The organism is Dechloromonas aromatica RCB, from assembly GCF_000012425.1.
Genome location: NC_007298.1, coordinates 777,319 through 834,442, shown reverse-complemented (window position 1 = coordinate 834,442; position 57,124 = coordinate 777,319). Strand labels below are relative to the sequence as shown.

Here is a 57,124-nt window from a genome sequence, read left to right as displayed (position 1 = left end):
GTCCAATCCGCGTCCAGAAATACAGCGAATTCATTCGCAACCTGGTCGTTCCGACCAACCTGAATCTGGTCATTGCCAAGCCCCTGCGCGGCACAGCCCTGTTCGTTTTTGATCCGAACCTCGTCTTCCTGGTCGTGGACAACATGTTTGGCGGCGACGGACGCTTCCACACACGCGTCGAAGGACGCGACTTCACGCCAACCGAGCAACGCATCATTCAGGGCCTGCTCAACGTGGTGTTCACCGAATACAGCAAGTCCTGGAAACCGGTCTACGACATCAACTTCGAATACATTCGTTCGGAGATGAATTCCCAGTTCGCCAATATCGCAACCCCTTCGGAAATCGTCGTCTCGACGACCTTTACGCTGGAGTTTGGTGGCGCGACCGCGGACATGCATATCTGCTTCCCCTACTCGATGCTGGAGCCAATCCGCGACCTGCTCTACAGCACGATGCAGAGCGACCAGTTGTCATCGGACAAACGCTGGATCGGCACCTTGCGGAAGCAGTTGCAAGGCGCGGAAGTGGAGATCGTCGCACTACTCGGTTCGGGCAAGATAACACTCGGCCAGATACTCAAGCTGAAGGTGGGCGATGTCATTCCCCTTCATATCCCGGATAAGATTGAGGCCTTGGTCGACAGCGTCCCGCTGATGGAATGCACCTACGGGCAGCAAAGCGGCCAATATGCGCTGAAGGTCGATCGATTCATTGCCTCCTCGCCCGAAACACCGCATGCCGAACCGGCAACAGGAGAAAAAAATGGCTGACGAAATGGAAAACATCGAGAGCACCCCCGTGGAAGATGACGGCCAGATCAGCGAGGACGATTGGGCTGCAGCGATGTCCGAACAGGCCATTAGCGATGCCCCTGCCGCGATGGCTGCACAACCGGCCGACATCTTTCCGTCGTTTGGCGGCAACGCAGGTAATGCCGGCATGATGAACGAGCTCGACATGATTCTGGACATTCCAGTCCAAATTACCGTCGAACTCGGCCGGACCAAGATCACCATCAAGAATCTGCTCCAGCTTGCCCACGGCTCAGTTGTTGAACTGGATGCAATGGCCGGCGAGCCGATGGATGTCATGGTCAATGGCACGCTGATCGCCCAGGGCGAAGTCGTGGTGGTTAACGACAAATTCGGCATCCGCCTGACCGATATCATTACCCCTTCCGAACGGATGCGAAAACTCAATCGCTAAACGCCCAGCCTAGTTTCGATTAAGATAGCGGACTAATATCTCCGCATACGGGCTTGGCTTTGTTACGTTTTCTTCTCTTGTTCACTCCTTTCGCTGCGCATGCCGGAGATGCTCCCCCCGTGGGTATTTCGACCGGCACTTATGCCCAGGCTGGCCTCGCCCTAGCCTTGATTGTTGGCCTTTTGGCTGCAACGGCCTGGCTGGCCCGTAAAGTTTCAGGCGGAAAAGGATTTGGCCAAGGTGGCATGAAGGTGCTTGGCGGGGTGGCTCTCGGACCACGCGAAAGAATTGTTCTGCTGGAGGTCGGCAACGACTGGTTGGTGATTGGTATCGTCCCGGGCCAGATCCGTACCTTGCATCGCATGGAGAAAGGTACCGTTCATGACGGCGCCTTATCGGCATCTACCGATAAACCCTTTGCTCAGTGGTTGAATGGCATTGCCAACCGTCAAAGTCATGAATAAGCGCCTGGCAATGACACTGGCCCTCCTGCTTCCGGCAGGACTCGCCTTTGCTCAGGCGGCCGGTGGCCTGCCTGCGGTGACCAGCACTCCGGCAGCGGGTGGCGGCACAACTTATTCGCTGACCATCCAGACACTGCTGTTGATGACAGCACTGACCTTCATTCCAGCCATCGTGCTAATGATGACAGGCTTTACTCGAATCGTGATCGTCCTTTCCTTGCTGCGCCATGCGCTTGGCACGCAGACCGCCCCGCCCAATCAGGTGGTCGTCGGACTTTCCCTGTTTCTGACCTTTTTTGTCATGAGTCCGGTACTGGAAAAGGTTTATACGGACGCCTACGTCCCATTATCGGAAAACAAGATCAACATCATGCAGGCGGGGGAGCGAGCTGCAATCCCGATGCGCAGCTTCATGCTTAAACAGACTCGCGAGTCTGATCTGGCTCTTTTTGCCGGCATCGCAAAAATCGACAAGATCGAAACACCTGAAGATACCCCCCTGCGCATTCTGGTCCCAGCCTTCGTGATCAGTGAATTGAAGACCGCTTTTCAAATTGGCTTCATCCTGTTCATTCCTTTTCTGGTCATCGACATGGTCGTGGCCAGCCTGCTGATGTCGATGGGCATGATGATGATGTCTCCTGTCATGGTCGCACTACCATTCAAATTGATGCTGTTCGTTCTGGTCGATGGCTGGCATCTGGTCATCGGCTCGCTGGTCCAGAGTTTCTCGCCGTGACGCCCGGAACCGTCATGGAAATTGGCCGGCAGGCCATCGAGGTCACGCTCCTGATCTCCGCCCCCATGCTGATCACGGCACTTGTCGTCGGTTTGATCGTCAGCATTTTTCAGGCGGCCACCCAACTGAACGAATCCACATTGCAGTTCGTGCCCAAACTAGTGGCCATGTTTGTGGTACTTCTACTCACAGGCCCCTGGATGATCCAGTACCTGGTGGACTATATCCAGCGCTTGTTTGGCAGCATTCCGCAATTGATCGGCTAGCATGATCAGCATTGGGTCCGCCCAGATTGATGCGTGGATTGTGGCCTTTGTCTTTCCTCTGGCCCGCATCTTGGGATTTATTGCCGCCGCGCCGCTTTGGAGCACGGCAGGCATCCCGAGGCGAACCCGCCTGATACTTGCCATCTCGATCGCAGTAGCCATCACGCCGACCCTGCCGCCAATGCCCGGCGTTCAACCCGGATCGCTACCCGGCCTGTGGATACTTGCGCAACAGATGTTGATCGGGATCGGCATGGGATTCGCCGCCAAGATCGTGTTCACAGCTTTCGACATAGCGGGCGAATTTATCAGCTTCCAGATGGGCTTGGGGTTTGCCACCTTTTACGACCCGCTCAATTCCTCGCAAACGCCGGTCATCACCGAGTTCATTAGCCTGATCGCCCTGCTCCTGTTTCTTTCCATGAACGGGCACCTGCTTTATCTGGCAACGCTGGCGCAGAGTTTTTCGGCTATCCCGGTTAGCGCCACACCGCTTGGCGCATCCTCCTGGCTGAATTTGGCAGAACTAGGGAGCAAAATCTTTTCGGCAGGGCTGTTGCTTTCGCTACCAATCATTGTCGCTCTGATGATTACCAATGTGGCGCTGGCCGTTCTGACGCGAGCTGCGCCGCAGTTGAATCTATTTGCTCTCGGTTTCCCGCTGACCTTGATGGGAGGATTCGTTGCACTGGCCATCAGCCTGAACTACCTCGCCTCCCCACTGCAAGGTATTTTTGAATTCGGCATGAGCGCCATGCTTGGATTTGCCAGCACTCAAAACTAGGTCCTGAGTCCGCCGTTAATTCTGCAGGAAGGAGTCCGCCTGCTGACGCTGGACCAGCCGGATCGTTCCCTCTGCCACTCGCCGAGCCCCGATGGTCTGCGAATCGATACCCTCGGTGTATTCAACGATCTGATAACCAGCAAAGCCCTGCTCATACTGCAATTGAGAGGCACGGCGCTTGAGAATCTGGATCGACTCTCCGGCTCCACCTGTGTGGTAACGCTTCATTTTCATCGCAAAACGATAGGTATCGTCGTTGAGTTTGGACTCTTCGATTTCCCAATTCGGCGCCAGGGGGTCGTAATACAGGTGGATGACCCCGGCGATCAATGCTCCCGTCGCCAAGTTTGCCAAGGAGATCGAACTCTTGGCGGTCAGTTGTATCACTTTATCCGGAATCAGCGGAGAGGAAGAACCTCCCGTCGAACCACACCCGGCCAGCAAACTCGCCAGGAACAATCCGAGAGACAGGGGATTATTCAATTTCATATGTGATCGAACAGCGACAGCTTGGAGGTTAATGCAAACGTAGACTGTGCGGCCTCAAGTTGCAGCTTCTGCTGAGACACGGCAGTCAAGGCGCTGGCGTAATCGAGGTCCTGAAGATTGGAAAGTTGTTCCTCATACTGCAGCTTGCGGTCGCCAGCCGTATTGGTCATGCTTTCCAAAGACGATGCACGTGCACCGACCGTGGAAAGGCCCTTCGATACGGTAGCGATCGAGGCACTAATGTCACCCAGCGCCGTTGTGTATCTACTGGATGAGGCGCTGGCCCCCGGCGTCTTCAAAAATTCAACCATGTTTTGCACGGCGTCGAATACACTGCGCCCCGTCGCATTCCCACTTGAATCCCGTATGCGCATGAAAACATCACTGCCGGGGAGATTCGTTTGAACGGATTCACTGGCGCTGACCTGCAAAGTCTGCGCTCCGTCATCGCCGTTGTAATTGATATAGGCGTTAGCGGGAGAAAGCGAATAGGCACTCGGGTTGGTGGTGCTTGCCGGGTTTGCACTCAAGGAAAATGGCTGAGTCGTGGACTGAAAGCCCGCAAAGACATAACGCCCCGTTCCATCCTGCGAGTTGGCCAGACCAATCAGATTATTCAGACGCTCGGACAACTCGGTGGCAACTGCCGCCCGATCGGTGTCTGAATAGCTGCCATTACCGGCGGCCACCGCTTTTTCGTAGATGTTCTGCAATTGGTCATTAACGCCCCCCAAGATACTGTCCAAGCCATTCAGCTTCGTAGTTGCCGACGCCTGATTCTTGAGATAAAGCGCGTTGACCGAGTTTGCCTGGCTGACGACCAGTGCCTGCGCCGAACCGACCGGATCATCCTTCGGAGTGACGATTTTACGTCCGGTATCAATCTGGTTCTGCAGCGTATACAAACTGCTCTGCAGGCGCTGAATCCCGCTGACGCCACCGTTATAGAGTTGCTGCGTGCTAATTCGCATGCTCATGATTTACTCCTTCGCTCAGGCAATCGATATCAAGGTATCGAATAATTTGCCGGCAATTTCAAGGACCTTGGCGGCAGCTTGGTAGGCTTGCTGGTACTCGACCAACTTGGCAGCCTCTTCGTCCCGGTTAACGCCGGACAAGGACTCTTTTGCTGCGGTAGCCTGTGTCAGCATTGTCGTCTGCGCTTCGGAAGAAACCTCGGCGGAGGCTGTCTTGTTGCCAATGTCGTTGACAAAAGATGCGTAGTTATCCTGGTACGTCGCGTTACCACCCAGCATCGTATTCTGGGTTTGCAGACTGCCAAGCCGGACAATATTGCTACCATCCTCGACACCACTTGTGTTGGTCGCGATAGTGAACGTATCCCCGCCATTTGGAATGCCCGACAGGACCAGCGAAATTCCATTCGGCAAACCTGAAGCGACCGGGGCACTGATGGTAATTTTTGCGCCAGACTTATAGGTCACCGGATCTGTCGTTGCGGCGATGGTGAACGACGATGGCGTCGCCCCTTGAACCGTGACGGTTGTTCCCACCGGGAAGCCGGAAAGACTAGGGGGGGTTGTGGTCGAGCTATAGGTCAAACCAAGGCTAAATGAAGCGACAGGGGTGGGAATGACATAATTGGGGCCGACACTGACATTACTGACGGCTGCTGTCCCGCTGTTGGCCACCCCGGCTGAAGCACGTACTGGCGTTGCTGCCGCCACCAGGCGTGGGTCCGCCGCCACACTTGTATCAACTGAAAACAGGCGAGCCTGGTCGCGAGTTGGCTGAATCAGGAACCTGTCGCCTGCCGCATAGGTTCCACCATTATCGGTAAGGCTAAAACCTTGATCGGCGGTGGCGCTGACGGCTGCGGGTGAAGCGCCGGTCCAGGTCGTATTGTCCGAAAGGCGCTTCAGTGCGTAGTTCGTTCCATCGTATGAAAGCTGGTAGTCGCTGGCATTCAACTTCGTATAAAAATTGGTACCGTTATACGAGGCGCCATTCAGCGTCACCGAAACGACGGCTGTGCTGGTTGAGGCGTTTTTCGTGTTGGCAACTGCCGTCGGGTCGCTGAGTGTAAAAAAGTCCTTGATGAACGATGAGCTGCTGGCCGTATTCCCCAGCAAATCCTGCCCCAGTGCATTCTGGGCATTAAACGTTTTGCTTACCGAAGCCGCCATCAAACCCAACTGATTGAAGGCGGTGTCCAAGGCCTCTCTGCGAAAACTAAGCAAGCCACCGAGTTCGCCGCCAGAAATAAGGCTTTCCGGCAATTCCTGAATATCGCCAGTTTCACCGACCAGGCCAACAACGATCCGCGATTTGTCCGCCGCGGAACCAACCGCTGCCATACTCGTTGCCCGTGACCCCACCACCAGTTGCTGGCCAGTACCGACAAAAACGTTATAGCTACCGTCATCATTTTTTGATGTATCGACCTTAACCAGTTTATTCAGGTCAGCAACCAATTGATCCCGCTTATCCAGCAAATCATTGACTGGCTGACCATTCAAAGACGAGGAGCTGACAATTTTCTGGTTGAGATCGGCAATCTGTCCGGTGTAGCTATTGATCGACTTGACCACGCTCGTGATCTGCGAATTGACCCCACTCTCAAGTTCATCAAGGCGGCTGTACATGCTCCGGAAGCTGGACACCATGCTATCGGCAGCCGAGACCATTGACTGACGGGCCGAAGTCGATGATGGATTGGTTGCCACCGCCTGAATACCATCAAAAAAACTCTGGATGGCAGGCGTCAAGCCGGCTTTTTCATCAGCCAGCATGTTGTCGATCAGTGAGACCTGACCGTAGTAGGTATCCAGCGAACTAACCTTGGCCTGAGCATTCAAGACCTGCCGGTTCAGCGCCTCGCTGTACATACGCTCGACCGTGACCACGTGAGCACCCTGGCCAAAGCCGCCGGCACCAGTCATCACGGTCGGATTGGAGGCTTGCACGACACGCTGTCGCGTATAACCTTCCGTGTTCAGGTTGGAAATATTGTTCGTCGTGGTCAGCAACCCGGCCTGGGCCGCGTTGATTCCTGTCACTGCAATGCTGATCAAACCACTCATTCCCGCTCTCCTTTCCATTTGTTAACGGCACAAATGGAATTAACTTGATCTTTAGCCAAGCAGCGCCATGCGCAGCGTCGGACCATTGATAATCCGGCCCAACTTGTCTGCATATGCCGGGTCAGTGGCATAGCCGGCCCTCTGTAATCCTTTAGCAAACTCAGTGCCATCCTGCGAGCCGATCACTCCGCCATAGCGAGGATTACTCCGTAACATACTGGCGTAATCGCGGAAAGCTTCTTCATAGGACCCGTAAGCACGAAAACGCGCCACCGTCTGCTGCGCCTCGCCATTGACGAACTCGGTCGTTGTCGCATCCACCGTAGCGCCAGTCCAGCTTTTCCCTGCCTTGACACCAAACAGGTTGTAGCTGCCGGCGCCATCGGTACCGCGAATTTCACTGCGTCCCCAACCGCTTTCCAGCGCCGCCTGCGCCACCAGAAACTGCGGAGGGATACCAGTCGACCGCGACGCCTCGACGGCATGAGGCCAGACACGATTGACAAATTCCTTGGAAGAGCCCGCCCCGTCGTTAGCGCTCAGCGCGCCCCCAGCGCTTGCGGAGGCATTAATCGCCCCGTAGGCCGCCGAAGTTGGCAAGCTGCTCGGCACAGGAGTGTATTGCAGATGACGGGAATCGGACCCCGCAAGCGGCAAGGCGGCAGCGGCAGCATTTGCCGGTGCATTAAGCGCAGCCTGCCCCTCTGAACTGACCATGTTGCGCCCCAGTTGTTTCTCGATGAGCTGGGCGAAACCGATTCCCTTGCCGTTGGTGGCAAGATTCTGAGCCATCTGTTGATCAAGCAGGCCGGTATAAAAACGCGAGCTATCGCTGCTCATCAATCCATCCTGCGGCGTCGCATCACGCATGCTCTTGATCACCTGCTGCAGGAACAATGTTTCGAACTGCTGCGCTGCCGCCTTCAAGCCCTGCTGCGGGTCTTTCTGAAACCGGCTGCGCAAATCCTGTGCCGACGTGACATCAAACGCCGCTCGGTTGGGAGTATCCTGAATTCTGGAGGTCATTGAAAATCAGATAACTTCAAGATCAGCCCGCAAAGCGCCGGCTGCTTTCATCGCCTGCAGAATAGCGAGAAGATCGAGTGGATTGGCCCCGAGGGCATTGAGGGCTTTGACCACATCGGCCAGATTGGCACCGGCCTTGACGTTCATCAGACTACCATTGTCCTGCTTGACCTGAATATCAGCTGCCTGACCGAACTGTGGCTGCCCGGCATCAACGACCACCGACAGGCTGCCATGGGCCACGGCGCACGCATCCAGTGTCACCTTCTGGTTCATCACAACCGAGCCGGTACGCGGGTTGATGACCACCTTGGCCACGCCGGCCACCGGTTGCACATCGAGATTTTCGATCCGGCCCAGGAACGAAACGCGGGAATCCGCATCCTCCGGTACTTTGACCACCATCCTTCGGCCATCGACCGCCTGTGCAGTACCAGCGCCCGCCGTCCGGTTTATCGCGTCCACCACTTTCTGGACCGTACCAAAATCACTGTTTGCAAGCTCGTAATAAACAACGCCCCCCTGCCCGACCGCCGTCGGCACAGCGCGCTCGACAGTAGCGCCACCAGGAATCCGACCGGCTGAAAGATGGTTGACCGTCACCTTCGAACCACCCGAGGAAGCGCCCACGCCCCCGACCAGAACGTTCCCTTGGGCAATCGCATAAACCTGACCGTCGGCCCCTTTCAATTGCGTCATCAGCAACGTGCCGCCCCGCAGACTCTTGGCATTGCCCATCGACGAAACAGTGACATCGATCGGCTGGCCCGGGCGGGAAAACGATGGCAGGTTGGCGGTCACCATGGCGGCCGCCACATTCTTCAATTGAAGCTTCTGGGACTGCTCCTGGGTCAGATTGACGCCGAGCTGCGAGAGCATATTGCTCATCGCCTGTGTCGTGAAGGGCGTCTGCGTCGTCTGGTCACCGGTATTGTCGAGTCCGACAACAATGCCGTAACCGATCAACTGGTTGCTACGCACCCCCTGAATGCTGGCCAGATCCTTGATCCGCTCGGCCAATGCCGGTTGGCACCAGAGCGGCAACACACAGGCGGCCAGAATTGCCGCATGCCGGAACACTTTGCCGCCAATTGTCTTCATGATGCGCCTCCGCGAGAAACTCCCTAGAACGGCATCACATTAAGGAAGAATCGTGCCAGCCAGCCCATGACCTGACCATCGCTGACCTGGCCAGACGATTTGTATTCGATCCGGGCATCGGCAATCTTGGACGAATCCACCACATTGAAGGCATCAACAAAGCTGGGATTCACAACACCGGAGATGCGTACGAATTCCTGCTCGCTTCCGATCGCCACCTGCTTTTCGCCGGAAACCAGCAAATTCCCGTTGGGCATCACATCGATCACGGTGACCGTCATGTTGCCGGTAAAGATATTGTTATTGGCGGCCTCACCCTTGCCGCTGAAAGCAGTCGAGCTGCTAGCTGACATATCCATCGCCCCCGGCAGGACCCGGCCAAACATGCCGGTCGAAGCACCCAGGCCATATTTCTGGGCATTGGATTGGTCGACCTTGTTGTTCGACTTGGTCGAGGCCGTTGTGCTCTCGGTAATCTTGACCGTAATCGTATCGCCAACGAAACGTGCCCGGCGATCCTCGAACAACGGCCGGCTGGAAGCAGCCTGGTAAATGGAGCCATTTCCGTTGGCCATCTCGAAACGCGGCGACGGACGAGCCGTCATCGGTTGGTGCACATTGGTCGGCGGCACTGTCGAACACCCGGCAGCCAGCACCAGCGAAATCAGAACTAGGCGTTTCATGGCATTACCTCACAGCTGGGTCAGGCGGCCCAGCATCGCATCCGAGGTCGACACCACCTTGGAATTCAGTTCATAGGCGCGCTGGGTCTGGATCATGGTAACCAACTCCTCGGCAACGTTCACGTTGGAGGTCTCCACGTACCCCTGGTTGACGATACCGGCACCATTCGACCCCGGGGTATTGGGCGTTGGAGTACCGCTCGCAGCGGTTTCCAGAAAGAGGTTCTGGCCGGCGCTCTGCAAGCCAGCCGGGTTGATGAAGGTGGCCAACTGGATGCTGCCGATCTGCGTCGTGGCGGCACTCCCTGACTGGGTGACCGACACGGTTCCATCGGTCCCTACCGAAACCGACAGGGCATTCGAGGGGATAGTGATGTTCGGTTGCAGCGGATAACCATCGGAGGTCACGATCTGGCCTTGATTATCCTTCTGGAAGGAACCGTCGCGGGTATAACCAGTTGTTCCATCCGGCAGCAGAATCTGGAAAAAACCATTGCCCTGGACGGCAATATCGAGCGTGTTGTCGGTCTTCTGCAAATTGCCTTGAGTAAAGATGTGGGCGGTCGATACCGGTCGCACACCTGTACCGAGCTGAAGCCCGGTCGGAATCTGCGTCTGTTGCGAAGACTGCGCACCAGGTTGCCGCAAGGTTTGGTAGAGGAGATCCTCGAACACAGCCCGCGAACGCTTGAAGCCGTTTGTGCTGACATTCGCCAGGTTGTTGGAAATAACATCGAGCTGGGTCTGCTGGGCATCCAGGCCGGTACGGGCAATCCACAGGGAACGGATCATGATTCAGGTCCTATCAGGAATTCAGGGACAGCAACTGATCGGCACGCTGGGCGTTCGTATCGGCTGTCTGTAGCAACTTTATTTGCATTTCAAACTGGCGGGAAAGGCTGATCAAATTCACCATCGCATCGGTCACATTGACATTGCTGCCCTCCAGCGTGCCCGCTGCCAGCTTGACGTTGGCATCAGCAACTGCCGGCTGATTATTACGCAGCCGGAACAGGCCATCGGCGCCACGAACCAAATCCGCCTCCGGGGGATTCACCAGCTTGATACGACCGATCGCATTGGCATTGTTCGGCGTGCCGAAAGTCGGCACGACCGATACCGTGCCATCCGGGGCGATCTCGATCGTGTTGTCGGGCGGTATGTTGATCGGTCCACCATCACCAGCCACCGGGTATCCACTCTTCGTCTGCAACAAGCCGGTGACATCGACATCCAGACTACCGGCGCGCGTGTAGGCCTCGCTGCCATCCGGCAACTGGACACCGATCCAGCCCTTACCCTGGACCGCCACATCCAGGTTGCGGCCGGTAAACATCAACGGCCCTTCGTCCATCACATCGCTGACCGATGCATCCACCACAAATGCCCGCGTCGGCATGCCTTCGCCCTGCACCGGCACGGCCCGGAAACGATGCTCCTGAGCCTTGAAGCCGATGGTGCTGGCATTGGCCAGATTGTTCGCGGTGCCGGCCTGCTGCATGAAAACATGCTTGGCGCCGGTCATTGCGGTGTAGATCAGACGGTCCATTTAGTCAGCTCCGGCTTGCTTAGCGAATATTCACCAAGGTCTGCATGATCTGATCCTGCGTCTTGATCGATTGTGCATTCGCCTGATAGTTGCGCTGCTGGACGATCATGTTGACCAGTTCAGCAGTCAGGTCGACGTTGGAGTCTTCGACGGCGCCAGACTGCAGAACACCAAACGTCCCGGTATTCGGCGTGCCAATCATCGACTGACCGGAATCGGCTGTCTCAATGTAGTCGTTGTTGCCAATCGACATCAGACCATTCGGATTCTGAAAATTGGCGAGAACAATCTGCGCCATGTTACGCGTCTGGCCGTTGCTATAAACGCCCTGGATTACGCCATTATCGCCAATCGTCAGACTGCTCAGCTGGCCAGAGGCATAACCATCCTGAGTCTTCGAGGCAATGGCAAAATCACTGCCATATTGCGTCGAACCGGCGAAATTCATGGCAAAGCTGAGTGGCGAAGTCGCGCTGTTTGTCACAACGTTAGCCGGTGTGCTCAAGTTGGTAGCCACACCATTCAGGTTCACCGCCAAAGTTGCCGGGGTCGTCGGCGCCAAATAGGCGCCGGTAGAATCAAAGGTCATTCGCAGCGGCGAGCCGCCAACATTCGCCTCACTGGTTCCATCAACCTGGTAATGCACATCCCAAGCCCCGGTTGTCGTCGGATTCGCAAGCACCTCGGCCGCGGTTGGCGCGCTCTTGACGAAATACATGGTCATCGTATGCGCATTGCCCAAGGTATCGTAGACAGTGACCGCATTGGAGTAATTGTAGGTAGAGGTGTCCGGGACATTCGTTCCCGTTGGACTGGTCCACGCCGTTCCTGGAACCTTGTCGGTCGAATTAAGATTCAGCGAGAACCTCACCCCGTCGCTGGTCGCACCTGTTGCCTGGGGAGAGATCGGAGCCGTATCGACCTTGATGCCGCTTGGCGTCGAAGCAACAATTTTTCCCTGGGCGTCGGCGGCATACCCAGTCAGGTTTTCCTTGTTGTCGTTAACGATATAGCCCGTTGAATCCAGATGGAACTGACCGTTTCTGGTGTATCGCACCGCGCCATCCTGCGTCATCCGGAAAAATCCGTTGCCATTGAGCGCTATATCCAGCGAATTGCTGGTCGTCGTAATGTTGCCCTGGGTGAACTGCTGGGCGATGGCACTGGCCGAAACACCAATACCAACTTGAGAAGCGCCACCGCCAGCCAGCGATGCCGCATAGACGTCGGCAAAATGTGTCGACGCCGACTTGAAACCAACCGTGCTCGCATTGGCAATATTGTTACTAGTAACATCCAGCGCCTTGGAGGAGGTATTTAGGCCGCTCAGCCCTTGTTGGAATGCCATTGCTGTCTCCCGAAATCACATGAACTGCAGAACGTTATTGAAGGCCACCGTCTCACCGGAGCTCAACTCCAGCACAAACGACGAGCCGCTCTTGACTACTGCAGAAACCGTGCCAACCTGAATCGGCGTCGCCGTCACAGCAGTACCGGCAGCGCTGGTTGCGGCAACCGAGAAGGTATATTTCCCATCGGACAGTTGATTGCCACTAGCATCCTTGCCATCCCAGTTGAACGCGACAGTGCCGGCTGACTGCTTGCCCAACTCCTGCGTCTGCACAACCTTGCCGCTACCGTCCTTGATGGTGACCACCACGGAGTTGGCAGCACTACCCAACGTCACCCCGCCTTGGGATATACCGCTCGATAGCGCTAATCCGCTTCCCTCGACCAGCACTTGCGAACCGATTGCCCCGGCGGCCTGCAAGGCTTGTGAGGTGTTGTATGAAGAAAGCAGGCTGGTCAGCGTCGTATTCAAGCCCTGAATACCTTCAAGGGTGCTGATTTGGGCCAACTGCGACGTCATCTGCGCGTTATCCATTGGATTCAGCGGATCCTGATTCTTCAACTGAGTGGTCAACATGGTCAGGAAGCTGTCCTGCAAATCCGCAGCGGTGCTGCCAGAAGTGGAGCTGGCGCTCGACGAACTGCCGCCATTTAGCGCATTGATGATGCTGGCACTGCTGTTTGTTGAATTAACGGTAGTCATTCTGATTCTCCGATTAGCTCTGGCCGATACTTAACGTACGCAGCAGCATGGTTTTGGCCGTATTCATTACCTCGACATTGGTCTGATATGAACGCGAGGCAGAAATCATGTTGGTCATTTCCTCAACGACATTCACATTTGGAAATGCGACATAGCCCTTTTCATCTGCCGCCGGATTCTTCGGGTCATAGACCAAACGAGGCGGCGACGCATCCTCAACAATCTGGCGAACGCGTACGCCTTTTGAAGAATCACCAGCATTTCCCATTGGCGTTGCCTCGAACACCACCTGCTTGGCCCGATAGGGCTTGCCATCGGCAGAAATTACGCTATCCGCATTCGCCAGATTGGAGGCAGTGGTATTCAGGCGCATTGACTGAGCCGTCATTGCACTGGAAGAGACCTGAAAGACGTTAAACAAACTCATTTTTGTTTTCCTTAGCTCGAGGTCGTCGCCAGCGCTGCACGAATGCCCTTGAACTGGTCGCTGATCAACTGGCTGACGATCTGATACTGCAGCGCATTCTCGGAAATCTCGGAGCGCTCGACATCCATATCGACAGTATTGCCATCAACAGCCGACTGGGTTTCACGTCGAAACTGCAGAGCCGCCAGTCCGCCATTACCAGCCCCCTGCAAATGTCCGCTGGAGGTGGTTGCCAATGCGACCGAGCCGTTACCACGCCCGGCCATGGCATTTTGCATGGCCGACTCAAAGCTGAAATCGCGCGCCTTGTAATTCGGCGTGTCAGCATTGGCAATATTGGATGCCAGCACCTGATGTCGCTGCGTCCGCAGATTCATCGCCTGACTAAAAACCGATAGCTCTTGTTGAATGCTTGCCATGACAGACTCCGAAATTTTGATTACTTAAAAGCACGCTCCATGCCAACAAAAAAACTCAGCAATTCGGCAGATTTCGGCAATTAAGGCGGCACCCATCGGCAAAACTTGCCGCAACATGCAGCCAAGTTTTTATTCCCCCACCTTGCCGGCTCGGGCAAAATGGCGCCATGCTCACCTGCCGAATCTTTGTTGCGCTTTTACTGCTTTTCAGCTCCCCTCTCTTCGCCGCTGAATTTGATGCCGTCATGGACACTGCCGAGCGTTATGTTCGGCTGCAGACCCAAGGCCTCCCCGGCAAAGTAAGTATCAGCATGGGCAAGCTGGACGTCACCCGACTCCCCCCTTGCACGGCTCACGAAGCCTTCGCCCCACCCGGAACACGTTTTGTTGGCAAGAGTCTGATCGGCGTACGCTGCCTCGGCCCCAACATCTGGAGCGTACTGGTCCCTGTCCAAATTGCCGTGACCGGCAATTACGTCACCACCACCCGTCCGCTGGCCGCCGGCCAACTTGTCCAGCCCGGAGATATAGCCACCATGTCAGGCGACCTCAGTCAGTTGCCAACAGGCATCGTGACAGACCCGACCAGCGCCGTAGGCAAGACCTTGCGCAATTCACTGGGCGCAGGCCAACCGCTACGTAGCGACCAACTGTTGCCCACGCTGGTTATTCGCCAGGGACAGAGCGTGCGGGTGATATCCCAAGGCGCTGGTTTTGCTGTAAGCAGCGAAGGGAAAGCCATTAACAATGCAGCAGAAGGCCAGGTGGCACAGGTTCGAATGCCTTCAGGGCAAACCCTCAGCGGTATCGCCAAAGCCGATGGCAGCGTCGAAGTTTCTTTCTAGGCTAAAGTTTTACTCGTCGTTGCCGTTATCCGGTTAGAGTTCAAAAGTTTTATGGGGTCCATCATGAAAATCAACGGTTCATACAATCCAACAACGAGTGCCATAACGCCCAGGACGACGGCAACAAAGACTTCCGCGGGCAGCAACGCCCAGGAGGCCGTCAGTCTCAGCAACCTCTCTGGCAGCCTGCAAAGCAGTGATACCCCCCCAATCAATAGCGCACGCATCGACGAAATCAAGCAAGCGATTTCCGAAGGACGCTTCAAGATCAACCCGGAAGCGATAGCGGATCGCCTGATCGAATCGGCACGGGATCTGGTCAACGGCAAAAACAAACGCGAAGCCTGATGACGGAACTCGCCTCAATTACGGCGCAGGAAACTGTCTTGCTATCCGAGTTCATCGGGGTATTGGAGCAAGAACAGGATGTTTTGAAACGGGCAGATGTAGTGGCTCTGACTGGCATTGGCCAGCAAAAAGTCGAACTCGTTGGACAGCTAAATGCGCTGGAATTTGCCCGGAGCAAGATACTGCCGCGCCAAAGCGGAGAAACGGCAAAAGCAGCGATGACACGCTGGCTTGCCAGCGAGCCCAGCGATCAAGAGGCGGTTGCCAACTGGAAAAAGCTGATGGAATTGGCTCGCAGAGCCAAGCAGCTACACGAGCTCAATGCCCAGCTGATCAATCTTCACTTGCAGCAAACGGGCGAATTGCTCTCGATATTGACCCAGCAGTCCCAGAAGACTCCGCTCTACGGCAGTGATGGTCAAGCCGCGCCGAGCACCGGTAGCCGCATCGTCGACTCCGCTTGAGCCTCGGGCTTTCAGGCGTCTCCAAGCCTTTGGACAGCCCTGATTTTATTGCCCAACGCGAATCTCGGTAGCCTCTTCCGGTCGATTCGAGTCAATCAAAATACTCACCCGGCGGTTTCTGGCACGCCCTTCCACGGTGGTATTCGTTTCAAGCGGCCGTGTCTCGCCATAACCAATTGCTGTCAGCCTTTCCGCCCCCACGCCGCCATCATTAAATAGCCGCAGCACGGTGGTGGCGCGCATTGCCGACAATTCCCAATTGGACGGAAATTGCGCTGTTGCAATCGGCACATTGTCAGTATGGCCTTCAATCGTAATGGGAAAGTCCGAAGCGGCAAGGACTTGAGCGATAGCCAGCATCGCGCTTATCGATGCGCTCTGGAGCTTGGCCTGGCCAGCAGGAAAAAGAATGCTGTCATTAATTTCAATCGTCACGCCACGACTGGTTTCAAGAAGACGCACTTTCCCTTGAGCAACCAAGGGCTGCAAGGCCTGCATGATATCGCCGGCCATATTTTTCATTTTCTGTCTTTGCTCTATCTTTTTCTGATCGGGCAATTTATCGGGCTTGGCGATCGGCCTGGGCGGAATCGGCGGAGCACCTTGAATCACCGCAATCGGCTGCCCTCCCGGTTGGCCGGTCACATTCTTGAAGGCATTGGTCAGCGAATTGGACAACACCTTGTACTTCCCTTCGTTAACCGATGAGATTGCATACATCACAACGAAGAACGCAAATAGAAGGGTAATGAAGTCGGCGTAGGAGACAAGCCAGCGCTCGTGGTTCTCGTGCTCCTCTTCACGACGACGCCGAGCCATTAGTTCAGGTAGCCTTTCAGACGGCCTTCAATGATCCGCGGGTTGTCACCGACGGCTATACCTACCAGTCCATCAACGAGCATTTCGCGGGTCGAAACCATCCGTAGAATGTAGTACTTGAGCTTGGCGGCAATCGGCAGATAGACCAAATTAGCCAATCCGACACCATAGATCGTCGCCACGAAGGCAACGGCGATCCCCGCCCCCAGCTTGGTTGGGTCAGAAAGGTTTTCCATCACGTGGATCAGCCCCATTACGGCGCCAAGAATCCCGATAGTTGGCGAATAACCACCGGCCGCCTCCCATATTTTTGCGGACTGGCGCCACTCGTCTTCAAAGGTATTGATTTCGACTTCGAGCAATTCGCGGATACGCTCCGGATCTGCGCCATCGACCAAAAGCTGCAGCCCCCGGCGGGCGAACTCGTCCTTGATCGCAGGAATATAGTTCTCCAGCGCCAACAAACCCTCTCGCCGTGAGAGTTGGCTCCAGTTCAATATCTGTTCAATCAGGCGTTTTTGTTCGATCACTGGCGGAACCCACACCCATTTGGCCATCTTCATGCCTCGCCTGAAGATGTGAATCGGGCTCTGCAACAAGACTGCTCCCAAGGTTCCACCGAGCACAATAAGCAGGGCAGTTGGCTGGACCAATGATCCAACATGGCCACCTTCGAGAATTTGACCACCAATGATCGCGAATAGACCAATGGCAATACCGGCCAGACTGATCTTATCCATCAAGCCTTCTCCTTGCGGCGCTTCGCAGCTTTCGGAATTTCTCCAACGATCTGGCTCCGCAAGCGGGCAATGGCCTGCGTATGCAACTGACAGACCCGAGACTCAGTAACGCCCATGACCTCACCGATTTCCCGAAGATTGAGATCCTGCTCGTAATACAAGGCCATCATCATCTTCTCCCGCTCCGGGAGCTCGCCAATCGCCGTAATCAGCGTAGCCTTGACGCTTTTATCTTCCAGGATGGCGGCTGGATCAGCCGCATTGTCAGTAAAGTGGCGCTCAAGAAAACCCTCGTCGCCCTCTCCCGCCAAGTCGTCAAAATAGACCAGTTGATGACCGCGTGCATCTTGCAGGGTCTTTTGGTAGTCAGCAAGTGACATGCCGAGCGCCTCGGCCAGTTCCTTCTCGGATGGAACTCGACCGTGTTCGTGCTCAAGTTGATTGATCGCCGTTTCTATGCGCCGCAACTCACGACGAAGATTCCGCGGCAACCAGTCGTTTTCACGCAATCCATCGAGCATGGCACCACGGATGCGCTGTGTGGCATAGGTTTCGAATTGGGCGCCAAAACCTTCCTGAAAGCGATCAATCGCATCTAGCAAGCCGATCATGCCGTTTTGAACCAGATCGTCAAACTGTACGCTGGGCGGCAGACGCGCCATCAAGTGATAGGCGATACGCTTCACCAGCGGCACGAAGCGCTGAACCAACTGTTCCCTGTCTGGCTGCCCGGCAGCGGTATACATCAAGCTCGAAGTACGTTGGGTGTTATGCGTTGGCTCAAGTGTAACAGTTGCTGCATGAAATGCTCGACCCCCCCGGCTTCGCTTTCGCTGCGCTGCCAATAAAGCATGTCTGAGGCAATATCGCGAAATGCGGCTGCAGCGGGTGAATCAGGCGCCTGAACTAGCACAGGGCGACCTAGCTGCGCCGATTGGCGGAGCGCGTCGTCGAGCGGGATCGCACCAGCATAATCCAGACGGGCAATAGCTCGCTGGGCAGCTACCTGAGCGATATTTTCATAGATCGAGCGGGCATCCGGTTGGCTACGCACTTTATTGACCAGAATGCGAAAATGCTTGCGCGAAAAGGCGTGACTGACCTTCTTGATCAAGGAATAGGCTTCGGTGATCGAAGCACTGCTGCCTGACAGGACAACGACGGCTTCCTGGGAAGCCAGTCCGAATGGCGAAAAACCATTGGGATGCCCCATGCTGGCATCGACAAGAATCACGTCGATTGGTCGCTCCAGACCAGACATGGCATCAAGCAAGGTTTGTTGCTGCGTCAGGGACAAGCGACCAAGTTTCTTTACGGCACGTGCCGCCGGTAAAACCCGCAGGCCGTGCATCGGCTGCAGCAGAACCTGCGACAAAGGCAATTCCCGTTGTACCACGTTGAGCAAGTCACTCCGGGCGACCAAGCCAAAGGTGGAAGCTATGTCATCTCCAGGCGCATGCTCGTCGATGATCAGCACTTCCTTACCGAGCCGGGCCAGCGCCACGCCAATATTGGCAACTGCCACGCTACGCCCAACCCCCTCGCATCCCGCCACGAAGGTGACGACCTGTAACTGCTGGCCACCACCCAACAAGCGACGCAGCCCAGCGGCCTGATCGACGCGAAAATCAGCCACGACGTCCTCCGACCGCAACCATGCCCGCATTGGCCATCATCAGTCCAGGCTCCACGCCATCGTATTTATGGGGAGAGCTTTCCGGCACGTCCTTGAAGGCCCGGTGCAGCAGATAGCTGCGGTTCGGCAAATGCAGGTCCTCCGGCACGCGCTGACCGTTCGATACGTACAACAGCTTCAGGTTGTGACGCATGATCACGTCAAGCGCAGTGGCCAGACTGGCTGCCTCATCAATCTTGGTCAGGATGCAACCCGCCAGGGTATCGCCCGCATAGGCACGCACCACATCGTCCAGTGTATCGCCACGCGAGGTCGAATTTAACAGCAACAGGCGCTGCACCGCGCAACCGGCAAGCATGTCCGTCAGCTCCGGGACCAGCTTGTCCTTCTGGCTCATCCCCATGGTATCGATCAGGACCATGTGCTTATGCTGCAATTCGATCAAGGTCTGGCGTAGTTCAGCCGCATCCTTGACCAGATGAACGGAAACCCCAAGGATGCGACCATAGATGCGCAGTTGCTCGTGGGCACCGATCCGGTAACCGTCAGTGGTAACCAGCGCCACCTTACTCGGGCCATGACGCAATACACAGCGTGCCGCCAGCTTGGCGGTCGTCGTCGTCTTGCCGACACCAGTTGGCCCGACCAGCGCGTAAACCCCGCCACGATCAACGATGTCATGCTCACTGCCGATGGTCATCAACGAACGGTCTGCAGCCCCCTTGACCCAGGCCATTGCCTCGACGCTGTTCATTTCGTGCGGCAAATCGGTGAGCAGATCACGGGAAAATTGCGGTGAGAAGCCAGCATCGAGCATCTGGCGAAGGATTTCAGTCTTCACCGGTTCCGAGCGCGCGACCTCGCCCCAGGCAAAACCGGCCAGATGCTGCTCGACAATCCTGCGCAGCGAACGAATCTCCTCCATCACCTCCATCGGCACCACTTCAGCCTCTGGGCGACGCTGCAGAGTAGCCTGGGTCGGCGCCTGGGCAGCGACCGGCGGCACCTGATTCTCTACTGGACGTTGCGGAGCAACCGGCACAGCCCCCGAGCGGCCGAGGTCCAGATTACGCAAAGCGCCATTTTTTGGAATACCGGCATTAACTTGCCCAACTGGTCTCTGCGCTGCGGCCTGAGCGACATTTTGGCGTGGCATCTGTGGTGCCGGAGACATCACGGGCGCCGGCATTGGTTGCGATATACGCGCTCTGGCGGAATTCAACACAACGCGATAGTCGTCATCAAACTCATTCGGCTGCGGCCGCCTTTCTGGCGGCGAGCGATCGGCAACCGGGGTCGGCACGATCATCGCCATGTCGCGGGCAGCGACAGCCATGATCTCGACGCCACCAGGGACACCACGATTGGAAAGGATGATCGCGTCGTTGCCGAGCGTTTCCTTCACTTTTCTCAAGGCATCCCTTGCATTGGCCGCGATGAATTTTTTGACGTTCATGTTTTACCTCCGATGATCGAGGTCACCTTGATAATTCGGTTTTCAGGCACTTCGTTGTGTGACAGCACCTTCAATTGAGGAATGGTGCGGCGCAGGAATCTGGAGAGAAGCAAACGCAGACTTGCCGGCACCAGTAGCACGGCTGGTAGCCCAAGCCCTTCCTGGCGCTCAGAAGCGGCGGCCGTTTCACGGACCAGCGTGTCAGCCAGACCTGGCTCAAAGCTGGTATTTTCGGAACCGCCAGCGACCGCCTGCGACAGCAGGCGTTCAAGGGTCGGGTCAAGCGACATGACCTGCATCTCGCTATTCCCCGGGAATAGTTGCTGAACGATCGCCCGACCGAGCGCCATGCGCACCTGGGTCGAAAGCTCGTCGGCATTTTGAGTCCGCGTCGCATGGTCAGCCACGGATTCCATGATGGTTCGCATGTCGCGGATATGTACTCCCTCCTCGAGCATCGCGTGTAACACCTTCTGCAACACCCCGAGTGGCAGAATCTTGGGTACCAGATCTTCGACCAGTTTGGGCATTTCCTTAGCCAGATGGTCGAGCAATTGCTGCACTTCCTGACGGCCAAGCAATTCGGCAGCATGAGTCAGAATCAGATGATTGAGATGTGTCGCCACCACTGTTGAGGCATCAACCACCGTATAACCATAAGCCTGTGCCTGATCACGCTGGCCGGCATCGATCCACGTTGCCGGAAGGCCGAACGCGGGGTCCTTGGTCGTAGCGCCGTTGAGGGTACCTGCCACACGCCCCGGATTGATCGCCAGATACTGCCCGGCATATGCTTCTCCCTGCCCGATTTCCACTCCCTTGAGCAAAATTCGATAGGCGTTGGGTTTCAGCTCCAGGTTGTCACGTATATGTACCGGGGAGACCAGAAAACCGACTTCCTGTGCAAATTTTTTGCGAATACCGCGGATACGACGCAGCAACTCACCATCCTGCGACTTGTCGACCAGCGGGATGAGGCGGTAGCCGACTTCCAGCCCAAGCACATCCAGAGCCGCAACGTCGTTCCAGCTGGCCTCCAGCGCTTCTGGCGCTGCAGCCGGGGCGACGGGAACCGGGGTTTGGACCACTCGATTCTCACGCTGCAACATGGTCCATGAAAACCACCCCAGCGAAGAAGCCAGCATCAAGAAGACCAGATTGGGCATTCCCGGAATCAAGCCAAGGAAACCCACGATGGCAGCGGTTATGCCGAGGACCTTGCCACTACGGAACATCTGGCCCATTACCTGCTGGCCGATGTCTCGGTCATCCGAAACCCGGGTTACCACCATGCCGGCAGCGATGGAGATGATCAGTCCCGGAATCTGGGCAACCAAGCCGTCGCCGATAGTCAGCAGGGTATAGTTCTTAGCAGCCTGTGCCAATTCCATGTTGTGCTGCAGGACCCCGACGATCAAACCGCCGACGACATTGAGCAACATGATGATGATGCCGGCTACGGCATCGCCACGCACGAACTTCGACGCACCGTCCATCGAGCCAAAAAACTCGGCTTCCCGCGAAATTTCTGTGCGACGCTTGCGAGCATCTTCCTCACCGATCAGGCCGGCATTGAGATCGGCATCAATTGCCATCTGCTTGCCCGGCATCGCATCGAGTGTGAAGCGCGCCGAGACTTCAGCCACCCGGCCGGCACCCTTGGTGATCACGACGAAGTTGATGACCACCAGAATCAGGAAAACCATAATGCCAACGGCAAAATTTCCGCCAACCAGGAAATGGCCAAAAGCTTCGATCACCTTGCCCGCTGCATCCGGCCCGTTATGCCCTTCAAGCATGACCACCCGTGTCGAGGCCACGTTCAGCGATAGCCGCAGCAACGTGGTGACCAGCAGCACTGTCGGAAACACCGAAAATTCAAGTGTTTTTTGGGTATTGACCGCAACCAGCAGCACCAGCACTGAAATTGCGATATTGAACGTAAAGAATACATCCAACACGAACGCTGGTAGCGGCAACACCATCATCGCCAGGATCATCAGGATCAGGATGGGCGCCGCTAACTGGGTAACGTTCATGCGCCCCAGAAAGTTCTGCATCCTAAGAGATGAGGTGGCCATTTACACCGCCTCCGGAACAAGTTCTGGGGGCACCGGTAAATCGCGCGGCGGAACCGGATAGATGCCGCCCACCTGACGCCAATTGGCTAGCTGATAGATATAAGCAAGAACCTCCGCAACTGCGTTGTACAGGGCGGAGGGAATTTCTGTATCCAGTTCGGAATGTTTGTACAAGGCACGCGCCAACGGCGGCGCCTCCATGATCGGTACCGCATGCTCGTTGGCGATTTCTTTTATTTTCAGCGCCACTGCACCAACGCCTTTCGCCACCACCTTGGGCGCCCCCATGCCCGTCTGATAGGCAAGGGCCACCGCATAGTGCGTCGGATTGGTCACCACAACATTTGCCTTGGGTACGGCAGACATCATGCGTTTGCGGGCGGCCTGCATTTGAAGGCTGCGGATACGACCCTTGACGTGCGGATCGCCCATCATTTCCTTCATTTCCTGCTTAACCTCTTCCTTGCTCATCTTCAGCTTGTCAAAGTACTGCCAAAGCTGGAACGGCACGTCGGCGACGACAACCAACACCAGAGTTGCCACCAGAATCAGGAAGGAAAAGGACACCAGATGCCCGGCATGAGCCAAACCAACCTCAAGTGGCTCGCCCAGCAAACCAAAGATCTCGTCACGCTCTTTCCAGATCAGCATCGCGGCGACACCACCGACCAATACAGCCTTCAGGACCGCCTTGGCCAACTCCATCAGGCTGTTCCAGGAAAACATCCGGCCAAAACCGGACAGCGGGTTCAAGCGATTCAAATCGGGAACCAGCGCTTTCGGAGAAAAAACCCAGGCATTCAGGAAGAACGGAGGCAGGATAGCCGCCAGCAGCAACAAGCCAAGCAACGGTGAAAAGACAAAAAGCGCATCGCCCGATATTTCTGCGAGACGCGGCAGCATCAGGTCCGGATCACGCATGTAGCGTGATTCGACAAAAAAACCTTTCTGCATGATCACCAGCGAGCGCTGCATGAACCAGCTGCCCATCATCCAAAAAGTCGCACCGGCAACAGCCAGAACCAGAAACGTAGCAAGTTCGCGGGAATGGGGGACCTGACCCTGCTCACGGGCCTGCTCGATTCGCCTACCTGTAGGCTCTTCAGTTTTCTCGAGGTCGCTATCTTCCGCCATAGCCATCTTTGATTAGTGATGTGGCTATTATAGGAAAAAACCAGAAAAATCAAAGAGGTACGTGAGTTTATTTAGCCTGTTTCTCAAATGCCGATCGCAAGCACATGACAACAGAGTAAACCTGCAAAAAGAAAAAAGGGGGCAAAGCCCCCTTTCAACTCGTTGACTTGCAACGCTTATCAGACAAAGTCGAGTGATCGCATCCCGGACCCTATGTCGGCATGCTGGCCAATATCCGACAGCAACTCCTTCATGTCGAGAATCAGCACAATCTGGCCATTCGACAGCGTGGTTACACCGGCGACGCCCTTGGGACGGAAATCCTCCAGAGATTTGATCACCGCATCATCGCGCCCGGCAAAACTGTCGACCCCGAGAATGAAACTCCGCTCGGCCGTCTGCATGAACACACCGTACTCCGGGTAATTTTTCTGCGGCCAACCAAGCAAACGGGCCAATGTGATGACAGGTAATACCTCGCCCCTGACAACCAGCGTCTCTTTACCCCCCACCTCCTGAATACGGCTCTGCTCAATCGGAAGAATTTCACGAACCATCGACAGTGGCAAGGCAAACGGCTGCTCACCCAGCAATACCAGCAGGACAGGCAAGATAGCCAGCGTTAGCGGCAGGGAGATAATGAAGACCGACCCCTTGCCCGGCTCAGAACGAATCTCAATCGATCCGTTCAGTTTCTGGATGTTGGTCTTGACCACATCCATACCCACACCACGACCCGAAACATCAGAAATCTGCGCCTTGGTTGAGAACCCAGGGAGGAAGATCAGGTTCAAACTCTGACGCTCGTCCAAGGTATTCGCTTCCTCTTCCGAAACCAGGCCCTTTTCGATGGCCTTGGCGCGGATACGTTCAGCGCTCATTCCTTTGCCATCGTCAGCAATGATCAGGACGATGTGGTCGCCCTCCTGGCGAGCCTCCAGGCGCACCAGGCTTTTCACCGGTTTACCCGCCATCTGCCGCTCGCTCGGCATCTCGACACCGTGATCGACGGCATTCCGGATCAAGTGAATCAAGGGATCCGCCAGATCTTCGATCATGGTCTTGTCGACCTCGGTCTCCTCACCTGCCAGCACCAGCTCGACATCCTTGCCCAATTGCCGGGCCAGGTCGCGGGCAATGCGGGGATACTTCTGGAACAGACGACCAATCGGCTGCATCCGGGTCTTCATTACCGAATTCTGCAGATCGGAAACCAGCAAATCAAGCTGACTGACCGCTTGATCAAGCGCATGCAAGGTTTCGGAGTCGTTCTTCCCGGCCAGGATATCGGCTCGCAAACTGGTTAGCCGATTCTTGGTCAAACCAATTTCACCAGAAAGATTCAACACCTGATCCAGTCGCGAGGTATCGACACGAATGGTGTTTTCACGGGCGCGCTCTTCCACACGCCGAGCATTGGCCGGCTGACCACCGGGCTTATCAGTCGCTCGACGACCAAACGGCGAGGCTGGCGCTGGTTGCGCCACATCCGTTGAGGGCACTGCCGTGGCAGGCATAACAGCGATCTCGGCCGATGCCGCTTCCGCCTTGGTAATTAGTTCGCCTTGTGGCGCAGCTGCTGGCGCCTGACCAGTTACTGCCGAATGCAGAAGGTTCCAGTCCGGCTCACCCGGAGCTGAGCTGACAGTTTCTTGCGGCGGCTCTGCGAGCGGTACGGGTTCGGCAACCGGAGCGGCAGCATGCACCTCACCAGTCAGCGCGCCTTGCAAGGCGGCGATAACAGAGGGGTCGGCCGCCTGAGGCTGAACCATCTGCCCCAATTCGCCAAACATTTCGCGCACCCCCTTGGTGGCAGCCATGATGACATCCATCAATTCCGGAGTTAGTTCGAGCTCGCCATTGCGCAGGCGATCAAACAAATTCTCAGTCAGGTGGCAAAGAGTGACCAACTCCGTAGCGTTAAGGAAACCTGCGCCTCCCTTAACTGTATGAAACCCTCGAAATATATCGTTCAGCAAACCACGATCATCGGGCATCTTCTCGAGATCGACGAGTTTATTGTCCACATCGGACAACAAATCGTGGGCCTCTTGCAGGAAATCCTGCAGCAGATCTTCCATTCCGCCAAAATCACTCATATTGCCCCTCCTCAGAAACCGAGGCTGTCCAACAGGTCATCAACCTGCTCTTGGTTGACCACCACATCGGTTCGCCCTTCGGCATTTATTACCGGGCCATTCATCAGACTGGCCACTTCCTCGGTACGTTTGGTTTCCGGCACGACCTCAATGAGCACATTCATCAAGCCTGACTCAAGTTCCTGAGCAAGGGCGACAACCTTCTTGATGACTTGCCCGGTCAAATCCTGAAAGTCCTGCGCCATCATGATCTCGGTAAGCTGAGCATGTGTGTCACGAGTCTTTTTGGGCAGTTGTTCATTCAAGTAGGCGCGCGTTTCAACGGCCAACAACTTGAATTCCTCCACCCCTATTTCGTTGGCAAAGACTTTGTCCCAACGCTGGCCTAGCGCACGAGCACCATGTTCGATTTGATCAACCAATGGACTGGCAATATCCGTCGCATTCAGGACACGACACGCTGCCTGCTCAGTCAAATTCGCCACATAAGTCAGGCGATCCTTGGCATCGGGAAGCGCCGAAACGGTCTTCTCAAGAAGCTTGTCGTAACCCAGTTGCCCCAGCGTATCGTGCAAGGCTCGCGCCATGTGTCCGATTCGATTAAACACAGCCTCTTGCTGAGACCACCCATCTCCCGAAGGTGAAGCCGCTTGAGCGACGTCGTCACCACCTTTGGCAACCGTCTGCTCGGCCTGGGTTTTGGCAGCGATGCTGTCAAACAAGGCCTCCAGGTCATCGGAATCGCCTCCCGTAGAAACGGCGGGCACAGGTGTCACCGGCGCAGGCGGCGGAGCCACTACGGGCGCTGGCGCATAGTCAGAAGAAATTGAATCGAAGAGCGCTTCAAGGTCGTCGGAATCGTTGTTAGCAGACATGATTTCCCTTTACGCCTGACCCATTTTTTCGAAAATCTTGTTCAGCTTTTCGGACAGGGTTCCTGCAGTAAAAGGCTTGACGATGTAACCACTCGCCCCGGCTTGTGCAGCGGCAATGATGTTTTCCTTCTTGGCCTCTGCGGTGATCATCAAGACTGGCAGATGCTTTAGATTCGGAGTAGCGCGAATTGTCTGCAACAGGGTCAGGCCATCCATATTGGGCATATTCCAATCGGTGACCACGAACTCAAAGCCACCTGCCTGAAGTTTTTGTAGCGCAATGGCGCCATCCTCAGCTTCATCGACGTTGGTATAACCAAGTTCTTTCAATAGATTGCGGACAATTCGACGCATCGTGGAAAAATCATCCACGACCAGAAATCTCATTTTTGGATCAGCTGCCATGCACTACTCCAGAAGCTCTAGTTGTTATCGTTCAATCAGCGGACGCAGCGTATCTGCCAGCGCCTCAGCATCGAATTTTGCGACATACGCGTCCACCCCCACCGATTTGCCCATTGCACGATTGGCTTCGGAAGAAAGCGAAGAGTGCATGACCACAGGCACCCCTTCAAAACGCGGATCTGATTTGATATTTTTGGTCAGGACATAACCGTCCATTTCCGGCATCTCGGCGTCCACCAGGATCAGGCGAACGTCGTCACGGATATTGCGGTTCATCTGCAATGCATGCGCAGCGATTCCCTGCAGACGCGTCCAAGCCTCCATGCCGTTGGTGGCATGTTTGTGGCGCACGCCAAGTTTGTCGAGAACCTCGGAGATTTTCCGACGAGCCACGCTGGAGTCATCGACAAAAAAGACACTGGTTTCCGGGTCGACCCGGGCCGGAGGAATATCGACAATCATTGCCTCGCCAAAGGCATTGGCCAGAATCTGTTCTACGTCGAGAATGGATACCAAGCCACCACTTTCAAGTTCGATCACGGCGGTGATCAGACCTTGATTCGCCGTCAGCACGCTTTCTGGAGCCTTCACTCGCTCCCAGTCGACACGGATGATCCGATCAACATCATGAACGAGAAAACCGAGCGTGCGCTTCGAATACTCGGCGACCATCATCGTCTTGCCCAAGCCAGGCTGGGTATCAAGATGCATGAATGGGGCCAGAGAAAGAACCGGGATCACATTGCCGCGCAAAGAAATGAGGCCTTCGACACCGTGCGGCATGTTTGGCGTCCTGGTAATGTGAGGGGTCCGGCCGACTTCGCGGACCTTAAAAACATTAATCCCGAAAATCTCGCGCGTTCCAAGTGTAAATAGCAGGATTTCCATTTTGTTGGACCCCGCCAGTCGAGTGCGAGCATCGACACTATCCAGCAGATTTTTATTCTCAACGACGTTCATCGCCAACTCCCGCTATCTCAAGCCACACTGACCGGCGACGCTTCCCCGCCCAGGCGTCGCGCCAAGGTTTCGGACAAACGCATCGGCTCAAACTTAGGCACATACTCATCCACCCCCACCGATGCACCAAGCTTCTGATTTGACATACCGGATAACGACGAATGCATGATAACCGGCACGCCATTGAAACGTGGATCAGACTTGATCTTCTTGGTCAGGATGTAACCATCCATTTCAGGCATCTCAATGTCCGTCAGCACCAGACTGATGATTGACGAGGCCGTTTTGCCGATGGACTGTGCATAAGTGGCGACTTTCTCCATCTCGTCCCACATTTGACGGCCATTCACCGCCGAAATGCCCTTGACTCCCATGGCAGAGAGCGTTCGCTCAATCTGCTTGCGCGCGACACTGGAGTCATCGCAATAAAAAACCGTGCACTCGGGACGGTCCACTGGAACCACGCCACGATACATGATCTCATTATCGATACTGGTCGTTTCGGACAAGACTTTTTCGACGTCCATCATCATGACCAAGCGGTTATCTTCGAGTTCTGTCACCGCGGTCACCAACCCTCCCGTCTGTGACGTCAGCATCTCGGGGGGGACGCGCATCTTGCTCCAGTCCAGCCGCAGGATCGTATCGACCCCTTCGACAAGAAAACCCTGCGTATGGCCGTTGTACTCGGTGACGATCATGATTTCACGCGGCGTTTCCGGGGAGATCCCGGAGTACTTGGCCAGATCAATCACGGGAACCAGCGCTCCACGAAGGCTGACCATCCCCTCGACAGAAGAAGGCATATCCGGAGCGGCCGTAATGACTGGAGTGCGCATGACTTCGCGTACTTTGAAGACATTGATACCGTAAGTTTCACGACGACCAGTACGCTGATCTACTCCCAAGAAAAAAAGGAGTATCTCAAGCTTGTTGGTTCCAGCCAACTTGGTTCTCGCGTCAATATTCTTCAATAACTCAGACATCGTCATCCTCTCGTGCGTTGCGCATCGGGCTGTTTTACGCGCCCGAAGTGAGCGCCACCCTTGAACTGCAACGACCCACCCGGCCCTACAAAAACACCAAGCGTTAACTTACTTTAACGGCCAATCTGGCAAAAAATTTAGGAGATTTGAAATAATTTACCAAAATTAGCAATATCTAGCACCTGCTTAACGTTCCCGCGAACACCGGTCAGCGCAACCTCTTTGTTGGCGCCGCCCAATTTATCCCGCAACATCAACAACATACCGAGCGCGGAGCTATCGAGATAATCGACCCCTGAAAAATCCACGACAACCGAACGGACCGATGTATCACTAACCAAAGGCTCGTAGGAGCCGCGAAACTCGCGGTGGGTATTGAAATCAAAACGTCCGACCAGTTTGATAACTGCCTTGCCAGCCTCATTGAGGATACTTGCTTGCATTTTCTTTCCTATTCAAAAAAGCCAAACTGCTCTCTAGTTTAATACTTTACTCATATACGACAAGTCTGTCCCGTGCTTTAGGCAGAGACGGCGCCGAGTACCCGCCGTGCCATCTCATCCAGCGAGCATTGCTCTTCTACCGCTCCAATCAAAAATGCTTCACGCGGCATTCCATAGACGACACAGCTACTTTCATCTTGCCCGAACGTTCTTGCCCCCGCCTGACGCATGCGCAGCAAACCTTGGGCGCCATCCTTGCCCATCCCCGTCAGAATTACCCCAATTGCCTTGCGCCCAACCAGGGTAGCCGCAGAGTCGAACAATACATCGACGGCTGGACGATGCCTGTTCACGGGGGGGGTAGCTGCCAATTCGGTGAGGAATCCCGCAGTGCCACGACGAATCAACAAATGGGAATGTCCGGGCGCAACATAAATCGTACCCGGTTCTACTTTTTCATTTCCCTTTGCCTCAATGATTCGCGGCGCACACAAACTGTCCAGGCGACGAGCAAATGAGGCAGTAAACGCCTCCGGCATATGCTGAACAATCAGAATTGGCGGGCAATCAGCAGGGATTCCGAGCAAGAAATCCTTGATTGCCTCCGTCCCTCCTGTTGATGCACCGACAAAAATGATTTTTCCGCTTGCCCCCAAGCCCGACTTCGGCGATGCCGATGCGGGTGTCGCAGCCCTAACGCTATTCCCGGTCATTGCCCGACGGAGGCGCGCCGCTTTGGCCGCACGAATCTTTTCGACGAGTTCTTCTGCATAATTCTCCACGCTCCTTCCGCCATCAGCCCGCGGCTTGCCGATGAAATCGATGGCACCAAGCTCCAGCGCCTTTAGGGTTGTATCGGATCCCGCCTCGGTAAACGAAGACACCATGACGACAGGCATAGGCCGCAAGCGCATCAGACGTTCAAGAAACTCCAAACCGTCCATTTTCGGCATCTGAACATCAAGTGTCAGCACATCCGGATTCAACACCTTGATCATTTCACGCGCACTTTGGGCATCCGGCGCCGCTCCGACGACCTCCATGTCAGGCGCTAGATTAATCATCTGACTCAGCAAGCCACGCATCAATGCTGAATCATCGACCACCAGGACTCGAGTTTTTATTGGCATCTATTCCATTAAAAAAGGAAAATTCACAGAATTTCAAGGCCGGGCATATCAAATAAAGAGCTCAATGTCGCCGTCCATGGGGGCGCCGGATAGGCGCACCTTGTAGTCGTTTTCGCGGCTGAACAAAGTGTCGTTATGGACACGGTGCAACTTCTTGACCAGTACTTTCCCTGAGTATGGAAAATAGTAAACTTTCCTTGGGTAGGAATCCAACAAGTCCTTTGCCACCACGGGGATTTTTTCTGTCTTCAAAAAATCGAGCACGAATTCAGCGTTTCTGGCACCGACATTACTGCTGGCCAGACTCGCCAACACAGCCCCCCCACCAAACACCTTTGCCTCAAACCGGTTTCGTCGCGCCCCCAGCTTGAGCAAATGATTAATTAGCACCTCCATCGCGTAGGTGCCATAGCGCGCCGACATCCCGACCTTATCCCGACCGCCGTCATCAGGCAGCATGAAATGATTCATGCCGCCGATACCGGAATCGGCGTCCCGGATACAAGCTGCTACACAAGAGCCAAGCACCGTCACCAGCAGGGCTTCCTGATTGGCAACATAATATTCACCGGGCAGTATCTTGGCTGCCTCAAGCCCGAATTTGCGATCAAAGTATCGGTTGGTGGCCAGATGTTCGTCGTAGGCGTGTTGCACTGATTCCTTTCTCTATCGCGCACGCGCCAAGGCATAAACCGTCTTGCCCTGGGACTTGAATAGGTCTGCCGCATGCAGGAAACTTTCGGAGTGACCGGCAAACATCAGGCCATCCGGCTGCATCATTGGTGCAAAGCGCGAAAGGATCTTGTATTGCGTCGGCTTATCGAAATAAATCATCACATTTCGACAAAAAATCACGTCAAGTGGCCCCTTGACCGCATAACTTGCATCCAGAAGATTGATCCGCTGAAACTCAATCATCTTTTTCAACTCTGGACGAATCGATACGTAGCCCTCCTGAGCCCCCGTTCCACGCAGAAAGAATTTGCGCAAACGTTCCGGCGATAGTTTTTCGACCCGTTCGATCGGGTAAACGCCCTTCTGTGCAGTCGCCAACACATTAGTATCGAGATCCGAGGCCATGATCGTGACATGCGAAACATTGCTCCCGAAAGTTTCTAGGACTGTCATCGCAATCGAGTAAGGCTCTTCTCCGGTCGAGGCCGCAGAACACCAGACTCTGACGGGACGCTTGGTGCCGATATTGCGAAGATGTTCGGCAAAAATCGGGAAGTGATGTGGCTCGCGGAAAAACGACGTCAAATTCGTCGTCAAAGAATTGACGAAACGCTCCCATTCATCGCCGCCGTTCTTTTCCAGCGCATCCAGATATTCAGCAAAGGAGGACTTGCCGGTGGCGCGCAAGCGACGGGCCAGGCGGGAATAGACCATGTCTTGCTTGACCGGTGATAACGAAATACCAGCATGCTGGTAGATCAGCTTACGCACTCGTTCGAAATCGGTCACCGAGAAGGAAAACTCTCGATTACCCGCCTCCCGTGGTGGCAGACTTGTCGATAACGAAGTCCTGAGTGCAGATACCGGAGCGGCCGGCTTTCGTAATTCGGTCATAATCAGAACTCTTCCCACTCATCATCGAGACTGCTTGGCAATGCCTGCACTTTCCTGGCGCCAATTCGCTCGCCACGAGGGGCTTGCGGCACAGAGGCACGCTGGCTAGTGCGCGGCGCCTCCAGACGAGGCATGCCGCCCGCATTGGCCACCTTGAAGACAGAGACGGCCTGAGCGAGATTGTGAGCCTGCTCTTCCAGGCTTTCAGCCGCCGCCGCCGCTTCTTCAACTAGCGCCGCGTTCTGCTGCGTCACTTCGTCCATCTGGCTGACGGCCAGGCTGACTTGCTCGATGCCCGAGCTTTGCTCACGGCTGGCATCGGAGATGTCGCCCATGATCTTGGCGACGCGCTTGATGCTCGAGACCACTTCTTCCATGGTCCGTCCAGCCTGATCGACCAACTTATTGCCGGTTTCAACCTTTTCCACCGAGTCGGAGATCAGCCCCTTGATTTCCTTGGCGGCCGCAGCACTGCGTTGGGCCAGGTTACGCACTTCGGTGGCGACCACCGCAAACCCACGGCCTTGCTCGCCGGCCCGAGCGGCTTCTACCGCGGCGTTGAGTGCCAGAATGTTGGTCTGGAACGCAATGCCGTCAATGACACCAATAATGTCGGCAATCTTGCTGCTCGATTGGTGAATGGCGCTCATCGTGTCCACAACCTGACCCACCACTTCGCCCCCCTTGACCGCCACCCGCTGGGCATTACCAGCCAGCTCGTTGGCTTGCCGTGCATTGTCGGCGTTCTGCTTCACCGTGCTGGTCAGCTGCTCCATGCTCGAGGCCGTTTCTTCCAGGCTGCTTGCCTGCTCTTCCGTCCGGCTCGACAGGTCCTGGTTGCCCGACGCAATCTCCTTCGCCGCCGTGTTGATCGCGTCGGTTGACTCTTTGATCTGCCCGACGATTTCCTGCAACCGAGCAACCGTCGTATTGGCATCATCCTTCAACTGCCCGAAGGTACCAGCATATTCAGCCTCAATGGTCTTCGTCAGATCGCCATCCGCCATCGCAGACAAGACCACCACCACATCTTCCAAGCCTCGCTGGCTGGTTTCCAACAGGCGATTGAGGTCGCCAGCCAAGGTCAGGAAGAAGCCCGTCTTGCCGGCATCCGAGACACGCTTGGTAAAATCGCCATTCGCCGCAGCGCTGACGATCTGGTTCACTTCCTCTTCGACCGCAACCTCGTTGGTCCGATCCAGCCATTCGACGGCGAATCCCAAGCGCCCACCGCGTGTATTGATGACCGGCGTCACCGTCAGCGCGAAGACACGCCCGCCCAGCCTGATCGTGGCGCGATGCGTCCCTGTCAGACGTTCCAGCATGCCGCGCTGATGCGCCGGGCTCTTGTGGAAGATGTCAATATTGCTACCCATCAGCGACGCGGCCGAGAACTGCGGCAAATCCTTGCGAATGTCGCTCTCCACCGCAGCGAACATCTGGGTCACGGCATGATTCATGTAAATGATGTTAAGGCCGTCATCGGCAATCATCACGTTGGTCGCCACGTTGTCGAGGCCGATCTTGATCCGCAGGTTTTCCTCACCAACGCGTGTCGCCTCGGCAACGTTGAACCCTTGCTGAATCTGCATCGATTGCAGCCCCTGCATCACCTTGCCTAGTTCGTCATTCCGGGCGATATCGACGTTACGGGTATAGTCGCCGCGAGCCAATGACTGGAAGGTCGCGATGATGTCATCCAGCGGCCGCATGACAGAACGCATGATGCTCCAAGCAACAAGAGCGCCGAAAGCAAGTGCGGCCAGGACAATGGCAATCACGATGATGCGGAACTGCTGGTAAGCCTTGTCAGTCTCCTCCAGTTGCGTCTTGCCCCGACTGATCTGTAATTGGTAAAGATCATCAGCACGCTTTGAAGCCTCTTCATAGGCCGGATTAAGCTTCTTTAAGAGAATGTCGTTGGCTTCGTCGAAGCGACCAGTCGCGATTGCAGCCTTCGCTGCCAGCAGGCCTTCGGTGACGTACACCTTCCGGGCGGCCACATAGGCGTCTGCCAACTGGCGGTGCTCGTCAGACGCAATCGCTTTTGAGTAACGCTCCCAATGCCCGGTGATGATGCCGATATTCTTATCGATCACACCTAGATGCTTGTCTACGCTGTGATCGTGAGATTTGGCGTTGGGGCTGGCCGGGTCGTGCTGGAAAGCCAGAAGAACTTGCGACCGATTATCAGCCATCAGCTTGCCGATTGCGGCCAACTCCTGGACTGGCTCAAGGCGGCTGCTGTAAAGCCTGGCAACAGCATCGTCGCTCCGCCCCATGCCCCATAGACCAAGCCCTGCCACCACGGCAACCACCAGAAGGATGACGGCAAAGCCAGCCGCCATGCGGCTTTTCAGGGAAAGCGCCGACAACAGCCCCGGTCCGCCCTTGACGGCCGCTCCATGCCGAATCTGCAGGCTGCCTTGACGTTTTTCACGGAATAGCCGATAGGCCTCTTCGGCGGCCTGAATCTGCTGGGCCGAGGCCTTGCGGCGCACCGACATGTAGCCAAGAATTTCACCGCCCTCGCGGATAGGTGTCACCGTGGCGAGAACCCAGTAGTAATCGCCGTTCTTGCACCGGTTTTTGACCATGCCGGTCCAGGGACGCCCATCCTTCAGGTCGCGCCAGAGATCCTCAAAGGCTTCTGGCGGCATCTCCGGATGACGCACTAGATTATGGGGTTCCCCAATCAGTTCCTGTTCAGTAAAACCACTGATATCGAGGAAATCGCGGTTGATATACGTGATTCGTCCCTTGAGATCGGTTTTCGATACGATCAGGGTGTCATCCCGCAAATGCTGTTCAACGGTGGTTACCGGCAAATTGGTTCTCATTGCTCCTCCTCGTTCATTCTTTTCTCTGTGGTGTTGGGTCTAAAACTCTTCCCACTCGTCATCGCCTTTGGTCGCGACAAGCTTGGCAGAGGATTTTGCTGAAGGCTCAGGCAGTCGGACGGGCTCCCTGTGAGGAAGAGCCATCCTGGCTGAAGATTGGGGAGCACGATCAGTCGAGGCAGTTCGACGTGCTGTCGGCTGATTTTTGGAAATAGCAAAGACAGAGACGGCCTGAGCGAGATTGTGAGCCTGCTCTTCCAGGCTTTCAGCCGCCGCCGCCGCTTCTTCAACCAGCGCCGCGTTCTGCTGCGTCACCTCGTCCATCTGGCTGACGGCCAGGCTGACTTGCTCGATGCCCGAGCTTTGCTCACGGCTGGCATCGGAGATATCCCCCATGATCTTGGCGACGCGCTTGATGCTCGAGACTACTTCTTCCATGGTCCGTCCGGCCTGATCGACCAGCTTGTTGCCGGTTTCAACCTTTTCCACCGAGTCGGAGATCAGCCCCTTGATTTCCTTGGCGGCCGCAGCACTGCGTTGGGCCAGGTTACGCACTTCGGTGGCGACCACCGCAAACCCACGGCCTTGCTCGCCGGCCCGAGCGGCTTCTACCGCGGCGTTGAGTGCCAGAATGTTGGTCTGGAACGCAATGCCGTCAATGACACCAATAATGTCGGCAATCTTGCTGCTCGATTGGTGAATGGCGCTCATCGTGTCCACAACCTGACCCACCACTTCGCCCCCCTTGACCGCCACCCGCTGGGCATTACCAGCCAGCTCGTTGGCTTGCCGTGCATTGTCGGCGTTCTGCTTCACCGTGCTGGTCAGCTGCTCCATGCTCGAGGCCGTTTCTTCCAGGCTGCTTGCCTGCTCTTCCGTCCGGCTCGACAGGTCCTGGTTGCCCGACGCAATCTCCTTCGCCGCCGTGTTGATCGCATCGGTGGCTTCCTTGATCGATGAAATGATCTCTTGCAGGTTGTCTACCGTGGAATTGGCGTCGGTCTTGAGAACGCCAAGTACGCCTTGATAATCAGCATCGATTTTTTCTGTCAGATTACCCTGCGCCAAGCGAGCGAACATCGCACCAATATCATCAAGGGCACGGGTATTGGCTTCGAGCAAGCGATTGATGCCTTCAGATATTTGCTTGAAAAACCCTGTCATCTTGCTGGCGTCAAGGCGATGGCTGAAATCACCTGAAGCAGCTGCACCAATGATCGTTGCCACTTCGTTTTCAATCAGGACCTCTGCAGTGCGATCTCGCCATTCAACGACCGTACCATGACGCTCGCCCTGGTCGTTTACGATCGGACAGGCCACCAAAGAGAAATAACGACCGCCAATATCAATTTCCGTGCGATGGATGCCTCTCAGCGTTCCCAGGATGTTGCGCTGATGGCTTGGCTGCTTGTGATAAATATCGAAATTTGAACCCAGAATGGCATCGGCACGGAAACTCGGCAGTTGCGTCCGCAGATCGGCCTCCGCATTGCGCATCATTTCAAGCACGGATTTGTTGCAATAAATGATGACGCCGTCGACGTCCGCCACCATGACGCTGTTGGATGAAACGTCCAGTGCAACCTTGATCCGCGTCATTTCCGCCGCTGCCTTCCGATCTGCCTCGACTCGCGACTTCAGATCAGACTGCATCTTGTCGAGTGCATCCATCAACTGGGCTGGCTCATCATTTCCGATGTGCTCGATCCGGTTATCCAGATTGCCCTGAGCTACAGCCTCAGCAAGCGCTACGGCATCTTTCAGGGGTTTGGTTATTTGCCGCGTCACCCAAATCCCGGACGGGATCATCACGATGACAGCAAACGCCATCAGCAGCAACATCGTGGTTTGCACACTCGATTTGACCGCATTGATCTCAGCCACATCACGATCATTATTGTCACGCTGCAGCTGGACGTAATCGCCCACTGCATCAAACCACTCCTGCATCCTCGGACGAAAACTGTCGAAGAAAATCTTTTCGGTATCGGCTCGATTGCCGGCTTTGATACTTTCAAAAAGCTGCTCAATCGATGATTCGGCCGCCTTGCGAGCCCCCAGGATACGAGACAAAATCTCCTTGCCGCGCGGGGAGATGGTCGTTTCAGACAAACGCGTCTCGCCTTCGAGATACTTGGCAAAATCAGCGTCGACCTTGGGCTTTTCACCCATCTGCTTTTCCACGCCCGAATAAATCAAGGCGGTACGAACATGCCGAGCAATCAGCAGATTGCGCATGCGCATATCAACCGCCAGTGACGTCTTCATGACGTTGTTGTCGACAATGTGGTCAACCTTTTGACCAATCGTATTGAGACTAAATAAAGCAATAGCCACGAAGACGATCATCAGGCCAAGTGCCCCGATCGTTGTCATGATGAGTCGAGTTCCAATCTTGTAACTACGCAAGCTGAACATTCGTTGCCCTCGTTAAATGAACTTGGTGGCTTTATTCAGTCGCCGAATCGATTAATTCCATGTCGGCACTCGACATCAGGCGCTCGATATCGGTCACGATCATCATGCGGGAATCCTGCGACGCGAGGCCGAGAATGTACTTCGTATCAAAACTTCCGGAAAAATCAGGGGCAGGGCGAATCTGAGAACGGTTCAGCGACATTACGTCAGAAACGCTGTCCACAACTGCGCCGATTACCCGCCCGGCAATATTGAGAATGATCACCACGGTAAATGGGGTGTATTCGATCTTGCCAAGATTGAACTTGATACGTAGATCGACGATGGGCACGATGATGCCGCGCAAATTGATCACCCCTTTGATAAAGGCAGGGGCGTTAGCAATCAAGGTGGGCTGCTCGTAGCCACGAATCTCCTGCACCTTGAGTATATCTATTGCATATTCCTCACTACCGAGGGTGAAGGTCAAGTACTCACTGGCGACCAGGTCCTCTTCCGCCACCGCTGTCCCGTTTTGCGTTATCGCTTCCATCTTTTGCTCCTCAAATCAGCCGTTAGGCGGCTTTGTGCATACTTGTCTTGGCCATTCCGGCGATCGCAGACACATCCAGAATAAGAGCCACATGGCCATCCCCCATGATGGTTGCTCCGGAAATACCTTGCACCCGGCGGTAATTGGCCTCCAGGCTCTTGATAACCACCTGATGCTGTCCAACCAGCGCATCGACAAACAGCGCCGCCTTGACCCCATCCGCATCAATCACGACCATGATGCCCTGAGTAAAATCATTCGCACTCGGCTTGATGTTGAACAGTTCGTGGAGGACCACAACGGGTAGGTATTCGCCCCGAACCTGAATCACCCTCGCCTGATTGGAAAGCGTCTTGATGTCCCCCATCCGCGGCTGGAACGATTCGATCACGTAGGAGAGCGGCAGAATATAGGTCTGATCGCCAAGGGCAATTGACATGCCATCGAGAATCGCCAAGGTCAATGGCAGGCGAACGGTCATCCGGGTGCCTACCCCAAGCATCGACTCAATCTCGACCCGCCCACCCATGGACTGGATGTTACGACGCACGACATCCATACCGACGCCCCGGCCAGAGACATCGGTCACTTGTTCCGCAGTCGAGAAGCCAGCCTCGAAAATGAGGTTAAAAACCTCCGAGTCAGTCATCTGATCGGAGACCTGGAAGCCTCGCTCCCGGGCCTTGGCAAGAATTTTGTTACGAGGCAGGCCAGCGCCGTCGTCACCGACCTCAATCACGATATTCCCCCCTTGGTGATAGGCCTTCAGGGTGATGGTTCCGATCGGACTCTTACCGGCAGCAATACGGTTTTCAGGTAACTCGATGCCGTGATCAAGACTGTTTCGGATGAGGTGAGTCAGTGGATCGGCAATCCGCTCGATCAGGCTCTTGTCCAGTTCAGTCGTTTCCCCAGAGGTCTTCAGCTCAACCTGTTTGCCAAGCTTGCCCGAAAGATCGCGCACCACTCGTGGAAAGCGGGAGAAAACGAAGGAAATCGGCATCATCCGGATAGACATGACCGACTCTTGCAAATCCCGTGTATTTCTCTCCAATTGAGCCAAGCCGTTGACCAGTCGCTCAGGCGCACTTTCCTGCATCTGGGTCGCAGTTTGCAACAACATCGCCTGCGTTATGACCAGTTCGCCGACCAGGTTGATCAATTGATCGACCTTCTCAATGCTGACACGAATGGATGATTCACCTGCGGCAACGGCAGGCCCAGCCGCCTTCGCCGCACGGGCTCGCGATTCGACCGGCGATTTTTCCGGAACAACGGCAGGTAACGGAGAATCAATCTCTGCAATCAGCGATGGGATCTGCGTCGCTGGAACACTAGACACCGCCGATGGCGAGACCGGAACAAAAAATCCGAAGCCATCCCCCTCTTCCAATACTTCAGGCGTTTTTTCGGCAGCGGACAAAGGAGCAAAGAAACCGTAGCCATCGCCCTCATCATCGGCACCAACGGAAGGCATCAATTCAGGAACATTGGTCGCCGGCAAGGCCTCAAAGAAACCATACCCATCATCCCCAGCCTGCTCAGAGGCTGCAGCGTTCTCTACAATCGGCGAAGGATCGAGTGGAGCAAAAAAGCCATAGCCCTGATCGTCATCGGGCGTACCCGGTGAGTCATCAAAAAAACCGAAGGCTGGATCAGGCTCCCCGACTGAAAGCTTGCCCTCGACAACTCGCCAGGCACCGTTTTCGGCGATGAAATCAATCTGATCAGCAAATGCTTCCTGCCCAAGATCAGAGATCAGACGAACCTGCCAGTAACCCACACTATGAATATCCGCATCCGGCTGGCTCAATATTTCCAACTGGCCAAGCGACTTTAATTCGTCCAGTAGATTGGTGACACCATCACCTTTTGCCGAAATTTCTGTCGGAACAAACTGGATATCAAAAACACGCTTATCGACAGATGGTGCTGCCACGCCTTCCGCTAAAGCCTTGCCCCCCCCCTGCGCCAAGTCAGGCGGCAGATCGGTAGAGAGTTCGCGCAATCGGGCACAAATTGACGCCACACTCTGCGGATCAACAGCTTCACCCCGGCCCTGATGAGCCTCAAGCATGCCGCGCAACAGATCACCGCACTCCAGAAACGCATCGACCATATCGGCTCGCAAGCCGAGTTCCTGCTTGCGAATTCGATCAAGCAGGTTTTCAAGAATATGGGTCGTTTCCGCCAGGTCAGTAAACCCGAACGTCCCGGCGCTGCCTTTGATTGAGTGCGCAGCACGGAAAATAGCATTGAGTTGCTCTGAGTCCGGATTGTCTATATCCAGATCAAGCAGCAGCCCCTCCATTGCAGCCAAGTGCTCAGCCGATTCATCGAAGAACACTTGGTAGAACTGACTCATGTCGATAGCCATGCTACCCCCCGAGCACGACTGCCAGTTCCCTGGCAGCCGAAAATGGTATGCGAACGACCTGCCCCGTTACAGGTCAGCCGGCTTGTGCTTAGCCGATCACCTTGCGCACGACTTCAATCAGTTTTTGCGGATCAAACGGTTTGACCAGCCAGCCAGTGGCTCCGGCAGCCCGCCCTTGCGACTTCATGGCATCGGAAGATTCGGTCGTCAGCATCAGAATAGGCGTTGACGCATACTGCGGCAGTCCACGCAGATTCTTGATCAAGGTAAGCCCATCCATGCGCGGCATGTTCTGGTCAGTCAGGATCAGATTGACACTTTTGGTCTTTGCCTTTTCCAGACCATCCATTCCGTCGACAGCCTCAACAACGTCATAACCCGCACTCTTCAGGGTAAATGACACCATCTGACGGATGGATGCGGAATCGTCAACTGCAAGAACGGTTTTTGCCATTTTTTCCTCGTGAAAAAATCAGAACAACTCAACATCGCCACTAGCGAAGCTGGTTTGAGCAACAGGATTATTATCTACTTTTTGTGAAATTACACTAATTTTTTGCGAAATATGGTCAATATGCTGGCAAATATCAGCCAATGCGGTCAGAGTGGCTGCGCCATCTCCATGATTGTTCAGCGCCCCCGCCATCTTCTGTTCATCCGCAAGCATTTCATCCACCATATCCAGGCGCCGCGTAACATGCCCCAGGAGTTGGGTAACCATATCCTGAAATTGCAGGGACATAATAGCTTGATTGACCGCCTGTTCAACCTGCTCCCCTATCGTATTCAACTCACTGACGGTTTCACCTGTACGCTGGTTCATATCGTTGATGCCAACCATTGCCTGCTCAACATCGCTCTTTGAAGTCAGGGCAAAGGTCATGTCCTGAGCCGCCATCTGATTGATTGCGGCCTCCGTTGCTTCAATCGTTATTTGCATCTTTTGCAAGGAATCACGAATCTGCTGACTGAAATGGTTGGTTCGCCCGGACAAGTCCCGAACCTCATCAGCCACCACCGCAAATCCCCGGCCCGCCTCGCCCGCTCGAGCCGCTTCGATGGCGGCATTGAGCGCCAGAAGATTGGTCTGCTTGGCAATCCCTTCTATTTCACCGAGCCGGCCACGCACTTCACCCATCTGACTAGTGACTCGATCGGTCATCTCGACCAAGGACATGGCTAGCCGCGAATTCTCGACCACGCTATCAACGAACTGACGCAATGTTTCGGACGTTTTGTTGGCGAACATCTGGAACTCCGTCGCAGCCCCAGCATCGCCGCCTCCGGAGACAACCTGCATCCCAAGTTGTTGCTGACGCTGAATCAGGGCATTCATCCCCTGAAAACTACTGACCAGCTTATCAATTGCCTCGTTGAAAATATTCTGGGCGCGGGCAACCTCTCCACGCATCTCCTCGACTTGGCGCGACGCCTCAGTGGAAACACGAATAATCGCATTACCGCTTCGCTCAATGATGTCGCGCCCAATGCGCCTGGCCTCGGTAGCACTGTCGCTGACGGAAGATGCCCTCCCCACCATGCTGCCGGCAATCAACCAGCCAACAAGCATCACAACCAGGGAAAAAACCACGACCGGCGAACGTGCCGCGGGTTCTACAGCGAGAAGCACGGCAGCAACCAGCATTGTCCAACCAGCGCCGATCAAGATCAACTTGCCATTGCCGTTCATTCCCTCTCCTCCAGAAACCCTCAGCCGGCGGTTCCTTTTTTGCCTCCCCCTGGAAGGATCAGCCCTTCGAGCCCGTTCTCTTCATTCCCAACATCCGACTCAGGCCCCTCTTCTTGAAGGATGGCCATTTCGGTTTTCTGATTGAGCACAACGATGCTGATACGCCGATTGACTGAATTCAAAGGGTCATTTTTGTCGAATAAAACAGTGGATGCCAAGCCAACCACTCTGAGCACCTTGCTGTCATCCATCCCCCCCACCACCAACTCGCGTCGAGAAGCATTTGCCCGATTGGCCGACAGTTCCCAGTTGGAAAAGCCTTTTTCACCACCGGCAAACTGGGCCGCGTCGGTATGACCTGCCAGGCTGATCCGGTTGGAAACACCATTCAACGCCTTGCCTATCTGGCGAAGAATGTCCCGGGTATAAGGCTTGAGATCGGCGCTGCTGGAGTCGAACATTGGGCGATTCTGCTCATCGACAATCTGGATACGCAAGCCTTCGGATGTAATATCAAGCAGCATCTGCTTCTTGAACTGGGCCAACTGGGGGCTTTGTTCAATCATTTTTTCTATGCTTGCCTTCAGGCTCTCCAGACGCTCTTGCTCCTTGCGGCGAAACTCTGCCTGTGCCTCCTTGGAGAAGGACGTCGATTTTTTTGCTTCAACATCGCCTCGCTTGACCTGGCCCGACTGCCGAGTCAAATCCTTGCCGCCTCCCTGAAGAATGCTGGTCGCGTCACCAGACCCAGCCCCTCCTTGCTGAGAAACCTTCAAAGGATTCTGGAAAAAATCGGCGATTCCCTGCAAATCCCCCTTCGCCGTTGAACCAAGCAACCACATCAGCAGGAAGAACGCCATCATGGCGGTCACGAAGTCGGCATAGGCAATTTTCCATGCACCGCCGTGCGCGCCTCCTGCAACTACCTTCTTGCGCTTGATGACTATGGGGCGTGTGGAATCGTCGCTCATTACATTGGTCTGTGGCTATACTGACTTACTTGCCCTTGCGAGCCTTCAGTTCTTCCTCGAGTTCAACGAAACCGGGACGGGAACCAGAATCAATGGTTTTTCGGCCAAACTCAATGGCAACCTGCGGGGCATAACCAGACATCGACGCCAGCAGAACCATCTTGATGCACTTGTAGATGGTTGAACCCTCATTCGCCTTTTGTTCCATCAGTTTGGCAACTGGCTCAACAAATCCGTATGAAATAAGAATACCAAGAAAGGTACCGACCAAGGCGCCACCGATCATCTTACCCAGAACCGCTGGCGGAGAACCCACGGAGCCCATGACGTTCACCACCCCCATCACCGCCACGACGATACCAAAGGCAGGCACGGCCCCCGCAATACTTGACACCACATGACCAGGCTCCGCCGCCTCATGATGATGCGTTTCCAACTCCACATCCATCAAGCTCTCGATTTCCACCGTATTCAGGTTGCCGCCAACCATCATCCGCAGATAATCAGTGACAAACTCCATGATGTGATGATCGTGAACCAAATTTGGGTATTTACTGAAAATCGGGCTCGCATCCGGATTTTCTATGTCGCCTTCGATAGACATCAATCCTTCCTTGCGCACCTTGGCCAATATCTCGAAAAGCATCGCCAATGTATCAATATAGAAAGCCTTGTTGAATTTCGAGCCTTTGAGTATCCCAGGCACAGCGGCCACCGTGGCCTTGATAACCTTGATATTGTTTGCCGCAACGAAGTAGCCGATGGTCAAACCAACGATAGCTACATATTCCGTAGGCACCCACAGGGCAAGCAGGCTACCGTGGATGGCGTACGTCCCCAACGCCGCAGCCAGAATAATGACGTACCCGACAATCAGAAACATGCAAAGCCCCCTATCGCGCCAGCGAGAACCGGCGCAGATCCGCCTAGTAATTGGTTTTCGCTATTGTAGCCACATGAAATGCCCATGTGCAAAGAAACGGCCACTCGCCGCGGAACTCTGAATGGCTCTGATAGCAAAGTGATACACTGAAAACCATCGTTTTAAGCCGAGTCCACCGTGATCCAGTACTGCAATCATTGCGGCTCAAGTGTTTCCTTTATAGTTCCAAGCGGAGACGCTTTGCCTAGGCACGTCTGTAACGCCTGCGGCCACATTCACTACGAAAACCCCCGACTGATCGTCGGCTGCGTCGCCGAGTGGGAGGACCGCATATTACTTTGCCGACGGGCAATTGAGCCTCGCCACGGTTTTTGGACATTACCAGCAGGCTTCATGGAGAACGGAGAAACCACTACGCAAGCTGCAATTCGTGAAACCCACGAAGAGGCCGGTGCAGATATTTTTGTAGATGCGCCATTTGCCCTCATCAGCATTGCCCACATCAATCAGGTCCATCTCTTTTATCGGGGAAAACTAAGGGGATCGAACTACGCAGCCGGAGAAGAAAGCCTGGAAGTCTACCTTTTCACCCCCGAGGAAATTCCTTGGGAAAATCTAGCGTTTCGCAGCGTCACACTGTGCCTGGAACATTACCTGGCGGATCGCAAAGACGGCAGATTCGGTTTTCACGAAGCTCAACTCGGGCCGCTTTAGCCGATTATTATTCAGCTAGCCGATACTCGACAGGCAAGCTAATCCCGAACTTTCGGCCCTGCATTCCTACCGGCAAGGGTGCCTGTGTTACCGCCTCCGCCATCATTTCCAGCGCTTGGCGGTCGAGTACATCATATCCGCTCGAGCGCTCCAGCGAAACGACAGGGCGAGCCGAAACCAGCGCCATCGAGACAGCAACGACAACCACACCCTCCCAGCCACGTTCACGAGCAATCAGTGGATAGCGCTTGAACTTTCGCGCTTCGCGCGCCACATTCAAGCGGTACTCTAGCGCCCCTTCTGAAGCTAGCGCTTGCGCCTCAGCAAGTATTGCCGCCCCGGCATCGTGACCACCCTGCAACGAAGAGAGCGGAGATGCCGCGATTGGAAGGGAGGCGGGACGCTGCTCCACTGAACTCTTCGATTTACCCCGGAGAGCGCTATGCCGCCCCCCTCCCGAAGAGAACAGCGTCCCCTGCGGCGCTAAGCTGCTGTCTTGAGCGACAAAAGCTTCGCCGGCACTAGGAGACTGCCTGAGACTCCCTCTCAGTAGAGTCTTTTTCGAAGAGCAGCATTGCCTCTCCGCCCCATAAGGCAAAGCGGGAGAGAGCAGGATCGCCAAATGCAAGGCAATGGATATCAGCAGGGCACGAAGCATGCGCCAGTATTATCGATTCCATGCCAAAAAAAACAAACCCCCGACGGAAGATCCGAACGGGGGCTTACGATCATTCACCGCTCGGGGAACGGCGCAACGAACGAGGTAGTTACTTACCCAGTTTACGCGACTCTTCGTCCATCTTGCCGGCGTACATCTTGCCCATCACTGCACCGATAACCAGAACGCCAACGATCACGACAAGACTCATCAGACCGATATCGCTAGTAAACAATAGTTCCCATGCCATAAGTCACCTCCCAGTAACAAATAAAGAAATTACTTATCCGCCTTCGCCACCAAGCGTAGCGGTTCCTCCGAATCAGCCTGCCACTCTCCTTGAAGCCGCCATTGCCCGGCAGGATCTTCAATCGAAACAAGCCAACGCCCCGTCACCTCTGCAGCCAGCTTGCCGCTGTAGAAGCCCTGTCCTTCCGAACTCATCTGCACCGACTGGTCCTGACCGGCCCGGGTTGGATGTGCCAACTTGAGGAAAAGTGCACTCGGCAACTTTGCGTCCCCGTCCGCCGCGATAAGCAAGCGTATGTTGGCGCCAGCCCGCATCACATCTGCATGAAGCCCCAAGTTCCCGGCCTGATGCTCTCTATGCAATTGCTGATTCACGGCCAATCCCTGCTTGTAATAGTCATCCGTCACCAGCCCGTCATTACTGACCACGGCCAGCCACAGGGTAATAACACCGGCCACGATTACAACGGCAGGTCCTGCCATCAGAATCCAGGGCCAGCGCTCCTTGTACCAAGGTTGATTGTTACTACGAAGGGTCATTGAATTGCTCATATATCAGGGCATCAGGAAGGAGGCCTTCTCATGAACCGCGATTTTGTCGTGATTCTGGGCCTTGATATCAAAATAAATGGGGTTAGCCCCCGTCTTGCCAGACTCCGGAGGGACGCGGACAACGATGGTAACTTCGTGATTCTCTGCGCTACCAACTTCGACAATCCGTTCGCCAACGATCTCGATCCCGTCCATTCCCTCTACCGACAGCGCGTAGCGCTTGGGCTCCTCGGTAGTGTTCATAATCTTTAGGTTAAAAACGTTTTCGATCCGACCGTCGTCGCCCTCACGCGCCAAGATCGAACGATCACGAATCACATCCACCTTCAACGGCACACGCGTCGCCAAAGACCAAGTGGAGGCGGCCATGATCGCCAGCAATATCGTCGTATAGAGTATGATTCTCGGCCGGAGAATATGGGACAGAACATCTTTCGGGCTGAAATGTTGTTCCAGGGCATTTTCGGTCGTATAGCGGATAAGCCCCCGCGGCAAGCCGACCTTGTCCATGACCGGATCACACACATCAATACAGGCACCACAGCCAATACACTCGTACTGCTGGCCTTTGCGGATATCAATACCGGTGGGACAAACCGCCACGCATAGACCGCAATCGACGCAATCACCGGCTCCGGCAGCCTTCGCATCAACGCCCTTCTTGCGAGCACCACGTGGCTCACCACGCTCCGGATCGTAAGTAATAACCAACGTATCCGGATCGAACATCACCCCTTGAAAGCGGGCATACGGACACATGTACTTGCAGACCTGTTCACGCAGGAAACCAGCTTGCATATAGCAAAACCCGGCATAGAACAATGTCCAGAACAGTTCCCAGCCCGAGAAATCAAATGGAAGCGCCGCCAGAAGTTCACTCACCGGCGTGAAATAAGCAACCAACGTAAAACCTGTCCACAGAGAAATAAGCAACCAGATCACATGCTTGACTGCCTTAAGACCGAACTTTCGTGCCGTCATCGGCCCCTTGTCGAGCTTCATCCGCGCAGCACGGTCACCCTCGATTCGGTTTTCGACCCACATGAATATTTCGGTGTACACCGTCTGGGGACAGGCGTAACCACAGAACAATCGCCCGGCGATGGCAGTAAAGAGGAACAGCGCATAAGCTGAAACGATCAGCAACAATGCGAGATAGAAAACATCCTGAGGCCACAGGACCAAGCCAAAGAGATAGAACTTACGTTCGACGAGGTGCAGAAGAACTGCCTGCCGCCCATTCCACTCTAACCAAGGTGCCCCATAAAAAAGCACCTGAGTAAAGAACACCAGAATCCAGCGCCAGTTATTCCACCAGCCCTTGACCTCCCGGATATAAACTTTTTTGTGTTTCTCGTAGAAAGAAACAGGCGCGGAAGCATTACCCGGCTTGGCCGGAGGATTATTATCAGCAGATTCCATAGTGTCTTATCCGTATCGAAATTGCGCTAAGCGTGGATAGTTCGGCGTTTTAAGCAACGCAATTTTGATACAGGTCAGCCATATATACATAAAGAAAAGCGGGGCGGCCCTGCCGCCCCGCTTCAGCCAATTACTTGGCGCCTTGGCTCAAGCTGAACACATAGGCAGACAACAAATGAACCTTAGCTTCGCCGAGAAAATCTTTCCAGGCCGGCATCTGGTTCTGACGCCCCTTGGTAATCGTCTCGGTGATGGTCGCTTCGGAAGAACCGTACAACCAAACCTTATCGGTTAGATTCGGCGCGCCAACAGCCTGGGTACCCTTGGCATCCATACCGTGGCATCCAACGCAACCAGCGGAAGTGAAGGTTTCCTTGCCCTTTGCTGCACGAACAGAGTCGCTCGGCAGACCGGACAGGGAGCGCACGAAGTTGGCCAGATCCTTGATGGTATCAGCACCCAGTTGTTCGTGCGGCGGCATGATACCCATACGACCGTTCGAGATGGTTTCCTTGATTTGCTCCGGCTCACCGCCATACTGCCAGTCAGTATCGGTTAGATTCGGGAAGCCCTTGGCACCACGCGCATCAGCACCATGACACTGCATGCAGTAGGTCAGGAACAGGCGCTTACCCATTTCCATGGCTTGCTTGTCACCAGCAACTGCCTTGATATCCATGGCCATGTACTTGTCGAACAGCGGCTTAACTGCAGCATCCATCTTGTCAACTTCAGCCTTGTGCTGACCGACTGCCGTCCAGTTCAGGATGCCTTTATTGTTCCCCAGGCCCGGGTACAGCGCCAGATAAACAAAGGCAAATACCACGGTAATGATGAACAACCAACTCCACCACTTGGGCATTGGATTGTTGTATTCCTCAAGGGTTTCATCCCAGACATGACCCATGGTCTTGCCCGGAGTGAAGGTCGCCTTGCCCTGCATGTAGAGAAGAATTGCGCAGGCGAGAATACTACCCACCACAATCACAATCACGTACATGTTCCAAAAATCGCTAACGAAATCGCTCATTTGCTTTCCTTTATATCAGCGCGGGTGCGACGTTTTGGACGCCACACCTTCGTCATCATGTTCTGCGAACGGCAGATTAGCAGCTTCCTCAAACCCCTTCTTGCTGCTCTTGCCATAAGCCCACCCCACAATCCCGAGAAAGCAGAGCAACCCCAGAACCGTGGTGATAGAACGCAGATCGTTGATGTCCATGGCTATTACTTGACGTTCTTCAGCGCCGTACCCATACCCTGCAGGTAGGCAATCAGGACGTCCAGCTCGGTCTTGTCGCCGATAGCGGCCTTGGCGCCCTTGATTTCCTCATCCGTATAGGTCGGAATACCACGGGCGTTAGCAAAACTACGCATGACCTGCATCTTCTTCTCGACATCTGCACCAACCGAATCCTTGGCCTTGGTATTTGCCAGGAAGGCAAATGCCGGCATATTGGACTCAGGAACCACGTCGCGCGGATTCATCAGGTGGGCACGCTGCCATTCGTCGGAGTAACGGCCACCAACGCGAGCCAGATCCGGGCCGGTACGCTTGGACCCCCACTGGAACGGGTGATCGTAGACGTACTCGCCAGCCACAGAATAATGACCGTAACGCTCGGTTTCAGCGCGGAACGGACGAATCATCTGCGAGTGGCAAAGGAAGCAACCTTCGCGAACGTAAATGTCGCGGCCAACCAGACGCACCGCATCGTAAGGCTTCACACCCTCAACCGGCGTCGTGGTCGATTTCTGGAAGAACAGCGGAACGATTTCGAGCAGGCCACCCCAAATCACGGTAAGCAGCGTCAGTACAATCAGCAGGCCTACGCTCTTTTCAATTTGCTCATGCTTAAGCATTGTTATCTCTCCCTAATCAGGCGTGATGACCAGCCGGAGCGATCACCGGCATATCCTGAGTCTTGCCGCCAGCCATGGTCTTGAACATGTTGAAAGCCATGATCAGCATGCCAGACAGGAACAGGACACCACCCAGCCAACGGATCGCCCAGAACGGGTAGGAGCCCTTGACGGATTCGACGAAGCTGTAAGCCAGCGTACCGTCGGCATTAACCGCACGCCACATCAAGCCCTGCATCACACCGGCAATCCACATGGAGGCGATATACAGAACGGTACCGATGGTAGCGATCCAGAAGTGGGTTGTGACCAGCTTGGTGCTGTACATCTCGGTCTTGCCGAAAAGCTTCGGCAGCAGGTAATAGATGGAACCAATGGAAACCATGGCCACCCAGCCCAAAGCACCGGAGTGCACGTGACCGACGGTCCAGTCCGTGTAGTGCGACAGCGCATTGACAGTCTTGATCGACATCATCGGACCTTCGAAGGTAGACATACCGTAGAAAGACAATGAAGTGATCAGGAACTTCAGGATGGGGTCGTCGCGCAACTTATGCCAGGCACCCGACAGGGTCATGATGCCGTTGATCATGCCACCCCAGGACGGAGCCAGCAGAATCAGGGAGAACACCATACCGACCGACTGAGTCCAATCCGGCAGCGCGGTGTAGTGCAGGTGGTGAGGACCAGCCCACATGTAGGTAAAGATCAGGGCCCAGAAGTGGACCACAGACAGGCGATAGGAGTAAACCGGACGACCAGCCTGCTTCGGCACAAAGTAGTACATCATGCCCAGGAAGCCAGCGGTCAGGAAGAAGCCCACGGCGTTGTGACCATACCACCACTGAATCATCGCATCCTGCACGCCAGAATAGACCGAATAGGACTTGGTCAGCGTAATCGGCATGGCAGCACTATTAACCAGATGCAGCAGCGCGACAGCGATGATGAAAGCACCGAAGAACCAGTTGGCTACGTAGATATGAGAAACCGTACGCTTGGCGATCGTTCCGAAGAAGACCAGCGCATAAGAAACCCAGACCAGCGTGATCAGGATGTCGATCGGCCACTCCAGCTCTGCGTATTCCTTGCCCTGACTCATACCCAAAGGCAGCGTGATTGCAGCAGCCAAAATGACAAGCTGCCAACCCCAGAAGGTAAAGGGAACCAGCGGACCACCCCAAAGACGGGCATGGCTGGTGCGCTGAACACACCAGTAAGAAGTTGCGAACAAAGCACAGCCACCAAACGCAAAAATAACCGCGTTGGTATGCAACGGACGCAGGCGCCCGAAGTGCAACCACGGACCAAAATTCAATTCCGGCCAGACTAGTTGAGCTGCAATGATGACACCGACAAGCATGCCGACGATGCCCCAGATGACAGTCATGACGGCGAATTGCCGTACGACCTTATCGTTATATGTGGTTTGCGTTCCAGACATGAACCCACCTCTCGTTAATAAAAAACGGAATGCCCACCTCCCTGAAACCAAGGGGGCACATAGAAACGGATGTTATTCTAGTTGAGAGGGGCCGATTTGACCTAGATCAACCTACCGATTATCTAAGTGCAATTAGTCCGAATTAGCTAGTCGCGACGGCAAGCGGTCTGCAAGTAGACAAAAAAAGGGTGCGTCGCAACGCACCCCAACCCCAACAGAGAATCGCAGCGAAACTCGCGTTTCGCAATGACGCCATATTGCCGTTGCGCGCGCACCGGCACGTTGACACAGGTCAAACTTTCTCTGCTTTATCGGATTCGGGCTGTTCAACTGGCTTTGGGGGGGGATTATCGTCCATCAAGATGCGAAACCCCGGCCCCTCCAGGTCATCAAACTGACCGCTGCGCACAGACCACCAAAAAGCCAAGGCGATCCCAAACACCAGGATCACCGAAACAGGAATCAGAAGATAAACACTTTCCATCAGTCAGTCTCCACGCGTTGAATACGCAGTGAATTGAGCACGACCAGCAATGAACTGGCCGACATACCGATACCTGCCAACCAAGGGGTCACATAACCACCAATCGCCAAGGGCAGTGCAATGAAATTGTACGCGAAGGACCACCAGAGATTCTGACGGATAACCAGCAGGGTTTTCCGGGCACGGCGCAAACCATAGCGCAGATGATCGAGATTTTCGGAAAGGAGGACGAAATCGGACTGGGTTCGGGCTAGCTGGGCACCGCCCCCCATCGCCACTGAAACCTGCGCCTGAGCCAACACCGGCGCGTCATTGACCCCATCGCCGACCATGGCTACCAGCGCCCCTTCCGCCTGCAATCTCTTCACGCAATCATGCTTGCCCTGAGGCGTTACGCCAGCCCGGACATCGTCAATGCCCAATGAAGCCGCAACACGATTGGCCACCGAGGCCGCATCGCCACTCAAAAGCACGACTTTTTTGCCAGCCGCGAGCAACTCCGAAATCAAGGAAGCTGACTCCGGCCTAAGTTCGTCACCGATCCGGAAAAGCGCCAGGCAGCCTGTTTCGTCGCCGAGAACGACGACGGTATCGCCACTTTCCAGCCAGGCAGCCGCTGCGTCAGGCAAAGCTCCAGTCCCCAAGCCCAAGGCATATTCTGGTCGGCCGATCCGGTACCGCCGCCCCGCCACGAGGGCTTCGATGCCCTGCCCTGGCTCGCTGAGCGCCGCCGAAATCTCCGGCAATTGCGCCCCTGCCGCACGACGCAAGGCTGTAGCAACAGGGTGCTCGGAGGCATGCTCGAGGGCAGCAGCGATTGCTAGACACTCATCCTTGCCCAAGCCTGCAACCGGGAGCACATCCACCAAATGCATGCGCCCCGTCGTCAACGTACCGGTTTTGTCGAAAACGAAATGCGTAGCCCGGGCCAGCGTTTCGATGGCATGACCTCGTGTAACCAGCAAACCATCCTTGGCCAGAGCACCTGCCGAAACGGTCAACGCAATCGGCGTGGCCAGCGACAAGGCACACGGGCAGGTAACGACCAGCACGGATACCGTAATCCACAAAGCCTTCGATGGATCGACGAAATACCAGCCGATGGCAACAAAAACGGCGACGGCCAGCAGCACGGCGACGAAATAGCTGGCAATGCGGTCAGCCAATTCGACGATTTTGGGTTTTTCCGCGGCCGCCCTCTCCATTAACTGGATGATTGCCGACAAACGCGTTCCTTCTCCAACCTGATCAACCCGCACGACCAGGGGACTTTCTGCATTGATTGCCCCGCCGGTTACTGCATCACCCGGCGACTTCGGCACCGGCTTGCTTTCCCCCGTCAACAACGACTCGTTGGCACAACTGATCCCGTCGATAACCCGGCCATCGGCCGGCACAATGTCGCCAGCCCGCACCAGCACATAGTCACCGGGATGCAAATCCGCCACAACGCACTGCTCGGTGGTTCGATCCGATGGAAATCCAGGCATTTTCTGGGCAAAAGCCGGCATCAACTTGGCCAGCGCCTCGGTCACACTCAGCGCCTTTTGGCGGGCGGTCATTTCCAGAAAACGTCCGCCAAGAAGGAAGAATATGAACATCGTGACCGAGTCGAAATAGACCTCACCGGCCTGCATGAAGGTCGCCCAGCAACTGGCCAGAAATGCGGCGCCAACACCAAGCGCGACAGGAACATCCATCCCCACGCGGCGCAGCTTGATGTCCCGCCAGGCATTACGGAAGAAAGGTGCTGAGGAATAAAAAATGACGGGCAAGGTCAGCAGCAAACTGGCCCAGCGCATCAGGCTTTCTATGTCGGGCGCCATATCGCCATCAGCGATGTAGACCGGATAGGCGTACATCATCACCTGCATCATGCCGAACCCTGCCACCCAAAGACGCCACAGCGCGCCGCGCCGCTCCTTGCGGGAAATTTCCTCGTTTTTCGCCGCATCGTAGGGGTAGGCCCGATAGCCAATGGCAGCAATAGCGCCAAGGATGTCCGACAGCTTGATGCGGGTTTCGTCCCAACGCACGCGCGCTCGGCGTGTCGTGTAGTTGATATCCATTGCCGTCACGCCCGGCAGATGCCCAATGTGCTGTTCATTCAGCCAGATGCAGGCGGCGCAGGTAATACCCTCAAGCAGCAGGGAAGCCTCGCGCTCATTCTGGCCAAGTTCCTTGACAAAACTTTTCTGGAATTCGGCATGGTCGAACAAGGCAAGCTGGTCGAGCACAGCCGGCATCGCCTCACGTGGCGATTCGGGCAAGGAATCGCGACTGCGATAATAGTCTTCCAGGCCATTCTCAACGATGGATTGGGCCACCGCCTGGCAACCAAAGCAACACATCGCCCGCGGCTCGCCACCAATCTTCACCGACAGATCGACATTATCGGGAATGGGCAGGCCACAGTGATAACAGGAAGCTTGGGGCATAAATACAAAAAAGGCACCGAAGTGCCTTTTAGATCAAGGGCGGAGCCGAAGTATAGTTTATTTGGCGCCCATCCGGATCGCACCATCCAAGCGGATCACTTCGCCGTTCAGGTAGGCGTTTTCGGCGATGTGCCGAACCAGCGCCGCGTATTCGGCTGGTTTGCCCATGCGGGTCGGGAACGGAACCATCTTGTTCAGCCCATCTTGGACTTCAGGCGGCATACCCAGCAACATCGGCGTTTCCATAATGCCCGGGGCGATGGTCATGCAGCGGATACCGCTACGCGCCAGTTCGCGAGCAACGGGAAGCGTCAGCGCAACAATGCCGCCCTTCGAAGCCGCATACGCAGCCTGTCCAAGCTGCCCTTCGTAAGCAGCAACCGAGGCCGTATTCACGATCACGCCCCGCTCACCGCCGGCATCAGGCGCGTTTTTCATCATCGCGTCTGCGGCCAGGCGAATCATATTGAAGGTGCCAACCAGGTTGATGTTGATAACCTTGGCGAAACTTTCCAGTTTGTGCGGCCCTTCCTTGCCCACGACTTTCTCTGCCGGCGCTACGCCCGCACAATTGACCAGCCCGTGCAGGGCGCCAAATTTGGAAATCGCCGTATTGATCGCATTGACTGCGGAGGCCTCGCTGGCAACGTCCGTTTCAACGAAACATGCACCGTCACCCAGATCGGCAGCCTGCTTCTCACCGGCCTGCCGATTGAGATCGACCAGCACCACCTTGGCCCCGGCTTCAGCCAAAGCTACCGCCGTTGCCGCCCCCAAGCCTGAGCCGGCACCGGTCACCAGAAACACTTTATCCTTGATTTGCATTGTCACTCCTCCTCAAAACCCGACATCACTCCAGACGGTACCGTATGGAAAAACGACATATTACTCCCGGATTCAGCAAAGGAAAAAGCCCCTGTTTCATAGTGGTGCTATGATGAAAAAATAGATCAGCCATCAAAGCGCTCCCACCATGTTCGATCAGCCAGCATCTGGCAAAAACAGGCCGACCGTGCTCGTCATCGCCCCTTCTGCCGCGAATCGGGGGCAGATTTGCGAGTGCCTTCATCAGTTGCCGGATATCCGGACGGTCGCCACCGGGGAGGGCGAGCAGGCCCTGAAGATTATTCAGGAAACCTGGCCCAGCATGGTTTTGCTGGACGATGCGCTGCAGGGTATCGATGGCATTTCGCTGACCCGGACCATCCGCACTTGGGAGCAATCAAGAGACGAAGCCGGCTTTTCGCCATGGACGCCTATCGTCCTGCTCTCTTCGGTCAATGATGAAGACATTCTGGCCAAAGGCATCCTGGCCGGCGCCGACGACTTCCTTTACAAACCCGTCTCGGAAGTTGTCCTGCTGGCCAAGGTCAGGGCCATGCTCCGCATCGCAACCAGACAGCAGGAAATCTGCGCGGTGCACCGGCAGCTCAAGGAAATCGCCATTCTGGACAGCCTGACCGGCATCCCGAATCGCCGGCACTTTGATGACACTCTGGCCGCCGAATGGAAACGCTGCATTCGGACCGAAACGCCACTCAGCATCGTTATCAGCGACGTCGACTTTTTCAAACAATTCAACGACATATACGGCCACCAAGCCGGCGATGTCTGCCTCAAAGCTGTCGCCAGCTCACTCAGTGAATCCCTCTTCAGGGTTGAAGATACCGTGGCGCGTTACGGTGGCGAAGAGTTTGTTGCCATCCTGCCCGGCACCGATGCCAATGGCGCCTACGCCGTTGCCGAACGCATGCGCCAGTCCGCCCGCGACCTCTGCATCCCCCATGAGCGCGGTATCGACGGGCGCATTTCCTGCAGCTTTGGCGTCGCCAGCACATGCCCCAGTGCAGACAAGGCACCACAGCAATTGCTCAGAACTGCGGATGCCGGTCTGTATGCAGCCAAACGCGCCGGCAGAAACCGTGTGGCATTCAAGCAGTAACCCGCTCCCTTTTTACGCGGCGGATCGAGCACTCCGTCAGCGACGCGGTAATCCGTCAGCCTGACTGCGGCCCAGGAGCCACTGAAACGGACAAGCTAGCAAAATGCCAAGGCCAGAATGGCCGGGTCATCAAGTAAGTTCAGCAGGGCATAACCCGCTACGCGATGAGCGATCATCCACAGCTGAGAAGAAATTCTGAGCACACCTTCGAGCATGTCCAAGCACTTTCCACCACTGATCGTTGCCCTGCCGCGTTGGCCAAACCGGCCACACCGAGGCCACAAAGAGCCGAAGGGCAAAAAGCCTAGTTTTAAAAACGGGCTGAGTAAATGAAAAAGCCCACACGAGGTGGGCTAAATCAATATGGTGCCGCTTGCCGGAATCGAACTGGCGACCTTTTCATTACGAATGAACTGCTCTACCAACTGAGCTAAAGCGGCAAACCAAGGCGGCGGATTGTACAACAGCAGCGCCTTGCGGGCAACAGGCAGCAGACCAAGCTCCTGCCGCCATCGACCGACCTCAACAAACTGGCGAGTCTCACCAGCGGAGACGGGCTAGCCACCACGACATCGCTCGAGCGCCCCCGATCGCCTGTTGCTTTGTTTGTCGCCGAACGCGCAGCCGAGCGGGCGACAACGAGGAACGCTGAAAAGCCGGACAGCATTTGACTTTCGCTGTTTCCGTGGAAAGCAGAGCGTAGAATTGGCGCTTTTTTCAAACCATTTCAGGCAACGCCAAGACCCAATGAATCTGCTTCGCGCGCTGGCCACAGTCAGCGGAATGACCCTTCTGTCGAGAATCCTCGGTTTCGTTCGGGATTTTGTCATTGCTCGCGCCTTTGGCGCAGGACTGGCCACAGACGCTTTTTTTGTCGCCTTCAAACTGCCCAACCTGCTGCGGCGGATGTTTGCCGAAGGGGCTTTTTCCCAGGCATTCGTACCCATCCTGGGCGAATACAAGAACAAGCGCAGTGAAGAAGACACCCGCACACTGGTCGATCACGTCGCCAGCCTGCTGTCGATCATCCTGTTTGCCGTAACTGCCATCGGCATTGCCGCGGCGCCGCTGCTGGTCTGGATCTCCGCTCCGGGTTTTGCCGCAGATGCCGGCAAGTTCGAACTGACAATCACGCTGACCCGCATCGCCTTCCCTTATATATTCTTCATGTCGCTGGTCGCCCTGGCCGGCGGTTTGCTGAACAGCTGGAGCCGCTTCGCGCTGCCGGCCTTTACCCCGGTCCTGCTCAACCTGTCCTTTATCGGCATGGCCTTGTTTGCCGCACCATATTTCGACCCGCCGGTATTGGCACTGGGCTGGGCCGTTTTTCTCGGCGGCCTGTTGCAACTGGCGATCCAGATTCCCGCACTGAAGAAAATTTCGATGCTGCCCCGCCCCTCCCTG

At 55.4% G+C, this 57,124-nt stretch carries 60 protein-coding genes and 1 tRNA gene (2 of these 61 running past the window's edge); 12 read left to right on the top strand and 49 right to left on the bottom strand.

What is annotated here, in order from left to right; all coding sequences use genetic code 11:
- The 6 genes from fliM to fliR all read left to right on the top strand — a co-directional run.
- A protein-coding gene (gene fliM, locus DARO_RS03955; protein ID WP_011286531.1) for a flagellar motor switch protein FliM crosses the window boundary here: on the top strand, positions 1-773 show its 3' portion. 244 nt of this gene lie to the left of the window's left edge; 773 of the gene's 1,017 nt are visible here — the last part of the coding sequence; its start codon lies beyond the left edge, outside the window; the stop codon is at positions 771-773.
- Positions 766-1,209 carry a flagellar motor switch protein FliN gene (gene fliN, locus DARO_RS03950; protein WP_011286530.1) on the top strand — a complete coding sequence of 148 codons (444 nt, stop codon included), beginning with the start codon at positions 766-768 and terminating at the stop codon, positions 1,207-1,209. Before fliM ends, fliN begins: the two co-directional genes overlap by 8 nt.
- Positions 1,210-1,328: 119 nt before the next feature.
- The gene (gene fliO / locus DARO_RS03945; RefSeq protein WP_049758476.1) at positions 1,329-1,673 is read left to right on the top strand and encodes a flagellar biosynthetic protein FliO; all 345 of its coding nucleotides are present in this window, start codon (positions 1,329-1,331) and stop codon (positions 1,671-1,673) included.
- Positions 1,666-2,412, top strand: a complete 747-nt coding sequence (fliP, locus tag DARO_RS03940) for a flagellar type III secretion system pore protein FliP (protein ID WP_011286528.1) — start codon at positions 1,666-1,668, stop codon at positions 2,410-2,412. The genes fliO and fliP overlap by 8 nt, the downstream gene beginning before the upstream one ends.
- Positions 2,409-2,678: a flagellar biosynthesis protein FliQ gene (gene fliQ / locus DARO_RS03935; protein WP_041224194.1), complete on the top strand. Its 270-nt coding sequence runs from the start codon at positions 2,409-2,411 to the stop codon at positions 2,676-2,678. Before fliP ends, fliQ begins: the two co-directional genes overlap by 4 nt.
- A gap of 1 nt (position 2,679) precedes the next feature.
- Positions 2,680-3,462 (top strand): flagellar biosynthetic protein FliR, encoded by a 783-nt coding sequence (gene fliR / locus DARO_RS03930; RefSeq protein WP_011286526.1) that lies wholly within the window; start codon positions 2,680-2,682, stop codon positions 3,460-3,462.
- Positions 3,463-3,477: 15 nt separating this feature from the next.
- Here fliR and DARO_RS03925 read toward each other — a convergent pair whose 3' ends face one another.
- From DARO_RS03925 to flgB, 12 genes are read right to left on the bottom strand one after another with little or no spacing between them, the layout of a single operon-like run.
- The gene (locus DARO_RS03925; protein WP_011286525.1) at positions 3,478-3,951 is read right to left on the bottom strand and encodes a hypothetical protein; all 474 of its coding nucleotides are present in this window, start codon (positions 3,949-3,951) and stop codon (positions 3,478-3,480) included.
- Positions 3,948-4,928: a flagellar hook-associated protein FlgL gene (gene flgL, locus DARO_RS03920; protein ID WP_011286524.1), complete on the bottom strand. Its 981-nt coding sequence runs from the start codon at positions 4,926-4,928 to the stop codon at positions 3,948-3,950. Before flgL ends, DARO_RS03925 begins: the two co-directional genes overlap by 4 nt.
- Positions 4,929-4,943: 15 nt before the next feature.
- Positions 4,944-6,995 carry a flagellar hook-associated protein FlgK gene (gene flgK, locus DARO_RS03915; protein WP_011286523.1) on the bottom strand — a complete coding sequence of 684 codons (2,052 nt, stop codon included), beginning with the start codon at positions 6,993-6,995 and terminating at the stop codon, positions 4,944-4,946.
- Positions 6,996-7,046: 51 nt separating this feature from the next.
- Positions 7,047-8,021, bottom strand: coding sequence for a flagellar assembly peptidoglycan hydrolase FlgJ (gene flgJ / locus DARO_RS03910; protein WP_011286522.1), 975 nt, complete (start codon positions 8,019-8,021; stop codon positions 7,047-7,049).
- Between the two features lie 6 nt (positions 8,022-8,027).
- Positions 8,028-9,122: a flagellar basal body P-ring protein FlgI gene (locus DARO_RS03905; protein ID WP_011286521.1), complete on the bottom strand. Its 1,095-nt coding sequence runs from the start codon at positions 9,120-9,122 to the stop codon at positions 8,028-8,030.
- A 23-nt stretch (positions 9,123-9,145) separates the two neighbouring features.
- Complete coding sequence (locus tag DARO_RS03900) at positions 9,146-9,805, bottom strand: flagellar basal body L-ring protein FlgH (RefSeq protein ID WP_011286520.1); 660 nt, start codon at positions 9,803-9,805, stop codon at positions 9,146-9,148.
- Positions 9,806-9,814: 9 nt separating this feature from the next.
- Positions 9,815-10,597, bottom strand: coding sequence for a flagellar basal-body rod protein FlgG (gene flgG, locus DARO_RS03895; protein ID WP_011286519.1), 783 nt, complete (start codon positions 10,595-10,597; stop codon positions 9,815-9,817).
- Positions 10,598-10,610: 13 nt separating this feature from the next.
- Positions 10,611-11,354, bottom strand: a complete 744-nt coding sequence (locus DARO_RS03890; protein ID WP_011286518.1) for a flagellar basal body rod protein FlgF — start codon at positions 11,352-11,354, stop codon at positions 10,611-10,613.
- Between the two features lie 19 nt (positions 11,355-11,373).
- The gene (gene flgE / locus DARO_RS03885) at positions 11,374-12,702 is read right to left on the bottom strand and encodes a flagellar hook protein FlgE (RefSeq protein WP_011286517.1); all 1,329 of its coding nucleotides are present in this window, start codon (positions 12,700-12,702) and stop codon (positions 11,374-11,376) included.
- A gap of 15 nt (positions 12,703-12,717) precedes the next feature.
- Positions 12,718-13,407, bottom strand: a complete 690-nt coding sequence (locus tag DARO_RS03880) for a flagellar hook assembly protein FlgD (RefSeq protein WP_011286516.1) — start codon at positions 13,405-13,407, stop codon at positions 12,718-12,720.
- 13 nt (positions 13,408-13,420) lie between these two features.
- Complete coding sequence (flgC, locus tag DARO_RS03875) at positions 13,421-13,834, bottom strand: flagellar basal body rod protein FlgC (RefSeq protein WP_011286515.1); 414 nt, start codon at positions 13,832-13,834, stop codon at positions 13,421-13,423.
- 11 nt (positions 13,835-13,845) lie between these two features.
- Positions 13,846-14,253 (bottom strand): flagellar basal body rod protein FlgB, encoded by a 408-nt coding sequence (gene flgB, locus DARO_RS03870; RefSeq protein WP_011286514.1) that lies wholly within the window; start codon positions 14,251-14,253, stop codon positions 13,846-13,848.
- Positions 14,254-14,498: 245 nt separating this feature from the next.
- Here flgB and flgA point away from each other — a divergent pair, with 245 nt between their 5' ends.
- The 3 genes from flgA (at position 14,499) to DARO_RS03855 (ending at position 15,910) form a co-directional block, all read left to right on the top strand.
- Positions 14,499-15,098 carry a flagellar basal body P-ring formation chaperone FlgA gene (gene flgA / locus DARO_RS03865; protein WP_497463023.1) on the top strand — a complete coding sequence of 200 codons (600 nt, stop codon included), beginning with the start codon at positions 14,499-14,501 and terminating at the stop codon, positions 15,096-15,098.
- A 63-nt stretch (positions 15,099-15,161) separates the two neighbouring features.
- Positions 15,162-15,446, top strand: coding sequence for a flagellar biosynthesis anti-sigma factor FlgM (gene flgM / locus DARO_RS03860; RefSeq protein ID WP_011286512.1), 285 nt, complete (start codon positions 15,162-15,164; stop codon positions 15,444-15,446).
- Entirely contained in the window at positions 15,446-15,910 is a 465-nt protein-coding gene (locus DARO_RS03855) for a flagellar protein FlgN (RefSeq protein ID WP_011286511.1), read from the top strand. The genes flgM and DARO_RS03855 overlap by 1 nt, the downstream gene beginning before the upstream one ends.
- 45 nt (positions 15,911-15,955) lie before the next feature.
- On the opposite strand, the gene motD is transcribed toward DARO_RS03855, so the two are convergent.
- The 24 genes from motD to motA all read right to left on the bottom strand — a co-directional run bounded on the left by motD (position 15,956) and on the right by motA (position 43,954).
- Positions 15,956-16,729 carry a flagellar motor protein MotD gene (gene motD / locus DARO_RS03850; protein WP_011286510.1) on the bottom strand — a complete coding sequence of 258 codons (774 nt, stop codon included), beginning with the start codon at positions 16,727-16,729 and terminating at the stop codon, positions 15,956-15,958.
- A complete protein-coding gene (locus DARO_RS03845; protein WP_011286509.1) occupies positions 16,729-17,469 on the bottom strand; it encodes a flagellar motor protein in 741 nt (246 codons plus the stop codon). Before DARO_RS03845 ends, motD begins: the two co-directional genes overlap by 1 nt.
- Positions 17,469-18,215 (bottom strand): RNA polymerase sigma factor FliA, encoded by a 747-nt coding sequence (locus tag DARO_RS03840; RefSeq protein ID WP_011286508.1) that lies wholly within the window; start codon positions 18,213-18,215, stop codon positions 17,469-17,471. The genes DARO_RS03845 and DARO_RS03840 overlap by 1 nt, the downstream gene beginning before the upstream one ends.
- Positions 18,215-19,105 carry a nucleotide-binding protein gene (locus tag DARO_RS03835; protein WP_011286507.1) on the bottom strand — a complete coding sequence of 297 codons (891 nt, stop codon included), beginning with the start codon at positions 19,103-19,105 and terminating at the stop codon, positions 18,215-18,217. The genes DARO_RS03840 and DARO_RS03835 overlap by 1 nt, the downstream gene beginning before the upstream one ends.
- A complete protein-coding gene (flhF, locus tag DARO_RS03830; protein ID WP_011286506.1) occupies positions 19,098-20,561 on the bottom strand; it encodes a flagellar biosynthesis GTPase FlhF in 1,464 nt (487 codons plus the stop codon). Before flhF ends, DARO_RS03835 begins: the two co-directional genes overlap by 8 nt.
- Positions 20,558-22,642 carry a flagellar biosynthesis protein FlhA gene (gene flhA / locus DARO_RS03825; protein WP_011286505.1) on the bottom strand — a complete coding sequence of 695 codons (2,085 nt, stop codon included), beginning with the start codon at positions 22,640-22,642 and terminating at the stop codon, positions 20,558-20,560. Before flhA ends, flhF begins: the two co-directional genes overlap by 4 nt.
- Positions 22,643-23,776: a flagellar biosynthesis protein FlhB gene (gene flhB, locus DARO_RS03820; protein WP_041224193.1), complete on the bottom strand. Its 1,134-nt coding sequence runs from the start codon at positions 23,774-23,776 to the stop codon at positions 22,643-22,645.
- 179 nt (positions 23,777-23,955) lie between these two features.
- Positions 23,956-25,875 carry a chemotaxis protein CheA gene (locus tag DARO_RS03815; protein WP_011286503.1) on the bottom strand — a complete coding sequence of 640 codons (1,920 nt, stop codon included), beginning with the start codon at positions 25,873-25,875 and terminating at the stop codon, positions 23,956-23,958.
- 11 nt (positions 25,876-25,886) lie between these two features.
- Positions 25,887-26,750 (bottom strand): protein phosphatase CheZ, encoded by an 864-nt coding sequence (gene cheZ / locus DARO_RS03810; RefSeq protein WP_041224192.1) that lies wholly within the window; start codon positions 26,748-26,750, stop codon positions 25,887-25,889.
- 9 nt (positions 26,751-26,759) lie between these two features.
- Positions 26,760-27,155 carry a chemotaxis response regulator CheY gene (gene cheY, locus DARO_RS03805; RefSeq protein ID WP_011286501.1) on the bottom strand — a complete coding sequence of 132 codons (396 nt, stop codon included), beginning with the start codon at positions 27,153-27,155 and terminating at the stop codon, positions 26,760-26,762.
- Positions 27,156-27,179: 24 nt separating this feature from the next.
- The gene (locus DARO_RS03800) at positions 27,180-28,115 is read right to left on the bottom strand and encodes a chemotaxis protein (protein WP_011286500.1); all 936 of its coding nucleotides are present in this window, start codon (positions 28,113-28,115) and stop codon (positions 27,180-27,182) included.
- Between the two features lie 17 nt (positions 28,116-28,132).
- Positions 28,133-29,101 (bottom strand): chemotaxis protein, encoded by a 969-nt coding sequence (locus tag DARO_RS03795; RefSeq protein WP_011286499.1) that lies wholly within the window; start codon positions 29,099-29,101, stop codon positions 28,133-28,135.
- Between the two features lie 137 nt (positions 29,102-29,238).
- Positions 29,239-29,544: an STAS domain-containing protein gene (locus tag DARO_RS03790; protein WP_011286498.1), complete on the bottom strand. Its 306-nt coding sequence runs from the start codon at positions 29,542-29,544 to the stop codon at positions 29,239-29,241.
- A 77-nt stretch (positions 29,545-29,621) separates the two neighbouring features.
- Positions 29,622-30,674 carry a protein-glutamate methylesterase/protein-glutamine glutaminase gene (locus DARO_RS03785; RefSeq protein WP_011286497.1) on the bottom strand — a complete coding sequence of 351 codons (1,053 nt, stop codon included), beginning with the start codon at positions 30,672-30,674 and terminating at the stop codon, positions 29,622-29,624.
- 48 nt (positions 30,675-30,722) lie between these two features.
- Positions 30,723-31,328, bottom strand: coding sequence for a chemoreceptor glutamine deamidase CheD (gene cheD / locus DARO_RS03780; RefSeq protein ID WP_011286496.1), 606 nt, complete (start codon positions 31,326-31,328; stop codon positions 30,723-30,725).
- A gap of 12 nt (positions 31,329-31,340) precedes the next feature.
- Entirely contained in the window at positions 31,341-32,243 is a 903-nt protein-coding gene (locus tag DARO_RS03775; protein ID WP_011286495.1) for a CheR family methyltransferase, read from the bottom strand.
- A gap of 2 nt (positions 32,244-32,245) precedes the next feature.
- Entirely contained in the window at positions 32,246-35,083 is a 2,838-nt protein-coding gene (locus tag DARO_RS03770) for a methyl-accepting chemotaxis protein (RefSeq protein WP_011286494.1), read from the bottom strand.
- A 39-nt stretch (positions 35,084-35,122) separates the two neighbouring features.
- A complete protein-coding gene (locus tag DARO_RS03765) occupies positions 35,123-37,501 on the bottom strand; it encodes a methyl-accepting chemotaxis protein (protein ID WP_011286493.1) in 2,379 nt (792 codons plus the stop codon).
- Between the two features lie 31 nt (positions 37,502-37,532).
- On the bottom strand, positions 37,533-38,033 hold the full coding sequence (locus tag DARO_RS03760) for a chemotaxis protein CheW (RefSeq protein ID WP_011286492.1): 501 nt from the start codon (positions 38,031-38,033) through the stop codon (positions 37,533-37,535).
- Positions 38,034-38,055: 22 nt separating this feature from the next.
- Positions 38,056-40,410 carry a chemotaxis protein CheW gene (locus DARO_RS03755; protein WP_011286491.1) on the bottom strand — a complete coding sequence of 785 codons (2,355 nt, stop codon included), beginning with the start codon at positions 40,408-40,410 and terminating at the stop codon, positions 38,056-38,058.
- Positions 40,411-40,498: 88 nt separating this feature from the next.
- Positions 40,499-40,864 carry a response regulator gene (locus DARO_RS03750; protein WP_011286490.1) on the bottom strand — a complete coding sequence of 122 codons (366 nt, stop codon included), beginning with the start codon at positions 40,862-40,864 and terminating at the stop codon, positions 40,499-40,501.
- An 18-nt stretch (positions 40,865-40,882) separates the two neighbouring features.
- On the bottom strand, positions 40,883-42,100 hold the full coding sequence (locus tag DARO_RS03745) for a methyl-accepting chemotaxis protein (RefSeq protein ID WP_011286489.1): 1,218 nt from the start codon (positions 42,098-42,100) through the stop codon (positions 40,883-40,885).
- A 20-nt stretch (positions 42,101-42,120) separates the two neighbouring features.
- Positions 42,121-43,071: a flagellar motor protein MotB gene (gene motB / locus DARO_RS03740; protein ID WP_011286488.1), complete on the bottom strand. Its 951-nt coding sequence runs from the start codon at positions 43,069-43,071 to the stop codon at positions 42,121-42,123.
- Between the two features lie 25 nt (positions 43,072-43,096).
- The gene (gene motA, locus DARO_RS03735) at positions 43,097-43,954 is read right to left on the bottom strand and encodes a flagellar motor stator protein MotA (protein WP_011286487.1); all 858 of its coding nucleotides are present in this window, start codon (positions 43,952-43,954) and stop codon (positions 43,097-43,099) included.
- A gap of 180 nt (positions 43,955-44,134) precedes the next feature.
- Here motA and DARO_RS03730 point away from each other — a divergent pair, with 180 nt between their 5' ends.
- Positions 44,135-44,668 (top strand): NUDIX hydrolase, encoded by a 534-nt coding sequence (locus DARO_RS03730; protein WP_083761591.1) that lies wholly within the window; start codon positions 44,135-44,137, stop codon positions 44,666-44,668.
- Positions 44,669-44,675: 7 nt separating this feature from the next.
- On the opposite strand, the gene DARO_RS23010 is transcribed toward DARO_RS03730, so the two are convergent.
- The 11 genes from DARO_RS23010 to DARO_RS03680 all read right to left on the bottom strand — a co-directional run bounded on the left by DARO_RS23010 (position 44,676) and on the right by DARO_RS03680 (position 54,603).
- The gene (locus tag DARO_RS23010; RefSeq protein WP_198134096.1) at positions 44,676-45,080 is read right to left on the bottom strand and encodes a TonB family protein; all 405 of its coding nucleotides are present in this window, start codon (positions 45,078-45,080) and stop codon (positions 44,676-44,678) included.
- Between the two features lie 355 nt (positions 45,081-45,435).
- Entirely contained in the window at positions 45,436-45,576 is a 141-nt protein-coding gene (locus DARO_RS22125) for a DUF3149 domain-containing protein (protein ID WP_011286484.1), read from the bottom strand.
- Between the two features lie 29 nt (positions 45,577-45,605).
- Positions 45,606-46,115 carry a FixH family protein gene (locus tag DARO_RS03720; protein ID WP_157037133.1) on the bottom strand — a complete coding sequence of 170 codons (510 nt, stop codon included), beginning with the start codon at positions 46,113-46,115 and terminating at the stop codon, positions 45,606-45,608.
- A 15-nt stretch (positions 46,116-46,130) separates the two neighbouring features.
- Positions 46,131-47,549, bottom strand: a complete 1,419-nt coding sequence (ccoG, locus tag DARO_RS03715) for a cytochrome c oxidase accessory protein CcoG (RefSeq protein WP_011286482.1) — start codon at positions 47,547-47,549, stop codon at positions 46,131-46,133.
- Between the two features lie 130 nt (positions 47,550-47,679).
- Positions 47,680-48,579 carry a cytochrome-c oxidase, cbb3-type subunit III gene (gene ccoP / locus DARO_RS03710; protein WP_011286481.1) on the bottom strand — a complete coding sequence of 300 codons (900 nt, stop codon included), beginning with the start codon at positions 48,577-48,579 and terminating at the stop codon, positions 47,680-47,682.
- A 15-nt stretch (positions 48,580-48,594) separates the two neighbouring features.
- Positions 48,595-48,771 carry a CcoQ/FixQ family Cbb3-type cytochrome c oxidase assembly chaperone gene (locus DARO_RS03705; RefSeq protein ID WP_011286480.1) on the bottom strand — a complete coding sequence of 59 codons (177 nt, stop codon included), beginning with the start codon at positions 48,769-48,771 and terminating at the stop codon, positions 48,595-48,597.
- 5 nt (positions 48,772-48,776) lie between these two features.
- The gene (gene ccoO / locus DARO_RS03700; RefSeq protein WP_085961220.1) at positions 48,777-49,418 is read right to left on the bottom strand and encodes a cytochrome-c oxidase, cbb3-type subunit II; all 642 of its coding nucleotides are present in this window, start codon (positions 49,416-49,418) and stop codon (positions 48,777-48,779) included.
- Positions 49,419-49,428: 10 nt separating this feature from the next.
- Complete coding sequence (gene ccoN, locus DARO_RS03695; RefSeq protein ID WP_011286478.1) at positions 49,429-50,856, bottom strand: cytochrome-c oxidase, cbb3-type subunit I; 1,428 nt, start codon at positions 50,854-50,856, stop codon at positions 49,429-49,431.
- Positions 50,857-51,148: 292 nt separating this feature from the next.
- Complete coding sequence (gene ccoS, locus DARO_RS03690) at positions 51,149-51,340, bottom strand: cbb3-type cytochrome oxidase assembly protein CcoS (RefSeq protein WP_011286477.1); 192 nt, start codon at positions 51,338-51,340, stop codon at positions 51,149-51,151.
- The gene (locus DARO_RS03685) at positions 51,340-53,778 is read right to left on the bottom strand and encodes a heavy metal translocating P-type ATPase (RefSeq protein ID WP_011286476.1); all 2,439 of its coding nucleotides are present in this window, start codon (positions 53,776-53,778) and stop codon (positions 51,340-51,342) included. Before DARO_RS03685 ends, ccoS begins: the two co-directional genes overlap by 1 nt.
- Positions 53,779-53,835: 57 nt before the next feature.
- Positions 53,836-54,603 (bottom strand): 3-hydroxyacyl-CoA dehydrogenase, encoded by a 768-nt coding sequence (locus DARO_RS03680; protein ID WP_011286475.1) that lies wholly within the window; start codon positions 54,601-54,603, stop codon positions 53,836-53,838.
- 148 nt (positions 54,604-54,751) lie between these two features.
- Between DARO_RS03680 and DARO_RS03675 the strand changes: the two genes are divergently transcribed.
- Positions 54,752-55,720 carry a diguanylate cyclase gene (locus DARO_RS03675; RefSeq protein WP_011286474.1) on the top strand — a complete coding sequence of 323 codons (969 nt, stop codon included), beginning with the start codon at positions 54,752-54,754 and terminating at the stop codon, positions 55,718-55,720.
- Positions 55,721-55,815: 95 nt separating this feature from the next.
- Here DARO_RS03675 and DARO_RS23235 read toward each other — a convergent pair whose 3' ends face one another.
- Together DARO_RS23235 and DARO_RS03670 are read right to left on the bottom strand one after the other, a co-directional pair.
- The gene (locus DARO_RS23235; protein WP_497463022.1) at positions 55,816-55,941 is read right to left on the bottom strand and encodes a hypothetical protein; all 126 of its coding nucleotides are present in this window, start codon (positions 55,939-55,941) and stop codon (positions 55,816-55,818) included.
- Between the two features lie 143 nt (positions 55,942-56,084).
- Positions 56,085-56,160: transfer RNA gene (locus DARO_RS03670), tRNA-Thr, on the bottom strand.
- A 307-nt stretch (positions 56,161-56,467) separates the two neighbouring features.
- On the opposite strand from DARO_RS03670, the gene murJ reads away from it, so the two are divergent.
- Positions 56,468-57,124: the start of a murein biosynthesis integral membrane protein MurJ gene (murJ, locus tag DARO_RS03665; protein ID WP_011286473.1), read on the top strand. Its footprint extends 894 nt past the window's final position; the window shows 657 of its 1,551 coding nt (coding positions 1-657); its start codon is at positions 56,468-56,470; its stop codon lies off the right edge, out of view.

Excerpts from the sequence above, each read along its gene's own strand:
- cheY (WP_011286501.1), bottom strand. The coding sequence starts at position 27,155 with ATGGCAGCTGATCCAAAAATGAGATTTCTGGTCGTGGATGATTTTTCC.
- DARO_RS03685 (WP_011286476.1), bottom strand. The coding sequence starts at position 53,778 with ATGCCCCAAGCTTCCTGTTATCACTGTGGCCTGCCCATTCCCGATAAT.
- DARO_RS03925 (WP_011286525.1), bottom strand. The coding sequence starts at position 3,951 with ATGAAATTGAATAATCCCCTGTCTCTCGGATTGTTCCTGGCGAGTTTG.
- fliR (WP_011286526.1), top strand. The coding sequence starts at position 2,680 with ATGATCAGCATTGGGTCCGCCCAGATTGATGCGTGGATTGTGGCCTTT.
- DARO_RS03840 (WP_011286508.1), bottom strand. The coding sequence starts at position 18,215 with ATGTATACCGCTGCCGGGCAGCCAGACAGGGAACAGTTGGTTCAGCGC.
- DARO_RS03790 (WP_011286498.1), bottom strand. The coding sequence starts at position 29,544 with ATGCAAGCAAGTATCCTCAATGAGGCTGGCAAGGCAGTTATCAAACTG.
- flhA (WP_011286505.1), bottom strand. The coding sequence starts at position 22,642 with ATGGCCACCTCATCTCTTAGGATGCAGAACTTTCTGGGGCGCATGAAC.
- DARO_RS03795 (WP_011286499.1), bottom strand. The coding sequence starts at position 29,101 with ATGTCTGAGTTATTGAAGAATATTGACGCGAGAACCAAGTTGGCTGGA.
- DARO_RS03750 (WP_011286490.1), bottom strand. The coding sequence starts at position 40,864 with ATGGCAAAAACCGTTCTTGCAGTTGACGATTCCGCATCCATCCGTCAG.
- DARO_RS03855 (WP_011286511.1), top strand. The coding sequence starts at position 15,446 with ATGACGGAACTCGCCTCAATTACGGCGCAGGAAACTGTCTTGCTATCC.
- flhF (WP_011286506.1), bottom strand. The coding sequence starts at position 20,561 with ATGAACGTCAAAAAATTCATCGCGGCCAATGCAAGGGATGCCTTGAGA.
- ccoP (WP_011286481.1), bottom strand. The coding sequence starts at position 48,579 with ATGAGCGATTTCGTTAGCGATTTTTGGAACATGTACGTGATTGTGATT.
- DARO_RS03770 (WP_011286494.1), bottom strand. The coding sequence starts at position 35,083 with ATGAGAACCAATTTGCCGGTAACCACCGTTGAACAGCATTTGCGGGAT.
- DARO_RS03705 (WP_011286480.1), bottom strand. The coding sequence starts at position 48,771 with ATGGACATCAACGATCTGCGTTCTATCACCACGGTTCTGGGGTTGCTC.
- DARO_RS03680 (WP_011286475.1), bottom strand. The coding sequence starts at position 54,603 with ATGCAAATCAAGGATAAAGTGTTTCTGGTGACCGGTGCCGGCTCAGGC.
- DARO_RS03880 (WP_011286516.1), bottom strand. The coding sequence starts at position 13,407 with ATGACTACCGTTAATTCAACAAACAGCAGTGCCAGCATCATCAATGCG.
- DARO_RS03760 (WP_011286492.1), bottom strand. The coding sequence starts at position 38,033 with ATGGAAGCGATAACGCAAAACGGGACAGCGGTGGCGGAAGAGGACCTG.
- DARO_RS22125 (WP_011286484.1), bottom strand. The coding sequence starts at position 45,576 with ATGGCATGGGAACTATTGTTTACTAGCGATATCGGTCTGATGAGTCTT.
- flgK (WP_011286523.1), bottom strand. The coding sequence starts at position 6,995 with ATGAGTGGTTTGATCAGCATTGCAGTGACAGGAATCAACGCGGCCCAG.
- DARO_RS03755 (WP_011286491.1), bottom strand. The coding sequence starts at position 40,410 with ATGGCTATCGACATGAGTCAGTTCTACCAAGTGTTCTTCGATGAATCG.
- flhB (WP_041224193.1), bottom strand. The coding sequence starts at position 23,776 with ATGGCGGAAGATAGCGACCTCGAGAAAACTGAAGAGCCTACAGGTAGG.
- cheZ (WP_041224192.1), bottom strand. The coding sequence starts at position 26,750 with ATGTCTGCTAACAACGATTCCGACGACCTTGAAGCGCTCTTCGATTCA.
- fliP (WP_011286528.1), top strand. The coding sequence starts at position 1,666 with ATGAATAAGCGCCTGGCAATGACACTGGCCCTCCTGCTTCCGGCAGGA.
- DARO_RS03815 (WP_011286503.1), bottom strand. The coding sequence starts at position 25,875 with ATGAGTGATTTTGGCGGAATGGAAGATCTGCTGCAGGATTTCCTGCAA.
- motB (WP_011286488.1), bottom strand. The coding sequence starts at position 43,071 with ATGAGCGACGATTCCACACGCCCCATAGTCATCAAGCGCAAGAAGGTA.
- flgB (WP_011286514.1), bottom strand. The coding sequence starts at position 14,253 with ATGGCAAGCATTCAACAAGAGCTATCGGTTTTTAGTCAGGCGATGAAT.
- flgA (WP_497463023.1), top strand. The coding sequence starts at position 14,499 with ATGGACACTGCCGAGCGTTATGTTCGGCTGCAGACCCAAGGCCTCCCC.
- DARO_RS03765 (WP_011286493.1), bottom strand. The coding sequence starts at position 37,501 with ATGTTCAGCTTGCGTAGTTACAAGATTGGAACTCGACTCATCATGACA.
- flgC (WP_011286515.1), bottom strand. The coding sequence starts at position 13,834 with ATGAGTTTGTTTAACGTCTTTCAGGTCTCTTCCAGTGCAATGACGGCT.
- DARO_RS03905 (WP_011286521.1), bottom strand. The coding sequence starts at position 9,122 with ATGAAGACAATTGGCGGCAAAGTGTTCCGGCATGCGGCAATTCTGGCC.
- flgM (WP_011286512.1), top strand. The coding sequence starts at position 15,162 with ATGAAAATCAACGGTTCATACAATCCAACAACGAGTGCCATAACGCCC.
- DARO_RS03675 (WP_011286474.1), top strand. The coding sequence starts at position 54,752 with ATGTTCGATCAGCCAGCATCTGGCAAAAACAGGCCGACCGTGCTCGTC.
- DARO_RS03785 (WP_011286497.1), bottom strand. The coding sequence starts at position 30,674 with ATGCCAATAAAAACTCGAGTCCTGGTGGTCGATGATTCAGCATTGATG.
- flgG (WP_011286519.1), bottom strand. The coding sequence starts at position 10,597 with ATGATCCGTTCCCTGTGGATTGCCCGTACCGGCCTGGATGCCCAGCAG.
- fliN (WP_011286530.1), top strand. The coding sequence starts at position 766 with ATGGCTGACGAAATGGAAAACATCGAGAGCACCCCCGTGGAAGATGAC.
- ccoG (WP_011286482.1), bottom strand. The coding sequence starts at position 47,549 with ATGGAATCTGCTGATAATAATCCTCCGGCCAAGCCGGGTAATGCTTCC.
- flgJ (WP_011286522.1), bottom strand. The coding sequence starts at position 8,021 with ATGACCTCCAGAATTCAGGATACTCCCAACCGAGCGGCGTTTGATGTC.
- DARO_RS03845 (WP_011286509.1), bottom strand. The coding sequence starts at position 17,469 with ATGGATAAGATCAGTCTGGCCGGTATTGCCATTGGTCTATTCGCGATC.
- ccoS (WP_011286477.1), bottom strand. The coding sequence starts at position 51,340 with ATGGAAAGTGTTTATCTTCTGATTCCTGTTTCGGTGATCCTGGTGTTT.
- ccoN (WP_011286478.1), bottom strand. The coding sequence starts at position 50,856 with ATGTCTGGAACGCAAACCACATATAACGATAAGGTCGTACGGCAATTC.
- motA (WP_011286487.1), bottom strand. The coding sequence starts at position 43,954 with ATGTTTCTGATTGTCGGGTACGTCATTATTCTGGCTGCGGCGTTGGGG.
- DARO_RS03900 (WP_011286520.1), bottom strand. The coding sequence starts at position 9,805 with ATGAAACGCCTAGTTCTGATTTCGCTGGTGCTGGCTGCCGGGTGTTCG.
- DARO_RS03745 (WP_011286489.1), bottom strand. The coding sequence starts at position 42,100 with ATGAACGGCAATGGCAAGTTGATCTTGATCGGCGCTGGTTGGACAATG.
- motD (WP_011286510.1), bottom strand. The coding sequence starts at position 16,729 with ATGGCTCGGCGTCGTCGTGAAGAGGAGCACGAGAACCACGAGCGCTGG.
- flgE (WP_011286517.1), bottom strand. The coding sequence starts at position 12,702 with ATGGCATTCCAACAAGGGCTGAGCGGCCTAAATACCTCCTCCAAGGCG.
- DARO_RS03720 (WP_157037133.1), bottom strand. The coding sequence starts at position 46,115 with ATGACCCTTCGTAGTAACAATCAACCTTGGTACAAGGAGCGCTGGCCC.
- DARO_RS03775 (WP_011286495.1), bottom strand. The coding sequence starts at position 32,243 with ATGACCGAATTACGAAAGCCGGCCGCTCCGGTATCTGCACTCAGGACT.
- DARO_RS03890 (WP_011286518.1), bottom strand. The coding sequence starts at position 11,354 with ATGGACCGTCTGATCTACACCGCAATGACCGGCGCCAAGCATGTTTTC.
- flgL (WP_011286524.1), bottom strand. The coding sequence starts at position 4,928 with ATGAGCATGCGAATTAGCACGCAGCAACTCTATAACGGTGGCGTCAGC.
- DARO_RS03800 (WP_011286500.1), bottom strand. The coding sequence starts at position 28,115 with ATGAACGTCGTTGAGAATAAAAATCTGCTGGATAGTGTCGATGCTCGC.